We start from the raw sequence: 55827 nt of genomic DNA, 5'->3' as shown, positions 1-55827 counted from the left end.
AGCGACCACGTCGGGTAGGCGCCGCCGTGCACGAGCCCGAGCCAGCCGAGCCACACGGAGGGCAGCGCCAGCACGACCGTGGCGATGAAGGTCAGCGTCGGCACGGTCGACGCGCCGGCGCCGACCGTCTGCGGCGCGTGGAACGGGCTGTCCCCGGGCCGGGAGGCCGGATAGGGGAAGCGCGCCGAGAACAGCGACGCCAGCCCGACCCCGGCGAGCAGCACGCCGCCGCTGACGCCGACGACCGACGGCAGCACCGCCGGGTCGCCGAAGCCGAGGGCGCTGAGCGGCGCTCCGATCGCGACCAGCGGCACGCCGATGGCGAGCACCGGCACGAGGCGCCCGATGCGGTCCGCCGTGCCGCGGATCCCCGACACCACGTGCAGCCACACCGCGGTGTGGTCGTGGGCCGTGTCGTTGTGGACGCTCCAGCCGAGGAACAGCGCCATGACCGGCAGCGGGACGAGCGCGAGCACGTGGGCGTCGACGTCCACGATCACGAGCGGGACGAGCAGGACCAGCGGCAGCACGGGGATGAGGACGAGGGTCGCACGATAGCGGGGGTCGCGGACCCAGTAGGTGATGCTGCGCGCGGCCACGGCCCCCGCCGGCGATGCGCCGAAGCGGCCGAACCAGCCGAGGCCGGTCTGCGTCCGGCCGCCGCGCGCCCGATCCGGTGCCGTGAGGGACCACGGGACGGCCCGCGTCCAGAGGAGCGCGAGGAGCGCCGCGGAGGCGAGCGCGACGAGGAGCATGCCGAGCGCCCCGCCGGCGTCGCCCGCGACGGCGGCGGCGGGAGCGGCCCACGCGGCCCCGATCGGGGTCCAGGCGAGCACGCCCAGGAGACCCCGGACCGGCCGGAGGCCGTCGTCGAGGAGGTCGGCCTGCGCGAGGGCGACGACCACGGGGACGAGGAGCACGGCGACCAGCCCCGCGACGAGGCCCGTCGCCTCCCGCGCGCGGCGCGTGCTGAGCAGCACCGATGCGGCGACCGTGCTCAGCCGCGCGACGAGCACGCAGGTCACGACGGCGGCCGCGGCGGCGAGGATCGCCACCAGGGCGGTCGCGGGATCGCGGGCCCACGTCACGACGGTGGTCAGCGCGACCACCACGAGGGCCGCGCCGGGAGCGCTCACGAGCGCGGCGACGCCCAGAGCCAGGGCCAGGGGACGCGGCTCGAGTCCGTAGGGCGCGAATCTTCGGGGATCCAGGGCGTCGTCGGAACCGAGCACGAGCGGCACCACGAGCGCCCCGAGGACCACGAGCGCTCCCCCGGCGACGACGATGTCGCGCGCGGAGGCGACGTCCGCGTCGCGGAGGCCTGCCAGGGCGCCGATCGCGAGCACCGTGACCAGGATCCCGTACACGGCGGCGACGACGAGCCCGAGCACCTGCCACGGGCTCCGGCGGAACGCGTTGGCGAGGAGGGCGAGCCTCAGTCGGAGAACGAGTGCAACCACGAGAACCCCTCCGCCGTGCGTCGACCGCCGGCCAGCGCCACGAAGCGCTCCTCGAGCGTGCGCCCGGCACGGACCTCGTCCATGGTGCCGGCGGCGAGCACGCGTCCGTTGACGATGATCGCGACGTGGTCGCAGATGCGCTGGATGAAGTCCATGCCGTGGCTGGAGAGCACCACCGTGCCGCCGTGCGCCACGTAGTCCTGCAGGATCTCCACGATGTTCGCCGCCGACACGGGGTCGACCGACTCGAACGGCTCGTCGAGCACGAGCAGGCGCGGGGAGTGGATCATCGCGCAGGCCAGCGCGACCTTCTTGGCCATGCCGGCCGAGTAGTCGGTGACCAGACGCCCGACGGCGTCCTCCAGCCCGAAGGCGGCGACGAGGTCGGCCGAGCGGTCGCGGATCTCCGCCGCGTCGAGCCCGCGGAGCGCCCCCGAGTAGTGCAGGAGCTGCGCGCCCGTCAGGCGGTCGAAGAGGCGCAGCCGGTCGGGGAGGACGCCGATGCTGCGCTTGGCCGTGAGCGGCTCCCGCCAGACGTCGATGCCGTTGACGGAGACCGTTCCGGCGTCGGGGCGCAGGAGTCCCGTGACCATCGACATGGTCGTGGTCTTGCCCGCACCGTTCGGCCCGACGATGCCGTAGAAGGAGCCCGCGCGGACGGTGAGCGCGACCTCGTCCACGGCCACCTTCTCGTCGAAGCGCTTGGTGAGCCCCTGGATGACGAGGACCTCGTCGCCCAGCTCGGGCGCGGCGGCCCGGTCGCCGCGGACGGAGGGCGTGAGCGCCGTCTCGTCGACCCGCGCGAGGCCGGCCCGCGGCGATCGCGGCGCGGTGAGGCTGTCGGTGCGGACGGTGACGACGCGCGGGGGCTCCGGCGCGGGATCCGCAGCGGCGGCGCTCCCGTCGGCGGGCTCCGTCTCGGGTCCCCCCTCGGGCTCGCCCTGCTCCCCTGCCGTCGGTTCCGCCTCGGACGTGGTCGCATCGTCGGTCGCGGTCACGTCGTCGTTCACTGTCACGGTCATTTCGTCGGTCGCGGTCACGTCGTCGGTCGCGGTCACCTCGCCGGACGCGGTCGCCTCGCCGGACGCAGTCGCGTCATCGGGAGCCGCGTCCGCCGCGCCGGTGTCGGACCCCGACGGGGCCCGGGCGTCGTCGTGCTGCACGCCATCACCGGGCTCCGCGACGGCCTCAGCGCCCTCGTCGGCGCCGTCGTCGGCGGCTGCCGCGTCCCCGGATGGAGCATCGCCGGGGAGGGCGTCCGCGGTTCCGACGGCCTCGTCCACGACGAGCACGTCCGCCACGACGGGCACGTCGTCGTCGGCCGAGGCGTCGTCGGCGGTGTCGTCGTGCGGATCCTCGCCTCCGGCACGTGCGGCGTGCTCCTGCTCGGCGGCGTCGAGGATCCCCCGCAGCTCCGCGACGGCGTCGTCGCGCTCGGTCGTCGCGGCGACGGATCCGGCGCCCTCCGCCGACGCGTCGACCGTCGCGGGGACCGATGGCCCCTGCTCGTCGTCGGACGTCGTGGCGTCCGGACCGGCGTCGACCGCGGTGGCTCCGGCCGGACGCTGCACCCGGGTCCGCTTCCGCACGCGCGGGGATCGCGTGGACGAGGCCGCCGTCCCGTCCGCGCCGTCCTCGCTCGGGGCCGCCGGACGGGCGGCGGGCGGCGTGACGCGGGGCGCCTTGACGCGCGGCGCCGTGGGGGCGACCACCACGGCGGGGGCGGTGCGCGGCGAGGGCGCCGTGGCGCGGCGCGGCGCACGCGGTCCGGGGCGCGGGGCCGGGGCGGCGGCGGCACCGGCGTCGGTGGCGCGGTCGGCATCGGCGTGCGTCGCGGAGGGGCTGCCGGCGGCCCCGTCGGGCAGCGCGGCGGACCGGTCGGACGTCGCGTCGGATGAGGTCGTGTCGTCGGGGGCGTCGGTCACGCGCCCACGTTAGCAAGGCCCTCCTCCGCGCCCGCCCGGGCGTCCTCGTGCTACGGCGGGCACCGCTCCCCCGAGCGCCCGTAGAGGCGCCGATCCGCGGCACCGCGACCGTCCGGACGTCACGAAAGGGACACGACCGCTTCCCGCCTCCCCCGCATTTCCCCACCCGCGGCGTAGGGTGGAGGAGGCATGACGGCGTGTCGAACAGGAAACCCGCAGGTGAAGTCCCGGCGAACCCTCGACGTCGGAGGGCTCCCGAGCGGACTCCGCACCCCGCATCGAACGGAGAACACATGACCACCCAGGTAGTCATCCTGGCGGCAGGCATGGGCAGCCGTCTCGGACGCAGCCTCCCCAAGCCCCTCACCGAGCTCAGCGACGGCCGCACGATCATGGGCCAGCAGTTCGACAACATCCGCTTCGGCCTCGGCGACGACGCCAAGGTCAGCATCGTCGTGGGCTACAAGCTCGACCACATCATCGACGCCTTCCCCGACGCCGAGTACATCTACAACGAGCAGTACGACCAGACCAACACGTCCAAGAGCCTGCTCCGCGCCCTCCGCGCCTCGGGCCCCGGGGGCGTCCTCTGGATGAACGGCGACGTCGTGTTCGACCCGATGATCCTGCGCCGCGCGGCCGCGATGATCGCGCGGGACCAGTCGTTCGTCACGGTCAACACCTCGCGCGTCTCCGACGAGGAGGTCAAGTACACGACGAGCCCCGAGGGGTACATCCGCGAGCTGTCCAAGACCGTCGTCGGCGGGCTGGGCGAGGCCGTGGGCATCAACTACATCTCCAAGGCCGACAAGCCCGTCCTCATCCGCCAGCTGGCCCGCGTCGGCGACCAGGACTACTTCGAGCGTGGAATAGAGTTGGGCGTCGAGCAGGACTCCCTGCTCGTCGAACCGGTAGACATCTCCGACCTGTACGCGGTCGAGGTCGACTTCGCGGAGGACCTCGAGAGGGCCAACCTCTTCGTCTAGGCCGCCTCGGGGATGCTGACGCAGAGGACCCCGCCGTGCACGATGCCGCCATGCCCGGCCGCGCGTCCCGCACCCCCGCCGCCCGCTACCGCCGCTCGCTCTGGCTCCTGACGACGCGCGACCTGAAGGTCCGCTACTCCACCAGCGCGCTCGGCTGGTTCTGGTCGATCCTCGACCCGCTCGTGATGTCGGGCATCTACTGGTTCGTCTTCACCGTCGTCTTCACCCGGGACGTGGGCGAGGAGCCGTACATCGTCTTCCTCCTCGCGGCCCTCCTGCCGTGGATGTGGTTCACCGGGGCCACGAGCGACTTCACCCGGGCGTTCAGCTCGCAGGCCAAGCTCGTGCGATCGACCCGGATCCCGCGCACCATCTGGGTCCTGCGGCTCGTGCTCGCGAAGGGCTTCGAGCTCATCGCGAGCCTGCCCGTGCTGGCCGTCTTCGCGATCGTGGCCGGTGCGGGGCTGTCGGTCGAGGTCCTCCTGTTCCCGCTCGCCGTGGTGATCCAGGCGGCGCTGCTCCTCGGCATCGGCCTCGTCATCTCGCCGCTCGTCGTCTTCTTCCGCGACCTCGAGCGCGCCGTCAAGCTCGTCCTGCGCTTCCTCTTCTACGCCTCCCCCGTGGTCTACTCGTCGCGCGACCTGCCCGCCGAGCTGCACCCGTGGGCCGCGCTCAACCCGCTCACCGGCATCTTCGGCCTCTACCGCTCGGCGTTCTTCCCCGCGGAGCTCGACTGGTACGCCGTGGGCGTGAGCGCGCTCATCGCGGGCGTCCTGCTCGCCGTGGGCGCGCTCGTCTTCCGCCGCTCCCTGCCTGCCGTGCTGAAGGAGATCTGATGGACGCCGCACCCGCCGCCGCCTCCGCGGACGCCTCCGCCCCGGTCATCGCCGTCCGAGACGCGGGCATCCGCTTCCGCCGGAACCGCAAGGCCCGCCGCAGCTTCAAGGACCTGTTCGCCGGGTCCGCCCGTCGCGCCCGCCCCGGCGAGTTCTGGGCGCTGCGCCACGTGAGCTTCGAGGTGCGCGCGGGCGAGGCGATCGGCGTCGTCGGCCGCAACGGGCAGGGCAAGTCCACGCTCCTCAAGCTGGTGGCCGAGGTGCTGATCCCGGACGAGGGCGCCGTCGGCGTCCACGCAGGCGTCGCCCCGCTCATCGAGATCACGGGCGGCTTCGTCAACGACCTGACGGTGCGCGACAACATCTACCTCACGGCCGGCCTGCACGGGATGTCGAAGGCGGAGATCGACGCGCAGTTCGACGAGATCATCGCGTTCGCCGAGATCCCCGACTTCGTGGACACCCCGTACAAGCACCTGTCGAGCGGGATGAAGGTGCGCATCGCGTTCGCGGTCATCTCCCGCCTCGACGAGCCGGTCCTGCTCGTCGACGAGGTGCTGGCGGTGGGCGACAAGGCGTTCCGCGAGAAGTGCTACCACCGCATCGAGCAGATGCTGGCGGAGGGGCGCACCCTCTTCTTCGTCTCGCACAACGAGCGCGACCTGCGCCGCTTCTGCACGCGGGGCCTCTACCTGGACAGGGGCGCGCTGGTCCTCGACGGCCCCATCGACCGGGTGGTGGACGCCTACAACGCCGACCTCGAGCCGCCCGCGGCACCGGCCGCGGCGGCCAGCTAGGCGCCCCTCCTCCCCAGCCCCGCCCCTCCACAGGCCCGCGACCTCGCACGTCGCACGTCGCCCCTACCGTGCACGCATGCTGCGACCCGTCCCGCCCCTGCCCGTCCGCCCGGATCCCGAGCCCGCGTACCGCGTGCCCTGGCACTTCGACCGCACGCTCGAACGCCCCCGCTTCGCGCTCGTCAACGTCGGCGAGGAGGTGCTGCACGCCATCTCGCTGCACCTGCTCGGCTCCGGCACGATGCTCTCGCGAGCGCCCGTCACGGTGCGGCCGGGCGAGCGGCTGTCCACGACCATCCGCGGGGACGACCTCGCGCTCGACACCGTCCTCGTGGTGCGGTGGTTCCGTCCGGACGGGGGCGAGTACCTGTGGCGCGTCAGCTTCTGACGGGCGTGGTGCCGCGCCGGTCGCGCTCGCGTTCGAGCCGGATGAGCTCGGCGGGCGAGTCGCCGTCGTCCTGCGGGAGCATGTCGGCGGTGAGGCCCGTCACGAGGAGGCCCGCGTCCACGTCGAGGCCGCTCGCGATCTTGATGATGTTCCGCAGGGAGGGGTTCCGCTGCCCGCGCTCGATCTTGCCGAGGGCGGTCCAGTGGATGCCGGAGAGCTCGGCGAGCGTCTCCTGGCTGATGCCGATGCGCTGGCGCTGCTCGCGCACGCGGGCGCCGAACGCGGCGGCGGCCTCGGAGACGGTGGTGACCATGGCACATGCTTATCCGCCACATGAAGGAATAGCCAGAGCGCGAACGCCCCATGCTTCTACGGCCTACCCTCTCGAGCACCCCCGGACATCGCGCGGGCGGCACGGACCCGGAGGGCACGAAGGATCAGCTGCCGCCGCGTAGGCTCTCCCCATGAACGACGCACCCGACCTCGATCCCGCCGTGGCCACGGGCATCGATCGTCTCCTGTCCGTGCAGCGCCCCGTCGTGCTCGCCCACATCCGGTCCATCCGCGCGCGTCACCCGGAGGCCTCCCCCGACCGCATCATCGCGATCCTGGAGAAGCGCTTCCTCACCGCGGTCACCGCGGGCGGTGCCGCCGTGGGCGCCAGCGCCGTCATCCCCGGGATCGGCACCGGCGTCTCCCTCGCCCTGACCGGCGTCGAGACCGCGGGCTTCCTCGAGGCGAGCGCGCTCTTCGCGCAGTCCATCACCGAGGTCCACGGCATCACCGTCGAGGATCCGGTGCGGGCCCGGGCCCTCGTCATGACCATGATGCTCGGCGCACCGGGCGCCCAGGTCATCCAGCAGTTCACGGGCCAGTTCTCGGGGCAGCCGACGGACCGGAACGCGAATTGGGGCCGGGCGATCACCTCCGGCCTGCCGTCGTTCGCCATGGGGCCCATCGCCGACCGCATCAAGCGCGCCTTCATCCGCCGATTCGTCGTGAACCAGGGCGCCAGCGCGCTCGGCCGCGCGGTGCCCTTCGGCATCGGCGCCGTCATCGGCGGCACCGGCAACCGGATGCTCGGCGGCAAGATCGTCGCGAGCTCCCGCCAGGCGTTCGGCCCGGCGCCCGCGACGTTCCCGGCCGACCTCGCCGTGCCGGAGAAGAAGCCCCGCGTGATCCGCATCGCGGAGAAGAAGGCCGCCAAGCGCTAGCGGCTGGACGGCTCTCGAGCACGCGGCCCTCCCCGCGATCAGGACTCCTCGTCCTCGTCGTCCACCTCTGCGTCCCCGCCGTCGGTCGCCTCGTCGCGCGCATGCAGGGCGGCGTGCCGGTCCCACTCCGACAGGAGGAGCTCGATCGCCGCGTGGAAGCGGGCCGTGGCGGCACCCGGGGACGCATCGCCGAAGTAGTGGCGCACCCACGCCGCGAGCCGGCGGTCGGCCGCGGCGTCGTGCTGCAGCTCGTCGAGGCGCGCGACGATGCTGCGGGCGTCGTCGGCGGTCAGCCACTCGCAGTCGGAGAGGTAGCCGTCGGTGTCGATCTGCGCCTCCGGCTGCACGGGTCGCGTCACCATGAGCGGCTTCCCCGCCGCCAGCCGGTCGTAGACCATGGCCGAGATGTCGACGATGGCCATGTCGGCCGCGGACAGCTGCCAGCCGAGCTCCCGGGACCGGTCGACGACGTGCTGCGCCGACGGGTCCTGCGCGTTCGCCCGCTCGAGCACGGCCGCGATCTCGCGATCCGCACGGGCGTACTCGGGGTCGACGACGCCCGAGCGCGGATGCGGCCGGTACAGGACCCGGTGCCGGCCCGTGGCGACCAGGTCGCGCACGAGCGGGACGCCGTGCGTGGCGATGGACCCGTACGCGGCCGCGGCGCGGTCCCCCTCCCAGGTGGGGGCGTAGAGGACCACGGTCCGGTCGTCCGGCGTGAACGGCAGCTCGCCCGCGTAGTGGTCGGCCTGCGGGCGGCCGATGGGGATCGCGCGCCGGTCGAGGTCGTAGTCCCAGAGGACCTTGCCGAGCCGCGCGCGGGCGGCGTCCCCCGCGATGAGGCTGTAGTCGTAGGCCTTGAACTGGTTCGTGGTCATGTACATCTTGTCGGACTCGCCGTGGTTGACGAAGACGTGCCAGCGGCGCCCGTACCGCATCATCTGGAAGTTGCGGGTGTTCTGGTTGACGTAGAGGACGATGCGGATGTCCTGCTCCGCGATCACCCGCTCGAGGTCGGCCACCCGGCGCACGTACTCGACCGGCAGCGGGCTCTCGTCGAGGAGCGCGTCCGCCCCGCTCGGGTGGCGGCTGAGGATCACGACGGGGTGCGTCCGGGCGAGCTCCGCCAGCGGCCGGTACCACTGCCGGATCTGGTACATGTTCACGGCCGAGTCGGCGAAGTACACGGCGATGCGGTACTCGCCCTGCGGCGACGGCGGCCGGAGCGCCAGCTTGCGCTGCAGGGATCCGCGAGCCCGACGCTGCTGGACGAGCGAGAGGATGGCGCGCACGCCGAGGCGCGCGTCGTTCAGGAGACCCATGCATCCACCGTAGCCAGCGCTCCGGACGGCCCCGGCCCCGCCCCGGTCGGGGGCGCGGAACGGTAGGAGATCGTGACCGCGGGATGCCGGGTCACGATCAGATGACGGGCGGCCTGCCCGCGCGCGTCATGCGGACGACGGTCCGCCAGGACAGGGGCCGGCGTCGGCCCGGGGAGGTGGTCCAGCCCTCGCGCCAGCCGCGCAGCCACGTGCTCAGACCGTCGCCGCCGCGGGCGCTGCGGATCAGCTGCACGGCCGTCCACGTCCCGACGTAGACGGGGACGAGGGGCAGCGGCAGGTTGCGGCGGGCGAGCCAGACGCGGTTGCGGGCGTTCAGGCGGTGGTACTCCGCGTGCCGGGTGGGCGCGACGGCCGGATGGTGGGCCACGAGGTCGCCGGCGTACCAGGCGCGCAGCCCCTGGTCCCAGATCCGCCAGGCCAGCTCGATCCCCTCGTGGGCGTAGAAGAACTCCCCCGCCCAGCCGTCGGCCGCCTCGAACGCGTCGCGGCGCACGACGACCGCGCCCTCGAGCACGGAGAAGACGGCGCTCGAGTCGGCCGGGTCGCCCTTGCGGATCCGTGGGATCCACCGGCGGGGCGTGGCGGCTCCCGTCGGGTCGACGATGCGCGGCTGGACGAGCGCGACGTCGCCCCGCTCCCCCATCAGCGCGAGTGCGTCCCGGACGAACGACGCGCTCGGGACGGTCTCGTCGTCGTCGAGGAAGAACAGCGCGTCGCCGACCACGAGCGGCACCCCGGCGTTGCGGCCGGCCGGGATCCCGAGGTTCTCGGGGAGGTGCAGACCGCGGACCCCGGCCGGCAGGCCCGTCGGGTCCCAGCCGTTGCCGACCACGACGACGTCGAGCGCGACGCCCTCCTGCCGCAGGACGGACGCGAGGGCCGCGGCGAGGCCGTCCGGACGCCGCCCCTGGCTGAGCACGACGACGCCGACGCGCGGCAGGGAGCCGGTCACGCGGAGGTCAGACGGCGCGAGGTGACGATCATGACGAAGTGGCCCACGAGCGCGAGCACGGCGAGCGGCACCAGCGCGACGAGGAAGACGCGGTCGGTCTCCGGCTGGCCGAGCAGGAGGCCCGCGAGCGCGACGACGAAGGTCACGATCGTGAGCTCCACCGAGTGGAACATCCGGTGGAAGGGCAGGAAGCGCACGATGCGGCGCGCGGTGGCGATGAGCGACCGCTGCGAGGCCACGGTCCCCGCGCCCGCGGGCGCCTTGGGCAGGTCGGCCGACGCGCGGGCCACGCGCACCATGTCGTTCAGGGCCTTGTTCAGCACGATGACCAGCGCCAGGGCGAAGGCCAGCGTCGTCCACGGGAGGTCGTCCGGCGCCTCGAACGGGTAGGCGGCCGCGCGGATCCCCAGCGCGAGCGCGATGAGGGTCTCCGTCGAGTAGTGCCCCACTGCGTCGAGGAAGTGGCCGACCGGCGACGAGGTCCGACGCCAGCGCGCGACCTCGCCGTCGCAGCAGTCCACGAGCATCTGCAGCTGGCCGAGCACCAGGGCGAGCGCCGCGCCGGCGATGCCCGGGATGAGGAGCGCGGCCGCGGCGGCCCAGCCGGTGAGGATCATCACGACCGTGACGCCGTTGGCGCTGATGCGCGTGCGGAGCAGCAGCCACGTGAGGTACGGCGAGAGGTCGCGGAGGTAGAGGTGCGCCGTCCAGTGCTCGGCGTTGGCGCGCAGCCGGACCTCGGGCGGCTGCGTGACGCGGCGCAGCTCGGCGATGGATCCGGGCAGGCCGCGAGCGGCGGGGTCGGTCGCGGAGGTCATCGTCCCGTGTGCCCGTCGAGGTCGTCGGTGAGGTGCAGGAATCCCAGCACGAAGCCGGTGCCCCAGCTGAAGTGGATGCACGGCAGCACCGCCGCGAACCGCAGCATCGTGGCCGCCCCGTCGCGCGCCGCGACGCCGACCGTGCTCACGAGGACGAACCCCGCGTAGAGGCCGGGGACGGCGAACGCGCCGACCAGGCGGCGGAGGCCCGGTAGCCCGACGGCGGGTCCGATCGCGCCGGCGGCGCCGAGGAGCAGCCCCGTCGCCACGCCCGCCACCGCCACGGGGGGCACGAAGTAGCGGACGCCGTTCTGTCGCGGGTACCGGCGCGCCAGCTCGCCGCGCCAGAGCCCCGTCGCGAAGAACTGCCGGACCAGCGACGGGAACGTGGAGCGGGGGCGGTAGGTGACCTTCATCCGCGGGGTGAACCACACGAGCCCGCCGCTCCGGCGGAGCCGTCGGTTGAGCTCCCAGTCCTGGCCGCGACGGACCCCCTCGTCGAAGAGCCCCACCTCGAGGAGCCGGTCACGCCGGAACGACCCGAGGTACGCGGTCTCCGCCGGCCCCTCCTCGCCGCCCACGTGATGCGCGGTGCCGCCGAGGCCGACGCGGGCGCCGTACGCGCGGGCGACGGCCTTCTCGAACGGCGTCCGACCCTCGGCCGACATGAGGCCGCCGACGTTGTCGGCGCCCGTCGCCTGCAGCGTCTCGACGGCGATGCGCGTGTAGTCGCGCGGGAGGAGGGAGTGCGCGTCGACGCGGATCACCACGGGGTTCCGGGTGGCGCGGATCGCGGCGTTGAGGCCGCCGGGGGTGGAGCCGCTGGGGTTGTCCACGCTCGTGATGCGCGGATCCGCCCGGGCCATCTCGCGCACGACCTCCGTCGTGCCGTCGGTGCTCGGGCCCAGCGCGAGGACGACCTCGAAGTCGCCGCCGTAGTCCTGGCGCATCATGCTCTCGACCGCCGCGCGCACGTGCGCCGCCTCGTTCAGGATCGGCATGACGTACGAGACGGCGGGCAGTCCGCCGGGGATGCCGGCGACGGGGTCGCGTCGCGGGTGGTTCGCCATCTGAGCCGATCTCGTGGAGGAGGTGCGGCCGGGGCCTGCCTGGCCGAGCCTCGCAGGAGTTTACCAGCCTGCCGGATAACCCGACCCCGGCGTGCGAGAGGGGCGGGCCGGCTCTCGCCGACCCGCCCCTCCGTCGTGACCGCTACTGCTGCAGCGTGCCGAGCTTCACGTCGACCTGCTGCTTCTGCCCGCCGCGGATGACCGTCAGCTTCACGTCGCTGCCGCCGGGCATCGCGCGGACCTGCGCCGTGAGGTCGCTGGCCTTGCTGATGGGCCGGCCCTCGAAGGCCGTGACGATGTCGCCCGAGCGCAGGCCGGCGTCCGCCGCCGCCCCGCCGCTCTGCGGCTCCGCGATGAACGCGCCGCCCACCGGCGTGGACGAGTCGCCCTTGGCGACGTCGCGGACGCTGGCGCCGAGCAGTCCGTGCGAGGCGGAGCCGCCCTGCATGATCTCCTGGCCCACGCGCTTGGCGAGGTTGGACGGGATCGCGAAGCCGACGCCGATGTTCCCGGAGGTGCCGCTCGTCCCGCTCGCGTTCGCGATGGCCACGTTGACGCCGATGAGCTTGCCGTCGCCGTCCAGCAGAGCCCCGCCGGAGTTGCCGGGGTTGATGGCCGCGTCGGTCTGGATCACCGCGAGGCTGATGTTCGCCGCGGGCTGCCCCTGGCCCCCGGAGCCGCCCTGGCCGGAGCCCCCCTGGCCGGAGCCGCCCTTGCCCTCGTTGCCGAACGGCCAGAAGTTGAACGGGGTCTCGTCGCTCTGGCTGCCGTCGCCCGGCGTCTGCGGGGCCGCCGAGGAGGCGACCTGGATGCTGCGGTCCAGGGCGCTCACGATGCCGTCGGTGACCGTGCCGGAGAGGCCGAGGGGCGAGCCGATCGCGATCGCCGTGTCGCCGACGTTGAGCTTCGACGAGTCGGCGAACTCGATGGGCGTCAGCCCGCTCGCGCTGTCGAGCTTGATGACGGCGAGGTCGACCACCGGGTCGGTGCCGATGAGCTTGGCCGTGTAGAGCGCGCCGTCCGCGGTCTTGACCTGGATGGATCCGTCGCCGATCTCACCGTCGAGGGTGACCACGTGCGTGTTGGTGAGGACGTAGCCGTCGGCGGAGAGGATCACGCCCGATCCGGTGCCGGCACCCGTGGCGCCCGCGACGGAGATGGTGACGACCGATCCCGAGGCCTTGGCCGCCACGGCGGTGATCGGCGTGGCGTCCTCGGGGTCGTTGACCGTGATGTTGGCCGGTGACTGGCTCACCGCGTCGGAGGCGTCGTCGTCGTGCGCCACGGCCCAGGTCGTGAGGCCGCCCGCGGCTCCGCCGATGAGGGCGCCCACGGCGAGCATCGCGACCAGCGGGAGGGCCTTGCTCGCCTTGCGCCGCGGCGGCGCGGCGGCCGCGCCCGTGTCGGATGCGGAGGGGTCCTGCGGGGACCCGGCCGGCGGGACGGCGGCAGCCGTGCCGTAGGCGAGCGTGTCGCGCTGGTCCGCCGACGGGGTGACGGGTGCCGTGGGAGCGGGATGGGCGGCCGCCGCGGGACCGTCGGGGGCGGGCCAGGAGGGATCGCCCTCGCGCGCCGGACCGGAGGATGCCGTGCCCGCCCCGTCGCCGTCGCCTCCCTGACCGGAGGATGCCGGGCCCGCCGGGGAGCCGTCGGGACCCGTGGCGCGTGCGCGCGCGGCCTCGTCGTCGCCGGCTCCGTGGGGACTGTCAGTCATCAGTGGTGCTCCTCTCAGGTGGTGCCAGCATCACGGTGGAGTCTGGGCGTTGTCTATGGCCGTGCTGACAGGCGTCGCCGCATGCGGCGCCCGCACCGGGCGGGCGTCGGATGGCGACGTGCTCCCGGCTCCCCCGCCGTGATGTCCCGAGCGTACGCGGCGGTCGGCCGCGCGTGCGGCGCCCCCGCCATGATGGGGGCCATGACGATCTCCGGCGCGTGGACGCGCGCAGCCCGCGGGGCCATGCTCCTGGCCGACGACGGGACGCCCGGCACGACCGTGTTCGCCGAGATGAGCGCGCTCGCGGCGGCGACCGGGGCGATCAACCTCGGGCAGGGCTTCCCCGACGAGGACGGCCCCGCCGAGGTGCTCGAGGCGGCCCACGAGGCCATCGCCGCCGGGGCGAACCAGTACCCGCCGGGACGCGGGACACCCGAGCTCCGGGTCGCGATCGCCGCCCACCGGGCGCGGTTCCACGGCATCGACGTCGACCCGGCCACGGAGGTGCTCGTCACGGCCGGCGCGACGGAGGCGATCGCGGCGACGCTCCTCGCGCTCGTGGAGGAGGGCGACGAGGTCGTGACGCTCGAGCCGTTCTACGACGCGTACGGGGCGCTCATCTCCCTCGCGCGGGGCGTGCACCGCACCGTGCCCCTCCGCGGGCCCCGCTTCCAGCCCGACCTCGACGACCTGCGTCGCGCGGTCACGGACCGCACGCGCGTGATCCTCCTCAACGACCCGCACAACCCCACCGGGACGGTGCTCCGGCGGGAGGTGCGGGAGCTCGTGGTCGAGCTCGCCATCGCCCACGACGCGGTGATCGTGACCGACGAGGTGTACGAGCACTTGGTGTACGACGGATCGCACGAGCCCGTGTCCGCCCTGCCGGGCGCCCGGGAGCGGACCGTCAGCATCTCCTCCGGCGGCAAGACGTTCCGCACGACGGGCTGGAAGGTCGGCTGGCTGACCGCGCCCGCGCCGCTCGTGTCGGCGATCCTCGCGGTGAAGCAGTTCCTCACCTTCGTCAACGGCGCGCCGTTCCAGCCGGCCATCGCCGTCGGCCTGGCCCTGCCGGACGAGGTCTTCGCGGGGATCGCCGACGACCTGCGGGCCAAGCGCGACATCCTCGCCGCCGGCCTCACGGCCGCGGGCTTCCGGATCACGCTGCCCGCCGCGGGCTACTTCATCGTCGCGGACGCGGCGCCGCTCGGTTTCCCGGACGCCCGCGAGCTGTGCCTGCGGCTGCCGGAGCTCGCGGGCGTGGTCGCGGTGCCGCTCTCCGCCTTCTGCCGGGAGCCGCTCGCGACCGAGCACGCGTCGCTCGTCCGGTTCGCCTTCTGCAAGCGCACCGAGGTGCTCGAGGAGGCGGTGCGGCGGCTCGCCGGGCTGGCGGACCGCGCCCGCTGACGCGGCACCCGGGTACCACGGGGGCCGGAGCGCGGGGGCCGGAGGGGGGACGCGCCGCCGGAGGGGCCGGCCCTAACGTGGGATCCGCGGGCGCTGGGCCCGCGACCCCATCCTGAGGAGGCAGCGCGCATGATCGTCGCTGAGAACCTGACCAAGCGCTACGGCGCGAAGACCGCCGTGGACGGCGTGAGCTTCACCGTCCAGCCGGGCATGGTGACCGGATTCCTCGGTCCGAACGGCGCCGGCAAGTCCACCACGATGCGCATGATCGTCGGGCTCGACAGCCCCACGTCCGGCTCGGTGACGGTCAACGGCCGACGCTACCGGGACCTCCAGGCCCCGCTCCACGAGGTCGGCGCGCTCCTCGACGCGAAGGCCGTGCACACCGGCCGCAGCGCCTACAACCACCTGCTCGCCATGGCCGCCACCCACGGCATCCCGCGCGCCCGCGTCGACGAGGTCATCGAGATGACGGGCCTGCAGCCCGTCGCCAAGAAGCGCGTCGGCGGCTTCTCCCTCGGCATGGGCCAGCGGCTCGGCATCGCCGTGGCGCTCCTCGGCGACCCGCGCACGCTGATCCTCGACGAGCCCGTCAACGGCCTCGACCCCGAGGGCGTGCTGTGGGTGCGCAACATCACGCGCTACCTCGCCGGCCAGGGCCGCACCGTGCTCCTCTCCTCCCACCTCATGAGCGAGATGGCGCAGACCGCTGACCACCTGATCGTGCTCGGCCGCGGGCGCGTGCTCGCGGACGCGCCCGTCGCCGCGGTCGTCGCGGGGGCCACGAGTGGACTCGTCCGCGTCCGTTCCCCGCACGCCGACCGGCTCGGCCAGGCCGTGGCCCGCCCGGACGTCGTGGTGACGAGCGTCGAGCGCGACGTCATCGAGATCACCGGCCTCGACGCCGCGCAGGTCGGAGACGCGGCGATGTCCGCGGGCGTCGTGCTGCACGAGCTCACGCCCATCACCGCGTCCCTCGAGGACGCCTACCTGTCGCTCACGCAGGGCGACGTCGAGTACCACAGCGCCGCAGTCGGCACGACCGAGCAGGAGATCGCACGATGACCGCCACCCGCACCGCCTCCGCGCCCGCACCGGTGACGTCGGGCCGTCCCACCCTCCCCCGCCTCATGCGCTCCGAGTGGATCAAGCTGCGCACGCTGCGCTCCACCGTCTGGTGCTTCGCGCTGATCCTGCTGGTCTTCGTCGGCTTCTCCGCGATGTTCGCGCCCCCCATCGCCGGGCAGATGGGCGAACAGCTCGCGCTGGGCCGAGAACCCGCCACCCCGCTGCTGCTCCGCTTCACCCTCACCTTCTCGATCTTCGGCATGCTCGTCGCGGGCGTGCTCGGTGTCCTCACGATCAGCGGCGAATACTCCACCGGCATGATCCGCTCGACGTTCAGCGCCGCACCCCGGCGCCTCGGCGCGCTCGTGGCGAAGGGGATCGTGTTCACGGTCGTCACGTTCATCGTGTCGGCCGTGGCCGTCGTCGCCGCCGTGCTCGTGGGCCAGGCGTTCTTCATCGACGTGGGCGCGAAGATCGACATCGCCACCGGGGAGGCGTTCACCGCGATGCTCGGCGCAACCCTCTTCATCGTGCTCATCGGCCTGATGGGGTTCGCCTTCGGGATGCTGCTCCGCAACGGCGCCGCGGGGATCGGCGCCCTGATGGGCCTCGTCCTCGTCCTGCCGCTGATCGCGAGCATCCTGGGCGCGGTGCTGCCGTGGGTCTCGGACCTCCTCGAGTACCTGCCCTTCAACGCCGGGATGCGGCTGTACTCCTTGCCGTCCGGTTCGCCCGACGAGCTCGAGTTCTGGCAGGCGCTGCTCGTGATGGTCGGCTGGGTCGCCGTGATCCTCGTGCCCGCGCTGATCCTCGCCCGCAAGCGGGACGCCTGATCGACGCGGACCGGAGGGCGCCGTCGGGCGCGGCGACCGTCGCCGCGCCCGACGGCGTCCGCCTGCCCACCCCGCCCGGAGCCGTCCGCGGCTGGATGGCACGTCATCCGCGGATCGTGGACGGGGCGCTCGCCCTCGTCGTGACCTGGGCGTCGATCGCCTCGGGCGTCGTCGCCGGCAGCCGCTCGGCCGTGCCGGCCGGCGGCGTGGTGGTCGTGGTGCTGGCGCTCGTCACCGGGGTCGCGCTGATGGCGCGGCGCGTCCGACCCGTGACCGTGCTCGCGATCGCCGGAGCGGCGGCGGCCGCCACGGCCTTCGTCACCGACTCGTTCGACGGGTTCCCCATCGCGGTGGCGCTGTACGCGGTGGCCGTCCACGGATCGACCCGGCGGGCGTGGCTCGGACTCGGCGGCGCGGGGCTCCTCGCGGCGATCGTGGTGCCGGCCACCGCGGGGACCGGGCCGCTCGACCCCTCGGCGGCGACGCTGCTCGTCGTGAACCTCATCCCGATGCTCATCGCGACCCTCATCGGCACCAACGTGGGCGGCCGCAAGCGCTACGTCGACGCCCTGCGCGACCTCGCGGTGCAGCTCGCCCGCGAGCGCGACCAGCAGGCGCTCCTCGCGACCGCCGCGGAGCGGACCCGGATCGCGCGGGAGATCCACGACATCGTCGCGCACGGCATCACCGTCATGGTGACCCTCGCCGACGGCGCTGGCGCGAGCGCGGTCGCCCGGCCCGAGCTCGCCCGCGAGGCCATGCGCGAGGTCGCCGAGACCGGGCGCACCTCGCTGTCCGAGATGCGGCGGATGCTCGGCGTCCTCGCCGAGGACGCCGACGCGGACGCGCCGCCCCTCCGCGCACCCCAGCCGGGGCACGGTGAGCTGGCCGCGCTCGTCGACTCGTTCCGCTCCACCGGCCTGCCCGTGCGCTTCACCACGACGGGTGCTCCGCCCGACGACCCGGGCCGCCAGCTGGCGGTCTTCCGCGTCGTGCAGGAGTCGCTGACCAACGTGCTGCGGTACGCGCCGAACGCCGACCGCGTCGACGTGCGCGTGGACCACCGACCCGACGCGATCACCGTCGAGGTCACGGACGACGACGCCACCGGACCCGTCGTGCCGCCCGTCCCCGGCAGCGGACGCGGGCTCCTCGGCGTGTCCGAGCGGATGGCCGTGTACGGCGGGACCGCGTCGGCCGGTCGCCGCGAGGGCGGCGGGTGGCGCGTCCACGCCACCCTGCCGAGCGGCCGCCACGACGTACGACCCGGGGACGGCGACAGCCGTGCCCCGCTCCCCCCGCGGATCCAGGAGGACCGATGACCGACCCCGCCCGCCCCGTCCGCGTGCTCATCGTCGACGACCAGGCGCTCGTGCGCATGGGCTTCCGGATGGTGCTCGACGCCGAGCCCGGCATCGACGTGGTGGGCGAGGCCGCCGACGGACGCGCGGCCGTCGCGCGGACCGGCGAGCTCGCGCCCGACATCGTGCTCATGGACGTGCGGATGCCCGGCATGGACGGCATCGAGGCCACCACCGAGATCGTCGCGCGCCACCCGGCGACGCGCGTCATCGTCCTCACCACGTTCGACCTCGACGAGTACGCGTTCGCGGGCCTCCGCGCCGGCGCGAGCGGGTTCCTGGTGAAGGACACGCGGCCCGAGCACCTCATGGAGGCGATCCGCGCGGTCGCCGACGGCGACGCCGCCATCTCCCCGCGCGTGACGCGCCGCATGATCGAGCTGCTCGGCCCCGCGATGCCCGCGACCGGCGGCGCGGCCGGGACGGGCGAGGGCGCGGCCGACCCGCGACTGCGCCCCCTGACCGCCCGCGAGCTGGAGGTGCTCACGGCGCTGGCCGAGGGGCTCACCAACCAGGAGATCGCAGGACGCCTGTTCCTGTCGGAGTCGACGGTGAAGACGCACGTGGGCCGGGTGCTCGCGAAGCTCGAGGTGCGGGACCGCGTGCAGGCCGTGATCCTCGCGTACGACTGCGGGCTCGTGCGGCCCGGTGCGTGACCGCAGGACGGGGGCGTCGCGACGGCCCGTCCCGGCGCGAGAGGATGGAGTCCCCGGAGATCGGCCGGGTGGGCACCCGAGGAGCGGCATGACCACGATCCACGCGGACGCGCGCGCCGCCGTCCGCCCCCTCCCCCTGGCCCGGCGCGCGGCGGATCCGCCCGCGGGCGACCCCGGCACGGGCACCGGCGCGAGCCCCGGCTCCGACACGTCCCTGCTGGAGCGCCCCGACACCCCGCCGGTCTGGAGCTGCGTGGTCTGGAACGACCCCGTGAACCTCATGACGTACGTCTCCTACGTGTTCCGCAGCTACTTCGGCTTCACGCGCGAGCGCGCCGACGAGCTCATGCTCCGGGTGCACGAGGACGGCCGGGCGGTCGTCGCCACGGGGATCCGCGAGGAGATCGAGCGCCACGTCCTCGCCATGCACGGCTACGGCCTCTGGGCGACGCTCGAGCGGGTGGACGCGTGAGGGCCTTCCGGGCTCGGCCGGACGGCACCGTCGCCGCGCGCCTCGAGCCGCACGAGGTCCAGATGCTGCGGGGGCTCCTCGGCGAGCTCCGCGGGATCCTCGACGAGGGTGCCGCGACCGGCGGCGCCACGGACGGTGCCGCCCCCTCCCCCGTGGCCGAGCGGCTGCTGCCCGACGCCTACCCGGACGACGCGGAGGCGTCCGCGGAGTTCCGGCGCTTCACGGCGTCCGACCTCTCGGAGGCGAAGGCCGCGAACGCGACCACGGTCGAGGCCACCCTCGCGGAGGCCGACGCGCGCGGGGCGGGACGGCGCGGGCTGCTCGTGGTGCTGGATCCGACGGGCGCGCAGGCCTGGCTCCGCACCCTCAACGACCTCCGGCTCGCGATCTCGGTGCCGCTGCGGATCGACGAGGCCGACGGCTGGCGCGACCGCGCGCCCCGCGAGAGCGCGAGCCTCTACGACTGGCTGACCTTCGCCCAGGGCTCGCTCATCGAGGCCGTCGACCGCTGAGCGTCGGCGGGGCACCCGCCGCGCACCGGCTCCACGCGGCGCTCCGGCGAGCATGATGGAGGGGACCCGCGGACCAGCCGGCCCGCCGGGTCCCGTCCGCAGGAGAGGAGCAGCATGCGCGTCGTCGTCATCGGAGCGACCGGGAACCTGGGGACCGGGGTGCTCCGGCGCCTGCACGCGGCGGGGGCCGAGATCGTGGGCGTCGCGCGGCGCATGCCCGACGCCTCCCTCGAGCCGTACTCCGGCGTCACCTGGCGGCTCGCCGACATCGGCGCGGCGGGTGCCGTGTCCGGGCTCGCGGCCACCATGCGCGGCGCCGACGCCGTGATCCACCTGGGCTGGGCCCTGCAGCCGAACCACCGCGAGCGCGTGATGCACCGCACCAACGTCATCGGCACCGCCCACGTGCTGGAGGCGGTCGCGCAGGCGCGCGTGCCGCAGGTGGTCGTCGCCTCCTCGGTCGGCGCGTACAGCGCGGCGCCCAAGGACCGGCCGCGCGACGAGTCGTGGCCCACCGGCGGGATCCACACCTCGCACTACTCCCGGCACAAGGCCGAGAACGAGCGCGCGATGGACGCGTTCGAGCTGGCGCACCCCGACGTCGTCGTGACGCGCATGCGCCCCGGGCTCGTGATGCACGACGAGGCGGCGGCCGAGATCGCGCGCCTCTTCCTGGGCCGCCGCATCCCCACCCGCTGGATGGGGCTCGCGACCCGCACCCCGGTGCTGCCGCTCCCCCGGGAGCTCGTGTCGCAGGTCGTGCACAACGAGGACGTGGCGGACGCGTTCTGGCGCGCCGTCGAGCGGAGCGCGCCCGGTGCCTTCAACATCGCCGCCGACCCGGTCGTCGATCCCGCGCTCGTGGGCCGCCTGCTCGACGCGCGCGTCGTGGCCGTGCCGCTGCCGGCGCTCCGCGCGCTCGTGTCGGCGAGCTGGCGGGCGCGCGTGCAGCGCACGGATCCGGGCTGGATCGACATCGCCGCCAACGTGCCCGTCATGTCGACCGCGCGCGCCCGCGAGGTCCTGGGCTGGACGCCGACGCACACGGCGGAGGAGGTGCTGACCGAGTTCGGCCGCGCCTTCGTGCACCGCACCGGCCGCGAGGGCTCGGCGCCGCTCGCCGGATGACGGAGGACGCGGACTTCGTCGCGGCGGCTCTCGAACGCGAGGGCGCCTGGTATCGCGCCGAGGCGGAGCGGGAGCGGCTGCGGTCGGACCTCGAGTTCGTGGGCGCGTCCGTCGGTGCCGTGCGCGGCACGGTGCGCGACCTCGGCCGCCGGCGTCCCGGGATGACCCGCGACCAGGCGGTCGCGCTCGCCTCGGAGCTCTGGCGGTCGCGCGTGTACGAGCGACGGCTGGCGGCGGTCGTGCTGCTGCAGGAGCACGTCGACCGGCTCGACAACGGCGACCTCACGAGGATCGAGGGCTTCGTGCGGGACGCGCGGCTGCGGGCCCTCGTGGACCCGCTCGCCCTCGACGTCATCGGCCCGCTCGTCGAGCGCCTGGCCGGGCCGGCCCGCGCCAGGGCCGATGCCGCGCTCGACCGCTGGGCGGGCGAGGCCGACGTATGGCTGCGTCGCGCCGCCCTGCTCGCGCCCACGCGCCCGCTGCGCACGGGCGGCGGCGACTGGGACGGCTTCGTCCGGCGCGCGCGGCTCGCGCAGGCCGCGCCGCGCGGCGGGCACGACGTGGTGCGCGAGGCGGTCGAGCGGGTGCGGGACGTCGTGCAGGGCACCCGCCCGGACCTCGCCGCGGATCCGGTCCCCGACGGCTGAGCGCGCGGTCCCGCATCACGCGCGTGGGAGCTCGACCGCCTCAGCTCACGCGCGCAGCCACACCGCCGTCTCGCCCGGCAGCTGGGCCGCTCCCGCGGAGTCGACGTCGTCGCCCAGCGGCCCGCTCGCGACGAGCACCTCGCCGACCGGCATGGGCACGGGCGTGGCGCGGAAGTTGACCACGACCTGCCAGCCGCCCGGCCGCACCGCGTGCAGGACCCCCTCCTCCGCTGGGAGCCACTCGAGCGTCTCCCCCGTCTGCAGCTCGGCGCGCAGGGCGAGCGCGCGACGGTACAGGTGCAGCGTGGAGGTCGGGTCGGCCTCCTGCACCTCGACCGACGATGCGCCGAACCACGCGGGCTGCGGCAGGTGCGCGCCTGCGTCGCTGAAGCCGAACGCCGGTCCCGAGCGCTCCCACGGGAGGGGCACGCGGCAGCCGTCGCGGCCGATGTCCACGCCGGGGTTCCGGAAGTACGACGGGTCCTGGCGGGCGTCGTGCGGGATGTCCGCGACCTCCTGCAGGCCGAGCTCCTCGCCCTGGTAGAGGTACGCGGATCCCGGTAGCGCCAGCATGAGGAGCGACGCCGCGCGCGCGCGCCGGAGGCCTGCCGCCACGTCGACCTCGGGCGCGCGCCCGCCCGACAGCAGCCACGCCGCGCCCTGCTTCACGGGATCCCCGTCGCGCGGGGGCAGCCCGTAGCGGGTCGCGTGCCGCACGACGTCGTGGTTGGAGAACACCCACGTGCTCGACGAGCCGGACTCCTCGGACTGGCGGAGGTTCGCCGTGATGATGCGCTGGAACTGCTCCGCGTCGAAGTCCGCCTCGAGGAGGTCGAAGTTGAACGCCTGGCCGAGACCCTCCGCGCTCGCGTAGCGGTGCCGGCGGGACGCGTCGACCCACGCCTCGGCGACACCCGTGCGCGGCGGGTCGTAGAGGTCGAACACGCGGCGCCACTCGGCGTAGATGCCGTGCACCTCGTCGCGGTCCCACAGCGGGTGGTCGCCGGCGGTCTGGTCCCACGCGTCGAGCTCCGCCTGCGAGGGCAGCTCGTCGGGCAGGTGCTTGGCCAACCCGTGCGCCACGTCGACGCGGAAGCCGTCGACCCCGCGGTCGGACCAGAAGCGCAGGGTGGCGAGGAAGTCCTCGCGCACCTCGGGGTTCGACCAGTCGAGGTCGGGCTGCTCGGTCGCGAAGTAGTGCAGGTACCACTGGCCGTCGCCGACCGGCTCCCACGCGGGTCCGCCGAACGCGCTCGTCCAGTCGGCGGGCGGCAGCTCGCCGCGCTCCCCGAGGCCGTCGCGGAAGACGTAGCGGGCTCGGGCGGCGGATCCGGGCTCGGAGGCGAGCGCCTCCGGGAACCAGGCGTGCCGGTCCGAGGTGTGGTTCGGCACGATGTCGACGATGAGCCGGATGCCCGCGTCGTGCAGCGCGCGCACCATGTCGTCGAAGTCATCGAGGGTGCCGAGGCGCGGATCCACGTCGCGGTAGTCGTCGACGTCGTAGCCGCCGTCCGCGAGCGCGGACGGGTAGAACGGGCTGAGCCACACCGCGTCGATCCCGAGCTCGCGGAGGTAGGGCACGCGGCGGGTGATGCCCGGCAGGTCGCCGATGCCGTCGCCGTCGGTGTCCTGGAAGCTGCGCGGGTAGATCTGGTAGACGGCGGCCTGGCGCCACCACTCGGCGTCGGGGGTCCGGGGCGTCCGGTCGGGGGCGTGCTCGAGCTGGTCGGTCATCGGGTGGGTGCCTCTCGGTCGAAGGTGGTCGTGCGGGTGGATGAGGAGGCCGCGGCCGGGATCACTTGATGGCGCCCTGCGTCACGCCCGCCATCACCCAGCGCTGGGTGAAGAGGTAGACGACGATCGCCGGCGCCATGGCCATGAGGTACGACGCGAACGCCACGTTGTAGTCGTTGCTGAACTGCGTCTGGAAGATGCTCTGCACCACGGGCAGCGTCTGGAGCGCCGGATCCGCCGTGATGAGCGACGGCATCGCGAAGTCGTTCCACGAGGCGAGGAAGGCGAAGATCCCGACGGTGGCGCTCATGGGCGCGAGCAGCGGGAAGACCAGCTGCCAGAACACCTGCCAGGTGGTCGCGCCGTCGAGCCGGGCGCTCTCCTCGAGCTCGGCGGGCAGCGATCGGAGGAACGCCGAGAACAGCAGGATGCTGAAGGACAGCTGGAACATGATGTGCAGGATGGCGACGCCCGCCGGGTTGTCGAGCCCCAGCAACCCGGTCAGCTTGATCTGCGGCAGGGCGACGACCGGGAACGGCAGGAACATCGCCGCGAGCAGGTAGTAGAAGGAGTACCGGAAGAGCTTCCTGTCCCAGTTCCGCGCGATGGCGTAGGAGGCGAGCGACGCGAGGATCACGGTGCCGGCCACGGTCGCCGCCGTCACCAGCACGGAGATCCCGAAGGCGCGCGGGAAGTCGGTGAGCTCCCACGCGGCCCGGAACGCGCCCACGTCGACGGGCGCGGGCAGGCTGAACGCGTTGCCGTCGACCGCCTGCGCGCTCGTCTTGAACGCCATGGAGACGGTGACGTAGAGCGGGACGAGCACCGTGAGGGTGCAGAGGACCAGCAGGATCGTGAGCGGCATGCTGCGCCGCTCCTGCCCGACGCGGCCGCCGGAGCGGCGCCTCGGCGCGTCGGGGTCGCCCGTGCGGCGCGCGGGCGGGGACACGATCGCGGGATTCGCCATCAGACGGCCGCCTTTCCGCGGGTGAGCTTGAGCTGCAGGAGGGAGATGGCGATCGCGATCACGAAGAAGAGCGTCGCGTTCGCCATCTGGTAGGCGTAGTCGCCGCCGGTGAAGCCCGTGAAGATGGTCATCGCGACGCTGCGGGTCGACGTGCCCGGCCCGCCGTTGGTGAGGCCGACGATGATGTCGTAGGCGTTGAGGAAGTTCTTGAAGCCGATGATCGTGTTGATCACGATGTAGCCGGAGACGAGCGGCAGCGTGATCGAGCGCATCTGCTGCCACCCCGTCGCGCCGTCGATCGAGCTCGCCTCGTAGACCTCGCCGGGGATCGCGAGCAGGCCCGCGATGTAGATGAGGAGCGAGCTCGGCACGGCCTGCCACGCGGTCACGACGACGATGGCGAGCCAGGCCGTGTCCGCGTCGGCGAGCACGCTCGAGGAGAGCGGGCCGATCCCGAGGGCCGTGCCCAGCGCGGGCAGCGAGTTCGAGAACAGGAAGTTGAAGACGAACGCGATGATGATGCCCGAGACGACCATGGGGATCACGAAGACGGCCCGCAGCGCGTTGCTGAAGCGGATGCGCGCGGTGAGGCCGACGGCCAGGAGGAACGCGACGACGTTCACGAGGATCACCGTGACGAGCGCGAAGCCCAGCGTGAAGCCGTAGGAGCTGAGGATCGCGGGATCCGTGGCCATCGCCGTGTAGTTGGTGATGCCGACGAAGGAGAAGTCGCCGAACCCGATCGAGTCGGTGAAGCTGTAGAAGACGCCGAGCGCCGCCGGCAGCGTGATCGCGAGCGTGAAGAGCACGAGCGTCGGGATGAGGAACAGGTAGAAGACCGGGTCGGTCCTCCTGCCGGTGCGCGCGGCACGGGGCCGTGCGCCGGATGGCGCGGCCGCGACGGGCCGGGCGCTGATGGGGGTGGTGGTCGCCACGAGGTGATCTCCTTCGATCCGTCGGCGGTTCAGGTGCGGGAGGCCAGGCGACGCCAGTCGGCGTCCATGGTCCGCAGGGTGGCGGCGGCGTCCTGGCCGGTGACGATGCCCTGCACGTAGTTCTCGGTGGGGATGGTGAGGGGCACCGACTTCGACGCCCCCTGGTAGAACGCCCCGTCGTCGTAGAAGGCCTGCATGTCGACGATGCGGGGGTCGGTGACGGGCGGCGCGCTCGTCGTCGTCCCGAAGGCCAGGAACTCCTCGTTGTAGGCGTCCTGGATCTCGGGGGTCATCAGGAACGACAGGAACTCCCGCGCGGCCTCCTTCTTGGCGGAGGACTCGGGGATCCAGAGGGCGAGGTCGAGGTTGACGCGCACGCGGCGGTCGGCGGGATCCTCCGTCATCGGCAGCGGGAACGTGCCGAGGTCGGCGTCGGGCGCGGTCTTCGCGATCTCCGCGAGCGCCCAGGGGCCCTGCATGAGCATGCCCGCCCGGCCCTCGGCCATCGCGAGGTTCCCGTCGCCGTAGCCACGGCTCGACGCGTCGCGGTTGGAGTACGCGGCGAGCTGGAGCATGCGATCGACGGGCTCCGCGAAGTCCCGCTCGAAGGAGACGCCGGCCCCCTCGCCGACCTCCGTGCCCGCCTCCCCCATCCGGGCGAAGAAGTCGGCGACGTCCAGGGATCCGCCCGTCGTGTAGTCGAAGAGCCCCTGCGCGACCGTCCACGGCTCGCGGAAGGTGCTGTACAGCGGATCCACGCCGCCCGCGCGCAGGGCGTCGGCCACGGCGAGCAGCTCCGTCCAGGTGGTCGGGACCTCGAGGCCCTGCCCGCGGAACGCCTCCCGGTCGTAGATGACGGACGCGGCGGTGATCGAGTACGGCAGCACGCTCGTCCGCCCGGGGTAGGTCGCGTACTGGTCGACCAGTTCCCGCACCGCGGGGCGGATCGTCGACGCCTCCGGCATGTCGCCGAGGTCGCTCAGGGCGCCGCGCTCCATGAACCGCGCCATCTCGAGGTTGTAGGTGAACGCGGCGACGTCCGGCGGGTTGCCGCGCACGAAGCCCGCGGCGATGCCCGACGTCGTGTCGTGGCTCACGCGGATCGACGACTGCGACTCGTTGAACCGCTCGACGAGGTCGGAGAAGTACCCGATCGCCTCGGGCTTGGTCTGATAGAAGGTGATGTCGGTGCGCCGGGGCCCTCCCGGCGAGGCGCATCCGGCGAGGACCAGGCTCGCCCCGACCGCTCCTATCCCGGCGAGGACGGAGCGTCGGGTGAGGAGCCCTGGCGTGGGCAGCGGGGGTGTGGGCACGTCGTCGTCTCCCGGTGGTCGGCCCGGCGGCGATGCCGGGACGGGTTGATTGGAGGTCTAGATTTAGACCGTAGATGAATCCGGCCGGTGGCACAATGGCCAACAGCGGACGACGGTCGACCACATGAGGCGGGCAGCACATGACGATCGCAGCGGCGACCGGCGCCTCCTCCCCCGGGGTCCTCCGGCGGATCAACGCGGGCGAGGTGCTGCGGCACGCCTGGGATGCCGACGTCGTGACCGCGAGCGACCTCATCCGCCGCACAGGACTCACGCGGTCCACCGTCATCGGGGTCTGCGACGACCTGATCGCCCGCGGCTGGTTGACCACGACCGACGACGCCCGGTCCACGGGCGCCTACCGCACGGGTCGGCCGGCGAGGCGGTACACGCTCGTCGCCGACGCGGCCCATGTCGTCGGCGTCGACGCCGGGCAGCACCACGCGACGGCCGTCGTCGCCGACCTCCGCGGCCGCGTCGTCGGTCGCGCGACGGGCGAGCTGGATCCGGACCCCGGCGGCCCCCACGCCGGGGCGACGCGACGCGCGGCCGTCGCGCGGCTCGTCGCGGCGGCCCGCGAGGAGGCCGGCGTGGCGGCTTCCGAGGTGCTCGTGATCACCGTCGGCGTCCCCGCCCCCACCGACCTCGAGGGCGCGTCGCCCGAGGGCGTCGGCGGCTTCTGGCCGGCCATGAACCCCGGCTACGCCACCCATCTGGCGCGCCCCGGCACGCACGTCATCGTCGAGAACGACGCCAACCTCGCGGCCGTCGCGGAGCGGGCGTTCGGCCAGGGGCAGGACGTCGCATCCACCGTGACCCTGCTGGCGGGCGAGCGGTTCGGCGCGGGCTTCGTGCTCGACGGGCGTCTCGTGCGGGGGCGGCGCGGGGCCGCCGGCGAGATGGGGCTGCTCGACCTCGTCGAGGGCGTGGGGTCGGCCCACGGTATCGGGCTGCTGCTCCGCGAGTGGGCGCGCGCCGGACGCGACGACGGGACGATCGACGCCCGGTCGACCCTGGCCGCTGTGCCGCTGGATCAGCTGGGCGCTCCGGAGGTGCTCGCGGCCGCGGACGACGGCGATCCGTGCGCCCTCGCGCTGGTCGACCGCCTCGCGGCCCGGCTCGCCCGCATCTGCGTGGTGCTGGAGGGCATGCTCGACGTCGACCGGATCATCATCGCGGGCGCCGTGGCCCCGGCCGCGGGTCTCCTCATCCACCGCACGATCCCGCTCCTCGCGGAGATCGCGCATGGCCCCGCACCCGAGGTCGTCGCCTCGGAGCTCGGGGACGGCGCCGTGACGCTGGGCGCGGTGACGCGGGCGCTCGACCACGTACGGGCCTGCGCGTTCGAGCTCGACCTCCCCGGGCACCGGCGCGGGGAGGCCGGGCGCGCTGGCTCCTGACGCCCCCGTCGCCCGCGGGTACGTTCGGGACATGACCTTCGACGACGACGCCCGCATCGACACGAGCAAGGTCACCCGGCGCCGCGGCGGCCGAGGCCGCACGACCGGGATCGCGGCGGGCGGCGGCGGGCTCGTGGTGGTGATCGCGGTGATCCTCGTGCAGCAGTTCACGGGCGTCGACCTGTCGCAGCTGGTCGACGGACGGGGCGGGGCCGGCGCGAGCGGCGCGTCCCAGGAGCGCGACGAGGCGATCGAGGGCTGCACGACCGGTGCGGAGGCGAACGCGAGCGTCGACTGCCGCATGGCCGGCGCGGCCGACTCGCTCGACACGTACTGGACCACCGCGGCGCCCGAGGCGGGCGTCGCCGACTACGCCTCCCCGGGCTTCTCCCTCTTCGACGCCGCGACCACGACCGGCTGTGGCGAGGCGTCGAGCGCCACCGGGCCCTTCTACTGCCCGCCGGACCAGCGGCTCTTCGTCGACACGACCTTCTTCGAGGAGCTCCGCACGCGCTTCGGCGCCTCGGGCGGACCGCTCGCGCAGATGTACGTGGTGGGGCACGAGTGGGGCCACCACATCCAGCAGCTCTCGGGCGCGTTCGACCGGGCCGACCGCCGCGGCACCGGCCCGACGTCGGACTCCGTGCGGCTCGAGGTGCAGGCCGACTGCTACGCGGGCGCGTGGGTCGGCGCCGCGTCGGAGATCCGCGACGACACGGGCACGGCGTTCCTCGAGCCCGTGAGCGACGCCGAGGTGCGGGACGCGCTCGACGCGGCGGCGGCCGTGGGCGACGACCGCATCCAGGCGGCGAGCGGCGGCGAGGTCGACCCGCACACCTGGACCCACGGATCCGCCGAGCAGCGCCAGCGCTGGTTCGAGGCGGGTCGCGCGGGCGGCCCGGCGGCCTGCGACACGTTCGCCGTGCCCGGCGCCCGGCTCTAGTCCGCTGCCGCTACCCGTCCGCGGGGGCGGGCGGATCCGTGCGGAAGCCGACCAGCCGGTGCGTGCCGTCGCAGTAGGGCTTGATCGAGGAGACGCCGCAGCGGCAGAGCGCGACCGTCGTGCGCGTGCGCGGCACGGGCCGGCCCTCGGGGTCGACGATCTCGAACTCGCCGCGCACGAGGAGCGGTCCGTCCGGGTACGCGATGATCCGGGGCGGCTCGGCGGCGGCCGGTCGCGCGGGCGCCGCGAGGTCCTCGTCGTCCGCGGGGAGCGCGGTCACGGGGCCGCCACGACGGAAGCCGTCGAGCCCTCCCGGAGCGACGACCGGCCGGCCTTCCAGCTGGCGAGCACGTGCGCGCCGACCCAGCCCTCGACCTCGAGGCAGGCCGCGGCGCCGAACAGCACGTCGTCGAGCAGCTCGGGCTCCGACTCGACCAGCCCGCCCGCGAGGTCGTGGGCCGCGATCTGCTCGTGCACCGCGTCCGCCTCGACGTGCTCGTCGTAGTACCAGGCCACGTCGTCGCCGAAGCCGAGGCGGCGGATCCCGCTGGCGTACAGGCGGCTCGGCACGCTCGAGGTCATCTCGAACGCAGCGAGGTGGCCGACGATGGCGCCGCGGAGGCGACGGTGCAGGCCGAAGAGCGACATGGCGTTCGAGGACGCGAGCGTGATCGCGGGCACGTCGTCGAGGTAGGCGCCGTACCGGTCGTCGAGGCCGACGCCGCGGAGGGTGGCGCCGAAGATCGTCGCGTGCACGCGCTCGGGGCGGCCGCCACCGTACTCGTCGGCCTGGATCTCGACCAGCGCGGCCTTGGACCGGCCGCGGAGGCGCGGGATCGCCCAGGAGTGCGGGTCGGCCTCGCCCAGCGTGTAGATCGAGCGGTGCGTGAGGAACTCGCGGAGCTGGTCCGCGGTCGCCGTGCGGGCGACGAAGCGCGACAGCGACGGCCCGGAGTCGGCCGAGGTGAGCGCGAAGAGCGCGGCGGCGACGCCCCCGGACGTGGGCTCGGGACGCTCGGGGACGGCGACGCGCTCGCGCAGGGCGGCCTCGAAGGCGGCCTCGAGGATCCCGCGCACGGCGATGAGGCGCGGGTCCCACTCGCGGTCGTCGTCGACCCCGGCGATCCCGGCGTGGTGCAGCTCGTAGAGGCAGAAGAGGGCGAGCTGGACGTCGTCGTCGCGGACGACGTCGTCCGTCGCGGCGAGCGCCTCCGCGGCGAGCGCGGCCAGGTCGGGGGCGGCAGCCATGGCGAGGGCGTCGCCGGCGGTGCCGCTGCCGGTGCGCGCGGATCCGTCGGCGCCCGCGTCCCGCGACGCCGCGGTCCCGGCCGGCGCGTCGAGGAGGTCGGCGATCAGCGCGGCGCTCAGCGGGCCGCGCGGCGCGGGGACGGGCAGGGGCAGGGTGCGGACCGCTTCGTGGGCGGTGAGGACGTCGGTCATGCACCCACCCTCCTCCGACCCGAGGACGCCCGGCCGGGCGTGTCGCCGCCGCCCCGGGCAGCGGTAAGGGAACGGGGTCGGGGGCGGCCGGCGGCCGAGCGGGTGCCGTGCATCCGGGATACTGCGGAGGGGCCCGCGTAAGGCGGGCGCGGCCGGGCGCGAGGAGGATGCCGATGCGACGCGGCACGAACCTCCCCGCCATCGGCGGCTACAACCGCACGGTCGTGCTCGACGCGATCCGACGCGCGGCCGAGGGCGCGAGCCGGTCCGAGGTCGCCGAGCGCACCGGCCTCAGCGCGCAGACCGTCACGAACGTCGCCCGCCGCCTCATCGACGAGGGTCTCGTGCGGGAGGGCGGCACCGTGATCCGCGGGCCCGGCAAGCCCCGCACCCTGCTGCACCTCGTCGCCGCCGGCCGCCTCGCGGTGGGCGTGCACGTCGACCCCGCCGTGATCACCGCGGTGCTGCTCGACCTCGAGGGCGCCGTGCTCCGGCACGCGAGCTCCCCGACGCCGTCCGCGTCGCGCCCGGACGACGTCGTCGCGCTCGTGGCCCGGCTCGTGGACGGGCTGATCCGCGACGCCGGCGTCGACCGGGCGGCGGTGCTCGGCGTGGGCATCGCGGCGCCCGGGCCCATCGACGTCGCCGAGGGCCTGGTGCTGGATCCGCCGATGCTGCCGCTCTGGCGCCACGTGCCGCTCCGCTCCGCGCTCGCCACCGCGACGGGCCTGCCCGTGCTGCTCGAGAAGGACGTGACCGCCGCGGCCGTGGCCGAGCTATGGTTCGGCGACGGCGGCCGCCGGAACCTCGCCTTCGTCTACTACGGCACCGGGTTCGGCACGGGCCTCGTGCTGGGCGGCGAGCCCGTGCGCGGCGCGAGCTCCAACGCGGGCGACGCCGGGCACATCATGGTCGCGTCGCGGGGGCGGCGGTGCACCTGCGGGCGGATCGGCTGCGTCGGCGAGCTGATCACGCCGCACGCGCTCGTCCGCCAGGCCGTGGAGGGCGGGATCCTCGCGACGGGCGACGTCTCGGGTGCCGCGCTCGCGGAGGCCGCGGCGAGCGGCGACGCGGTCGACATGCGCCTCATCGGCGAGGCGTTCCAGGCCCTGGCCGTCCGCGCCGAGGCGGAGGACGGTCCCGCCCGCCGCATCGTCGAGGCGGCGGCGCGGCACCTGGCGCGCGCCGTCGTGATCCAGGTGAACCTCCTCGACCTCGACGAGGTGGTCTGCGGCGGGCCCTTCTGGCAGCCGATCTCGCGGGTCGTGCTGGAGCTCCTGCCCGAGGAGGTGCGCCGCTCCCCCGCGCTCATCGCCAAGCACCCCGTGCGGATCGTCGAGTCGGCGATCGGCGACGACGTGGCCGCGGTGGGCGCCGCCTGCCTGGTGCTCGACAACGCCTTCTCTCCGCGGCCGTCGGCGATGCTCATCCGCCCGTAGCGCCGCCGGGTCCGGCATGGACCACCGCGCGACCGCCCGAGGATGACGCCTGATGTCTTGACATGGATTAGTCCATACGTTTGGCTAACCCTCGACGACCGGCGACGACGCCGACCGTCCGGGCCAGTGGAGCAAGGGAGCACCATGACGAATCGAACGCCGCACCGCCGGACGCGAGCGCGCATCCTCCAGATCACGGCGGCGTCCGTCGCCGCCCTCCTCCTCGCCAGCGGCTGCTCGGGCGGCGCCGGCGGCGGGGACGGGAAGACCCTCAAGGTCGCGTACCAGAAGTTCGGCACCTTCACCCAGATGGACGACCACATGAAGGAGACCGCGAAGACCTTCGAGGCAGCGAACCCCGGGATGAAGGTCGAGCTCGTGCCCATCGCCGCGCAGAACGACGACTACTTCACGAAGCTCGCGCTGATGAACCGCTCGCCCGCCACCGCCCCCGACGTCATGTACGAGGACACCTTCAAGGTCAAGTCCGACGCCGCCGCCGGCTACCTCCTCCCCCTCGACGAGCACGTGGCGAAGTGGGACGACTGGTCGAGCTTCTTCGACTCCGCGAAGCAGGCGGGCGTCGGCGAGGACGGCAAGGTCTACGGGATCCCGATGGGCACCGACACGCGGGCCCTCTGGTACAGCAAGGACCTGTTCCAGAAGGCCGGTCTGCCCGTGCCGTGGGAACCCAAGACCTGGGACGACGTGCTCGACGCGGCGAAGACCATCAAGGCGAAGCTGCCGGACGTCGTGCCGCTCAACGTCTACTCGGGCAAGCCGCAGGGCGAGGGCGCCACGATGCAGGGCTTCGAGATGCTGCACTACGGCACGCCCACGGGCACGCTCTACGACGACGGCTCGGGCAAGTGGCTCACGGGCTCGCAGGGCTTCGAGGACTCGCTCGGCTTCATCCGCGACGTCTACCAGGGCGGCGTCGGCCCGAAGCCGGAGGAGGCGCTCGACACCAACATCGCCACCATCGTCGCCGGCCAGTGGCTGCCCCAGGGCAAGCTCGCCATCGACCTCGACGGATCCTGGTTGAGCGGCACCTGGCTCGACAGCGGCACGAACCCGTGGCCCGAGTGGGACACCGTGATGGGCCAGGCGCCCATGCCCACGCAGGACGGCCAGGCACCCGGATCGGTGAGCATGTCCGGCGGCTGGACCCTCGCCGCCGGCGCGAAGACGAAGGCCCCCGACAAGGCGTTCGAGTTCATCGCCGATGCGCTCGACAAGGAGGGCTCGAAGTCGTACGACATCGCCGCCAGCCAGATCGCGGTGCGCAGCGACGTGGCCGAGGATCCCGAGTACGTCTCCTCGAACCCGACCTCCGCGTTCTTCTCCTCGCTCGTCGACACCACGCACTTCCGCCCGGCGACCACCGACTACAGCCGCATCTCCAACGCGATCACGGTCGCCATGGAGTCGGTGATGACCGGCCAGCAGACGCCCGAGGAGGCGGCCGCCGCGTACGACCAGGCCCTCGTCGGCATCGTGGGCGCCGACGGGACGCAGAAGGCCGAGGACTGACCCGTGGCCACCATCGCCCCCGTCCCGGTCGGCCCCGACGCCGACGTGCGGGGCGCCGACGGGAGGGACGCGGCCGGATCGGGCGACGGCCGGGCACCGGGCGGGCCGTCGCCCGTCCGCCCGGGACGCGCCCGTGCCCGCGCGCTCCGCACCGGCGCGCGCACGGTCCCGCTGCTCCCCGCCATCGTGCTGCTCGCCCTGTTCCTCCTCGGCCCCGTGATCTCGAGCCTCTACGGCTCCTTCACCGACGCGTCCCTCACCGGGTACGCGGCCGGTGGCGCGCGGTTCATCGGCTTCGACAACTACACCGCGCTGTTCGCGGACCCCGACTTCCCGAAGTCGGTGCTCCTCACGCTCGCGTTCGTGTTCTTCTCGGCGGTGGTCGGACAGAACGTCGTCGGCCTCGGGCTGGCGCTCCTCATGCGCCAGGGGAACCGGGTCGTGCGCGCGGTCGTCGGCACCTTCGTCATCGCCGCCTGGGTGCTGCCGGAGATCGTCGCGGCGTTCGCCGCGTACGCGTTCTTCAACGACACGGGGACGCTCAACACGATCCTCGGCTGGTTCGGGATCCAGGGCGCGAACTGGCTCTACGGGCTGCCGCTGCTGTCGGTGATCCTCGCGAACGTGTGGCGCGGATCCGCCTTCTCGATGCTCGTGTACGCCGCCGCCGTGCAGGAGGTGCCGCCGGAGATCACCGAGTCCGCCGAGGTGGACGGCGCCACCGGGTGGCAGCGGCTCGTCTTCATCACGCTGCCGGTGATCCGCCGCAGCATCTCGACGAACCTCATGCTCACCACGCTGCAGACGCTCTCGGTCTTCACCCTCATCTACGTGATGACGGGCGGCGGCCCCGGCACCAGCAGCTCGACCCTGCCGATCCTCGCCTACCAGGAGGCGTTCCAGTTCTCGCAGCTGGGCTTCGGCACCGCGATCGCGACGATCATGCTCCTCGTCGGAGCCGTGTTCAGCGCGATCTACATCAGGGCGCTCCGCCCGGAGGTGGACTGACCATGGCCGTGACCACGATGACCTCGACCTCCACCCGGCCGGCGCGCGCGAGGCGGTCGGCCCGTCCGCCGGGATCGCGCATGACCTCGCCGAGCGGCCGCGTGATGCGCGTCGTCTCGAACGCCGTGCTGGTGGTCGTCGCCCTGTGCTTCGCCGTGCCGCTCGTCTGGCTCCTGCTCGCGGCCTTCGACCCGTCGGCGACCCTGTCGGCGAAGGTCCCGAGCGAGTTCACGCTCGAGAACTTCCGCGCCGTCCTGACGCCCGAGATCTCCTTCATCCCGCTGATGAACAGCATGATCCTCTCGGGCGGCTGCGCGATCGTGACGGTGGTGGTCGCGATCCTCGCGGCGTACCCCCTGTCGCGGTACCGGATGCGGATCAACAAGCCCTTCCTCTACGGGATCCTCTTCGGGACCTGCCTCCCCATCACCGCGATGATGGTGCCCGTCTACAGCCTCTTCGTCACGCTCGACCTCATCGACTCGATCGGCGGCACGGTCTTCTTCCTCGCCGCCACGAGCCTGCCGATGGCGATCTGGATGGCGAAGAACTTCATGGACTCGGTGCCGATCTCGCTCGAGGAGGCGGCGTGGACCGACGGCGCGTCCATGTTCCGGACGCTGACCCACATCGTCGTGCCGCTCATGCGTCCGGGCATCGCGGTCGTGTCCATCTTCGTGTTCATCCAGGCGTGGGGGAACTTCTTCGTGCCCTTCATCCTGCTGCTGAGCCCGGACAAGCAGCCGGCCGCCGTGAGCATCTTCGACTTCTTCGGGCAGTACGGATCGGTCGCCTACGGCCAGCTCGCGGCGTTCTCGCTCGTGTACTCGGTGCCCGTCATCGCGCTGTACGTGCTCGTGTCGCGCACGCTCGGCGGCTCGAACGCGCTGGCGGGCGCCGTGAAGGGCTGATCGGCGGGCGGCATCCGCGTCGCCCCGCCGCCCGTGTCACCCTGCCCCACCCCGCCCCACCGGCGCGCCGTCCGCGTGCCGCCCGACCCATCCCGCCCGCGGTCCGCCGCGCCACACGACCGGAGACGACCATGCCCCCCACCACCGCGCTCGCCGAGGCCCGCATCGAGCGGTTCGTCCGCGACCGGCTCGTGCCGAACATCCACCGCCGCCGGATGCCGCTCGACGTCCACGCGTGGGACGCGCCCGGCGAGCCCGTGCCGTTCGCGGAGGCGGTGCGGCAGGAGCTCCGGCCGTTCGCGGTCGGCACGCCGTGGAGCCGCGCCTGGGGCACCACGTGGTTCCACGTCACGGGCGTCGTGCCCGGGGACGCCGATGCGGAGGGCACCGCGCTCGAGGTGGTCGTCGACCTCGGCTTCAGCGACCGGCAGCCCGGCTTCCAGGCCGAGGGGCTCGTGCACCGGCCCGACGGCCGGGTCGTGAAGGCCATCGAGCCGTACAACGGCTACGTGCCGCTGGAGGCGATCGGGGCGGGCACGGCTCCCGGCACGCGCATCGACCTCTGGATCGAGGCGGCCTCGAACCCGGACATCGGCGGCGACTCCTTCCACGGCGAGACGCCGCTCGGCGATCCCGCCACCGCGGGCGACGAGCCGATCTACCGGTTGCGCACCATGGACCTCGTCTGGCGCGACGAGGCCGTGTGGGAGCTCGACCGCGACGTGTGGACGCTGCGCGGGCTGATGGCGGAGCTGGACCCGGCGTCGTCCCGCCGGGCGGAGATCCTCGCGGCCCTCGAGCGCATGTGCGACGCGGTGGATCCCGACGACGTCGCGGGCACCGCCGCCGCCGGCCGCGAGGAGCTCCGGGCCGTGCTCGCCGCGCCCGCCCACGCGAGCGCGCACCGCGTCACCGCCGTCGGCCACGCGCACATCGACTCCGCCTGGCTCTGGCCCGTGCGCGAGACCCGCCGCAAGGTCGCGCGCACCTTCTCCAACGTGCTCGCGCTCATGGACGAGGATCCCGACTTCGTGTTCGCCGCCTCCAGCGCGCAGCAGTACGCGTGGCTGAAGGAGGACCACCCGGAGCTGTTCGAGCGCCTGCGGCAGCGCGTCGCCGAGGGCCGGTTCGTGCCGGTGGGCGGCATGTGGGTCGAGTCCGACACCAACATGCCGGGCGGCGAGGCGCTCGCGCGCCAGCTGGTGCACGGCAAGCGCTTCTTCCTCGAGGAGTTCGGGATCGACTCCCGCGAGGTGTGGCTGCCGGACTCCTTCGGCTACACGGGCGCGCTGCCGCAGATCGTGCGGGGCGCCGGCGCCGAGTACTTCTTCACGCAGAAGCAGTCGTGGAACGAGACGAACACGATGCCGCACCACACCTTCCTCTGGGAGGGGATCGACGGGAGCCGCGTCTTCACGCACTTCCCGCCGGTGGACTCCTACAACTCCGACCTGTCCGGCGAGGACCTCGCGCGCGCCGAGCGCCAGCACGCGGAGAAGGCCGTGAGCAACGCGTCGATCGTGCCGTTCGGCTGGGGCGACGGCGGCGGCGGTCCGACGCGCGAGATGGTCGCGGCCGCCCGCCGCACGCACGACCTCGAGGGATCGCCGCGCGTGACGCTCGGCACGCCGCTGTCGTTCTTCGACGCGGCCCGGGCCTCGATCCGGGACCCGCACGTGTGGTCGGGCGAGATGTACCTCGAGTTCCACCGCGGCACCTACACCTCGCAGGCGCGCACGAAGCAGGGGAACCGGCGGAGCGAGCACCTCCTGAGGGAGGCGGAGCTCTGGCTCGCGACCGCGGCCGTCCGCGACCTCGTCGCGTACCCGCACGACGAGCTCGACGCGCTGTGGCGCACGGTGCTGCTGCTGCAGTTCCACGACATCCTGCCCGGGACCTCCATCGCGTGGGTGCACCAGGAGGCCGAGCGCGAGCACGCGCGCGTGCAGGGGCGGCTGCGGGACCTGGTCGCGGAGGCCCAGGGTGCGCTCGCGGGATCGGGCGACCGGCGGATCGCCTTCAACGCGGCGCCGGTGGACGCGGACGGCGTCGGCGCGCTGGCGGCCGCCGTCGTGGTCGATGCCCCGCCTGCCGGGGCGCCCGTCCCGGAGGCCGACGGCTGGGTCATCGACAACGGACTCGTCCGGGCCCGGTTCGCCGCCGACGGCACGGTCTCCTCGCTCGTCGACGCCGCGTCCGGCCGCGAGATCGTCGCCCCCGGCCAACGCCTCGGGCTCCTGCAGCTGTTCCGCGACACCCCCAACCAGTGGGACGCGTGGGACATCGACGACGCCTACCGCCGCAACCGCACCGACCTCACCGAGGTCGAGGCCGTGCGGATCGACGGCGCGGCCCTCGTGGTCGAGCGCGCGTTCGGCTCCTCTCGCGTCACGCAGACGTGGACGCTGCCGGTCGGCGAGCCCGAGCTCCAGGTCGTCACCGACGTGGACTGGCACGAGCGGCAGAAGCTCCTCAAGCTCGCGTTCCCGCTCGACGTGCACGCCGACCGCGCCGCCTCGGAGGTGCAGTTCGGGCACGTCCAGCGCGTGACGCACGCCAACACGTCCTGGGAGACCGCGCGCTTCGAGACGGTCGCGCACCGCTGGGTGCACGTGGGCGAGCCGGGCTTCGGGGTGGCGGTGGCCAACGACGCGACCTACGGGCACGATGTGACGCGCATACCCCGGCCCGACGGCGGCAGCGCGACCCTCGTGCGCCAGTCGCTGCTGCGGGCACCCGTGTTCCCCGACCCGCACGCCGACCAGGGCCGGCACATGCTGCGCTCCGCGGTGCGCGTCGCGCTCGACGTGCTCGACGCGGCGGACGCGGGCTACCGGCTCAACCTCCCGGTGCGCGAGGTCGCGGGCGACCACGGCGTGGCGCCGCTCGTCACCTCGTCGAACGCGGCCGTCGTGATCGAGGCCGTGAAGCTCGCCGAGGACCGCTCGGGCGACCTCGTCGTGCGGCTCTACGAGGCGCGCGGCGGGCGGGAGTCGACCGTGGTGCGGGTGGATCCGTCGCTCGGCCTGGGCGCCGCCCGCCGCACCGACCTGCTCGAGCGCCCGCTCGACGGCGCCGGCGAGGACGCGGCGGGCGCGGCGATCGAGCTGACGCTCCTGCCGTTCCAGATCGCGACGCTCCGGATCGCGCGCCGCTAGCCCGGGGCCGACGCCCGGCGGGGCTGCCCGGTCAGCCGACCGGTGGCAGCCCCGCCGCCTCGCGGGCGACGCGCTCCGTCTCGGCGTGCTCGGCCCGCCAGAACGCGGCGCCCCCGTCGGGGAGGTTGCCGCTGTCGGCCCGGAGGCCCGCGGATCCGTCGACGAGCTCGCGGAGGACGTCCGCGTGCCCCGCGTGCCGGTTGAGCTCCGCGATGAGGTGCACGGCGATCCGGTGCACGGTCACCCGACCGGCCTCCCCCGGCCACCACGGCACCTGCCCGAAGGAGTCGAGGGGCAGCACGTGCAGCGTCGCCTCGGCGTGCGCGCCGACGCGCTCGGAGAGGCCCACGATGTCGGCACGCGACTCGTCGGCGGTCGCCCGCATGTCGGCGTTCGGCGGCGCGTCCTCCTCCATCCACGGCAGCTGCTCGGGGAACGGCCGGCCGAAGACGAACCCGAGGTAGCCGGCCTCGACGCCCGCGGCATGCTTCACGAGCCCGAGCAGGTTGGATCCCGTCGGCACGAGCGGACGCCGCACGTCGTGCTCCCCGAGCCCCTCGAGCTTCCAGACGAGGGCCTCGCGCGCGAGGCGGAGGTGGCGGACGAGGTCATCCCGGACGGCGTCGTCGCCGTGCTCGGACGGGCTCGCGGATGAAGGCTGCGCTGCGGTCATGCCGCGAGCATCCCAGGCACCTCCGACACGCGTCCAGGCCCCCGTCCGGCCGCAGCCCCGACCGGGATGCGCCCCGGACGGGGCACGCCCCGCGGCACGACCCGGGCCGTCTGCCCGGGAGGATGGGAGGGGCCGACGACAGGCCCGGATCGGGAGGCCCGCATGACCGCCGACGACACGACCGCCGACGACGCCGATGCCGGCGCCGATGCGACCGCCACCCGCGACGACGCGACGCCCGCCGACCCGGGCCACGGCAAGCGCGCGCTCGCCCGCATCGGCGCCCGCGCCATCGCCGCCTGGATCGCCGAGGTCGTCACCCCGCGCCGTCGCCTGGTCACGCTCGGCGTCGGGCTGCTCGCGGGGGCCGCGATGGGCCTCCTGATCCACCCCGTGCTCGCCCGCGCCGACGGTCCGGGGACCGCTCTCCCCGGGGCGATCGTCCTCGGTGCGGTGCTCGGCGCCGCGGCGGTCGCGATCCCGCTCTCCATCTGGCTCGCGCGCGCCATCCGTCGCCACCCGTCGATCGTCGGGACGCATCCGGCCTGGCGCGACGCGGCGCTCCTCGACGGAGCCGTGGACGTGCGCGGCCGCGTGTCCCTCGCCCCGGGCACCGCCGAGCGGGTGTCCACGGAGTCCCGTCGGGCCATCGCGTCCGGATCCGCCCCGGTGCCCGGCGCGGTCATGCTCAGCCTCGCCGCGCTCGTCGGGCTCCCCGTGTACGCGGTCTCGGGAGAACCCGGACCCCTGCTCTGGTTCATCCCCGTCTACCTGCTGATGTCCGCCTCGACGCTGTGGACGCAGTCCCTCGCCGCCGGACGCATGGCCCTCCTCCGCGACGCCGCCGACGCCGAGCTCGCCCTCCCCGAGGACGAGCGCACGCGGGCCCCGCACGTCGATCCCCCGCACGGCAGCCGGCTCCCCTGACGGACCGCGCACCCAGACGGTTCCCTCGCGCGGGGAATACGGTGGTGGCCATGAAGGCGCTCCAGTACACCCGCATCGGATCCCACCCCGAGGTCGTCGAGATCGAGAAGCCGTCGCCCGCGCCGGGGCAGGTCCTGCTCCGCGTCACGGCCGCCGGCGTCTGCCACTCCGACGAGTACGTGATGGGCCTCTCGGAGGAGGAGTACCGCGCCGCCGGCTACCCGCTCCCCCTCACGCTCGGCCACGAGGGCGCCGGTGTCGTCGAGGAGCTGGGCGCGGGCGTCGAGCACCTCGCCGTCGGCGACGCGGTCGCCGTCTACGGCCCGTGGGGCTGCGGCCGCTGCCACGCGTGCGCCGAAGGCCGCGAGAACCACTGCCCGAACGCCGCGGCCGAGGGGATCCAGCCCCCCGGGCTCGGTGCTCCGGGTGCGATGGCCGAGTACATGATCGTCGACGACGCGCGCCACCTCGTGCCGCTCGGCGACCTCGACCCCGTCGAGAACGTGTCCCTCACCGACGCCGGCCTCACGCCGTACCACGCGATCAAGACGTCGCTCCCGAAGCTCGGCGCCGGCACGTTCGCGGTGGTCATCGGCACGGGCGGCCTCGGCCACGTCGGCATCCAGATCCTCCGAGCGCTCAGCGGCGCGACCGTCATCGCGCTCGACGTGAACGACGAGAAGCTGGAGCTCGCCCGCCACGTGGGCGCCCATCACACCGTCATCAGCGACGCCGATGCCGCCCACGGGATCCGCGCGATCACCGGCGGCCGTGGGGTCCAGGCCGTCTTCGACTTCGTCGGCGCGACCCCCACGATGGCCACCGCGCTCGACGTCGTCGAGGTCGGCGGCGACGTGACCATCGTCGGCATCGGCGGCGGCGCCGTCGAGGTCGGCTTCGGCCGCGTGGCCTTCGACGCCGCCATCCGCGTCCCCTACTGGGGCAGCCGCTCCGAGCTGATCGAGGTGCTCGACCTCGCGCGCTCCGGCCGGGTGTCGGTCGAGACGCAGCGGTACGCGCTCGACGACGGACCTGAGGCCTACGCGGCCCTCGCGGCGGGCACCGTGCGCGGCCGCGCGGTCATCGTCCCGTAGCCGCCCAGCAGACCGTAATCCCCGGCAGGACGGGGCCCTGTCCCCCCTCGACAGCGACACGCCGTGCGCGCTGTGAGTATCCATGGTGCGACGGGCGAGTCCCTATGGGAGTGTGAGTCCTGGTTGCCCCAGATCCCGGCGCCTGCGTCGTGTCCCGCACGACGACGACCGACAGCGGCTCGCCGAGGCGGCCCGCTCCACCTGGCCGAGAGGCCACGGACGAACGAGCTGACCATGACTGACACCACCGCAGCACCCCGCATCGTGCTGACCCGCCCGAAGCGCGGCGGCGGAGCCAACCCGACCACCGAGTACTCGGGCCTCCTCAACACCGTCCGCGACGCCGGCCTCCTCAATCGCCGCGTGGGCTTCTACGTCCTGATGTTCGCCGGCATCACCGTCGCGCTCGCCGGCCTCGGCGTCGGCTTCGTCCTCCTCGGCGACAGCTGGTTCCAGCTCCTCATCGCCGCGGGCCTCGGCATCGTCTTCACCCAGTTCGCCTTCCTCGCCCACGAAGCCTCGCACCGCCAGGTGTTCGCCTCCGGCAAGGCCAACGACATCGCGGGCCGCACGCTCGCCAACCTCTTCGTCGGCATCAGCTACTCCTGGTGGATGACGAAGCACTCGCGTCACCACGCGAACCCGAACGTCATGGGCAAGGACCCGGACATCGAGCGCGACGTCATCTCCTTCACGCAGGAGGACGCGGCCCGCGCCAAGGGCCTCTACGGCTGGTTCACGCGCCACCAGGGCTACGCGTTCTTCCCGATCCTCATGTTCGAGGGCCTCAACCTCCACGTCCACGGCTTCCGCACGGTCTTCGGTCGCGGCAAGGTCGACAAGCGCTGGCTCGAGATCTCGATGCTCTCCACGCGCATCATCGCGTACCTCGCCGTCGTCTTCTTCTTCCTGCCCGTCGGCATGGCGTTCGCGTTCGTCGGCGTGCAGCTCGCGGTCTTCGGCGTGTACATGGGCGCCTCGTTCGCCCCGAACCACAAGGGCATGCCCGTCCTGCCCAAGGACTCCAAGGTCGACTTCCTCCGCCGCCAGGTGCTCACGAGCCGCAACATCAAGAGCACGTGGCTCACCGACATCTACATGGGCGGCCTCAACTACCAGATCGAGCACCACCTCTTCCCGAACATGCCGCGGCCCGCGCTCAAGCGCGCCCAGGTCATCGCGAAGGAGTACTGCGCGACGCACAACATCCCGTACACGGAGACCACGCTGCTGGCCTCGTACGGCATCGTCATCGCCTACCTCAACCGCGTCGGCCTCTCGGCCGGCGGCGACCCGTTCGACTGCCCCGCATCGGCGGCCTTCGGACGCTGATCCCGCACCACCGCACCATCCGACGCCTCCCGCTCGCGCCGCCCCCCGGGCCGCGACCGGGAGGCGTCGTCGTATCCGAGCGGGTCGCCCGGAGCGGCGTCGGCGGGAGGCGCGGCTAGCGCTTGCCCCAGTCCCACGACGGCGAGCTGAGGAGCCCCTGGCCCCGCAGCACCGTCTCGCCGAGCGGCTTCTCCAGCACGAGCTCCCCCGCCTCCGCGTGCTCCGACACGGCCGCGGCCAGCCCCGGCGCATGCGTCACCACGAGGATCTGCACGTGGCGCGACGCCTCCGCGATGAGCTCGCCGAGGGCAGGGAGCAGATCCTGGTGGAGGCTCGTCTCCGGCTCGTTGAGCACCATGAGCTCGGGCGGCTCGGTCGTGAGCAGGGCGGCCGTGAGCATGAGCATCCGGAGCGTGCCGTCCGAGAGCTCCGCGGCGTCGAGCACGCGCAGGATGCCGGGCTGCCGGAGGCCGAGCGTGAGCACGCCATCCTGCGAGCGCACCACGACGGTCGACCCGGGGAACGCCCGGTCGACCATGGCGTCGAGCGCATCCCCGCGGCCCCATTCGCGGATGGTCTGCACCGCGGCCGCGAGGTCGGATCCGTCGCTCGCGAGCACGGGCGTGCGCGTGCCGACGCGCGGCCGGCGGGCGGGCGCGTCGGCGTCGGTGCGGAGGTGGTCGTAGAAGCGCCAGCCGGTCATCCGCCGCCGCAGGATCATCGCCTCGGGGCTCGTGACCGCGTCGGCCACCTCGCTGAGCACGCTGAGGTGCGGCGGCACCAGGGCGGGCACGTGCGCCCACCCGTCGGCCTCGTCGCGGACGCGCACGTCCTGCCAGCGGCGCTCCAGCACCAGCGAGCGGTGCCGCGCGAGCGGTCCGTTGAAGATCAGCTCGCGCTTGATCTCGGGGTCGCGGCCGAACATGGTCGCCGGAAGCGCCCGCGGATCCCGCTGCGGGATGCCGAGGTCGACGAGGTAGCCCAGCTCGTCCCCGGCGAAGCCCAGCCGCAGCGCGATGGGCCCCTTGCGCGTCGTGCCCTGCACCGGGTGCTCGCCGTCGCGCACGGCGCGCGAGAAGCCCTCGGGGCCCGCCCACAGCACCGCCTCGAGCCCGCCCTCGCGGGCGAGCGCGCCGACCGCCCCGCCCTGCGCCATGTCGGCGATGAGGCGGAGCGCGCGGTAGACGTTGGACTTGCCGCTGCCGTTGGCACCCGTGACGACGTCGAGCCCGGTGAGCGGCAGCACCAGGTCCCGGACGGAGCGGTAGCCGGAGACGGCGAGGGTGCGGATCATGGCCCGACCCTCCCACGAGCCGCCGACAGGCGCATCGGGGATCGAGTCAGGAGTCCCGCGGCACGCGCACGGTGAGGCCGCCGGGCAGCACCTGGATCTTGAAGCCGATGGCGCGACCGAACGGGTCGCCGTCGAGCTCGATGTCCTCCTCCTTCTCAAGGCGGACCACCACCTCCTCGGCGGTGCGGTACTCGAGCGCGCGCACCTCCTTCTCGGGGCCCATCAGGCGGCGGCCCGCGGCGGTGCGGCGGACGACGCCGTTCTCCCACGCGACCTTGACCCAGATCTGGATCCAGCCGAACAGCCCCTCGGGGCGCATGAGCACCACGTCGAGGATGCCGTCGTCGACCGCGGCGTCCGGCAGCAGCAGGATGTTGGCCGGCAGCGACCCGCAGTTGCCGACGATGAGCGTGTGCGCGCGGCGGCGGTGCGTGCTGCGGCCGTCGAGGCGGTAGCGCAGGCGGAGCTGGTCGCGGTCGCGCAAGGCCTTGAAGATCGCGTCGACGTAGGCGAGCCAGCCGACCCTCTTCTTCAGCTCGGAGTCGGTGTTGGCGAGCATCTTCGCGTCGATGCCGACGCCCGCCATCACGACGAACACGTGCTTGTCCCGGCTCTCGTCCTCGCGCAGGATCTCGATGGCCGCGAGGTCGACCCTCCGGTCGTGGCCGGAGAACGCGGCCTCGAGCGAGTGGTCGACGTCGTTGAGCGTGAGCTTGAGGTTGCGCGCGAGCAGGTTGCCCGTGCCCGACGGCAGGAGGCCGAGCGAGACGCCGGATCCGGACATCCCCTCGGCGACCGCGCGGACCGTGCCGTCACCGCCGGCGGCGATGACCATGTCGACGTCGTGCGAGAGGGCCTCCTGCGCGGCGCCCTTGCCCGGGTCGTCCTCGCTGGTCTCGAACCAGAGGGTCTCCTCCCAGCCCGCGACGCCGGCGGCGTGCGCGACCTTGGCCTTGAGGGACGCCAGGTCGACCTTGATGGGGTTGTAGACGACGGCGGCGCGTCGGCCCGGCCCGTCGGTGGCGGCGGGCGCGGGAGCGGAGGCGGGGGTGGAGGTCGTCATCATGGTCACCCTACCGACGCGCGGACCGCACGAGGGGTCCGCGGTGCCCCCGCGGACGCCGGCTGTCCCGCAGACGACGATGCCGACCCGCGCGCGGGGCGCGGGTCGGCATCGTCGTCACGGACGGGGCGTCAGGAGCGACGCGCCTCGTCCTCGTCGCCGAGGGGCTCGCGCGTCGCGGCCTCCTCGGGATCGACCGGGTCGAGCGACAGCTGGAAGTGGTCGCCGTGCTGCTCCACGCCGTTCACGACCGCGTCGCGCATCATCTCGACCGCGACCTGGCGGCGCACGATGAGCGGATCCGTGCGCAGCTCCTTCCAGAGCGCGTAGCAGGCGACGAGCATCACGAGCACGAACGGCAGCGAGGCCACGACCGTGAGGTTCTGCAGACCCGTGAGGGCCTCCGTGCCTCCCCCGCCGATGGCGAGCATGATCGCGGCGACCGCGCCCATGACGACGCCCCAGAAGACGACGACCTTGCGGCTCGGGTGCAGCGCGCCCCGCTGGGACAGCGTCCCCATCACGATGGACGCGCTGTCGGCGCCGGACACGAAGAAGATGCCGACGAGCACCATCACGAGGACGGTGCTGACGCTCGCGAGCGGGTAGTGGTTGAGCAGCTGGAACAGCGTGTTGTCGCTGACGACGGCGCCGTCGACGGTCATGTCGCCGTCGGTCTGCTGCGCGTGGATCGCCGAGCCGCCGAAGATCGAGAACCAGATGAGGGCCACGATGCTCGGCGCGAGGAGCACGCCGACCACGAACTCGCGGATGGTGCGACCGCGGCTGATGCGCGCGATGAACATGCCGACGAACGGCGTCCACGAGATCCACCACGCCCAGTAGAAGACGCTCCAGCTGGCGAGCCAGGAGCTCATCTCGTCGCCGCCGGTGGCCGCCGTGCGCGACGCCATCTCGGTCATGTCGCCGAGGTACGCGCCGAGGGTGGCGGGGATGAGGTTGAGGATGAGGAGCGTCGGGCCGACGACGAACACGAACACGGCGAGCACGACGGCCAGCACCATGTTGATGTTGGACAGCCACTGGATGCCGCGGGCGATGCCCGAGACGGCCGAGAAGATGAACGCGATCGTCAGCACGACGATGATGCCGATGAGCAGCGGGGCCGTGGCCTCGGGCACCCAGCCGTTGAACTCGAGGCCCGCGCCGATCTGCGTGGCGCCGATGCCGAGCGAGGCCGCCGAGCCGAAGAGCGTGGCGAAGATCGCGAGCATGTCGATGACGCGTCCGGCCCAGCCCTCGGTGCGCTTCGTGCCGAGCAGCGGCTGGAAGATGGAGGAGAAGAGCTGCTTGCGGCCCTTGCGGAAGGTGCCGTAGCCGATGGCGATGCCGGCGACCGCGTAGATGGCCCAGGGGTGCAGGCCCCAGTGGAACATCGCGGTGGCCATGGCCGTGCGGATGGCGGCCTCCGACTCCGGCTGCGTGGTGCCGGGCGGCGGGGTGACGAAGTGGCTGAGCGGCTCGGCGGCGCCGAAGAACATCAGGCCGATGCCCATGCCGGCGCTGAACATCATGGCGATCCAGGAGACCGTCTTGAACTGCGGCTTCTCGTCGTCGGCGCCCAGCTTGATGCGGCCGTAGCGGCTGGCGGCGAGCCACAGGACGAAGATCACGAAGAAGCTCGCGGCGAGCACGAAGAGCCAGCCGGTCTTCTCGATGACCCAGCTCTGCGCCGCGCCCGAGATGGAGGCGAGGCCGTCGGTGCTCACGATGCCCCACACGACGAAGCCGACCGCGAGGACCGCCGTGACGCCGAAGACGAGCCTGTCGATCTTCGGGTGCTCGGGCTCGTAGAGGTCGACGGATCCGGTGAACCTGGCCTCGAGGAGGCGGTGGTCGGAGTGGTCGCGACGAGGTGGCCGGGTGCCGTCGGGGTTCGTCCGTCGCCCGGGGACGAGACGGTCGAGGAGGCGTTCTGCGGACGTGCGCGTGGAGGTCATGGAGGGGATGGGCTCCTGTGGGCTCGGGTGCGTGGGGCGTCGGCCGAGGGGGTCCCCCGATCGACCGGCCGAGTCTAGGCGGAGGCCGTGCGATCGGTCGATTCGCGATCCGGCCTTGCCATCGGCTATGGAGAGGGCTATGGCGCGGCTGGCGCGGCGTCCGGACGCGGGGTCGCGGGCAGGGTCGCGACGGCACGCGTGCCCTGCCCCAGCCGGCTGGCGATCCGCAGCGTCCCGCCGTGCGCCGTGACCGTGCGCTCGGCGATCGAGAGGCCGAGCCCGAGGCCGGGGACGGCTCCGTCGCGCGCGGACTGCGCCCGGAAGAAGCGGTCGACGACGTGGCGCTGGTCCTCCTCGCTGATGCCGACGCCCGTGTCGGCCACCGCGACCACGACGCCGTCGCCCTCGCGCTCGAGCGTCACGTCCACCCGGCCGGACGGCGTGTAGGTGAGGGCGTTGGAGACGAGCGCCTCCACGACCTGGGCGAGGCGGCCGGCGTCCCCGTCGACGACGACGCCCGGCGCGACGCGGGACGCGAGCGCGAGCCCGCGCTCCTCGGCGCGGGAGGCGGCCGCGTCGACCGCGGCCTGCACGAGGGCGGACAGGTCGACCGGACCCCGGACGAGCGCCGGCGCGTGGTCGGCGCCCGCGAGGAGCGAGCCGATGATGGTGGAGAGCTGGTCGACGTTCCGCTGGATCACGGCGACCTCCGCCGCGATGCCGAGCTCGGCCGGGTCGTGCAGCTCGTCGAGCAGGTCGAGGTAGCCGACGATCGAGGTCAGCGGCGTCCGCAGCTCGTGCGAGACCGTGGCGAGGAACTCGTCGCGCACCTGCACGGCCTGCGCGAGGTCGGTCACGTCGTAGGCGCCGAGCACGGTGCCGGAGAGGCGCCCGTCGCGGCGGCCGATGGCGCGCACCGAGAGGACGAGGGCGCGCTGGTTGCCCGGCTCCCCCACCCAGTAGACGGGACCGTGCACCTTGTCGGCGTACAGCGCCTCCATGAGGACGCGGCCGTCGCGGGCGACGGGCGTGACGCGGTCGGATCCGTAGACGTGGCCGGCCTTCCCCGTCACGTGGTCGTAGCCCGCGAGGTCGAGCAGCGAGCGGACGGCGGCGTTGCGGACGACGGGGCGGTCGTCGGCGTCGAAGAACACGATGCCGACGTCGACCGCGTCCGCCACGTCGCGGATCAACGCGGTCTGCTCGCGCGACTCGTCGAGGAGGCGCACCTGGGTGGCCGTCGCCGCTGCGAGGTCCCGGCGCGAGCGGCGCTGCAGCGCGGCCGCCTGCGCCGCCGCCCCGACCAGGAGCGCGGTGAGGAGGGGCGTGCCCACGAGGTCGGCCCATCCGGCCGGGGTGCCCGGCAGCCCGCCGTCGCGCACGAGCGGGAGCGCCGAGATGGCGACGGCGCCGCCCACGGCGACCCACACGCCGCCCGACGGGAACGCGAAGACGAGCCAGAGGAGGGGGAAGATCACGAGCAGGGCGGCGGACGGGATCGACGCGGCCGTGGCGTCCCGGATCACCGCGACGGCCAGCAGGTCGAGCGCGGGGACGATGATGAGGAGCCGCGCGGGCAGGACGCCCACGACGTGCAGCACCGCGAGGACGGTCGCGACGCCCACGAGGGCGAGGGCGCCGAGGAAGCCGGGATCCCGCTCGATGCTCGGCTCGACCACCGCGACGATGACCGCGACGATGGCGCAGCTCACGAGGAACGGCAGCTGCGCGCGGGAGAACCCGGAGGGGCGCACGGCGTCGGCGCCGCCGGTCCGGGTCGCGTCGGGAGACACCATGCGCTGCCCTCCCGTACCGGCCGTCGAAGCACGCCGTCGCCCGAGCCTAGACCGGCGGGGCCCCCGGCGGATCCGCGCGACCACGGGGATCCACCGGCTTGAGGGAACGCCGGGTCGGGCTTGCGGCAAAGCTCGGGGTCTCTTGCGCATTGCCAGCGGGTGGCTTGAGGCCGGCCCGTCAGAGTGGAGCACGTCGAAGGAACACCGGTCGGCACCACGAGGACGCAGTCGCTGCGACCCGATCGGACCGGAGACGACCGGCGGGACACCCACCCGCCGCCTCCCCCACAGCTTGCGCGGCACACCGCGTACGAGAACAGGAATCCCCCATGAACAAGATCGTCTCGAGCGCCGTCGCCGGTGCCGCCGGAATCGTCCTCCTCCTCGGCGGCGCGGGCAGCTTCGCGCTGTGGAACGCCAACGCCACGGTCGCCGCCTCGAGCGTCTCGTCGGGCAACCTGGCCCTCTCGGCCGACACCGCGGGCGTCTGGACCGACATCACCAACGGCGGCAGCAAGGTCATCGACCCGGCCACGTACCGCATCGTCCCCGGCAACGTCCTCCAGTACACGAGCGCCCTCACGGTCACCGCGACCGGCGACTCGCTCTCCGCCGACCTCACGTACGACCCCATGTCCATCTCGGGCGACGCAGCGCTCAAGCAGGCCGTCACCACGAAGCTGGCCGTCACGTCGAACGACGCGAGCATCACCGCCGGCTCCGCCGCGAACACCTTCACGGTCAAGCCCTCCACGACCGCCTCCAAGGTGAACGTGGTCCTCACGGTCTCGTTCCCCTCCTCCGCGACCACGGGCCAGAACGGCACGCTCTCCTTCGACAAGCTGGCGTTCACGCTCACGCAGCGCACCGTCTAGCCCCCGACTCCCCTCTCCGCGGTGACGTCACCCGCGGGGAGGGGGCTCCACCCGGGCGCGGCCGTACCCGACGGCCGCGCCCCGCAGCACCGCATCCCCCGCATCACCGCAGCACCGCACCGCCGGACGACGACCAGGAACGAGGACGACATGAGCAGGAAGCGCGCATCCGCCCCGCGTCCCGCCCACGGCCGTCGCTCCGCCCGCCCCTCGCGCGTCAGCCCCCTCCGCGCCGCCTGGCTCACCACCGGCCTCCTCACCGCCGTCGTCGTCGCCTCCCTCGCCGCCACCGGCGGCAGCTACGCCCTCTGGAACGGCGCGGCGAGCGCCCACCCGTCGAGCGTCACGAGCGGATCGAGCGGCCTCGTCATCACCCAGCAGACCGCCCTCGACGCGACGCAGCTCCTCCCCGGCCAGGGCACCGTCGGCGCCTTCACCGCGAAGAACACCGGCACGGTAGCCTTGGACGTGGCCATCTCCACGCGAGGCACCTCGTCGAACAGCGCCTTCCCCGGCGAGCTGTCGCTGCGCCTCGGACCGGTCGCGTCCGTCGCCGACTGCGTGCACGGCGCCACGACCTTCTCCGGCCGTCCCGGCGCGCTGCACACGCCCAGCGGGTTCGTCCGCATCCAGCCCGGCGCCTCCTCCGTCGTCTGCACCGAGGTCGTCCTCGACAAGGACGCGCCGCAGTCCGTGCAGGGATCCACCGCCCAGCTCGCGTTCGACGTCACGGGCACGCAGGTCGCCCCGTGAGCCGCGCTCCCACGCGTCGGCCCGTCAGCCGCCTGCACGCCGCCCTCCTGGTCGGCGTCACCGTCGTCCTCCTGGGCAGCGGCGGCACCGCCGTCCACGCGCTCTGGGCCTCCAGCGTCACGGCGTCGTCCACCGTCCACGCCGCCACCGTGTCCGTCACGAGCACGGGCTTCGACCAGCTCTCCGGAGCGGTGAGCTCGAGCAGCCCGAGCCGCACCGCCACGGTCGTCGTGAAGAACACGGGCAGCGTCCAGAGCCCGTGGACCGGCACCGTCTCGGCCTCCGCCTCCTCGGGCGCCGACCGCACGCTCGCCGGCGGCACGAAGGTCGTCGCATGGAGCACCACCGCATCGAGCTGCTCCGCCACCAGCTCCGTCGGCTCCGGCTCCGTGTCCGGCACCTGGGCCGCCCCGCCCACGATCTCCGGGACGCTCGCCGGCGGAGCGCACTCCACGTGGTGCGTGCGCACGACCGCGTCGGGCTTCCCCACGAGCGGATCCGCCGCCGTCACGGGCACGCTCGGCGTGGTCCTCGGCTCCGGCACCTGGACGGGACGCGCGTCCACCTCGGCCACGCAGACCGCCGCCGGCCCGGCCGTCACGGGCGGGTTCGCCTGCACCCCGCAGGACGGCAACTGGTACGTCGTCGTCGGCTGGGACACGTCGGTCGCCTCCCTCGACTCCAACTACAACGTGATGGTCAACGGCACCCGCATCGCCACCTCGAACGGCTACTACGGCAAGGCGTCCATCAGCGGCTCCGAGGTGCCCCCCACCCTCGCGGCCGACGGGACCGTCCACGTCTCCGTCGACCTCCTCGACGCGAACAACCAGGTCGTGCGCCAGGTCGCCGACGGCACCGTCGTCGCCTTCACGCAGAGCAACGCGCGCAGCTTCCGCTGCTCCTGATCCCCGCCCCGACACGGACCACACGCACATGCCCCGCATCCTCCCCCGCCGTCGCGTCGACGGACGGCACGCGGTCGCCGGCGCCCGACCCGCCGACGACCTGGCCCCGGTCGAGCTGGAGGAGGGCACGACGCCGCGTCGCGCTCTCCCCCGGCTGCTGCGATCGGCAGCCGTGGGGGTCAGCGTCGGGATCCTGCTGCTCGTCATCGCGCTCGCGGGCGTGCTGCTCGTGGTGCCGAAGGTCTCGGGAGCCGTGCCGCTCACGATCCTCACGCAGTCGATGGAGCCGCGCCTCCCCCCGGGCACCCTCATCGTGGTGCGGCCGGTCGACACGGACGCGCTGGAGGTGGGCGATGTGGCGACCTACCAGATCCGGTCCGGCGATCCCGCGGTCATCACGCACCGCATCGCCGCCATCTCCTCCGCCTCCGACGGCACGCGCTCCTTCACCTTCAAGGGCGACAACAACGCATCGCCCGACTCGCTGCCGGTCACGCCGGCGCAGATCCAGGGCGAGCTCTGGTACTCGGTGCCGCTCGTGGGCTGGGCGAACCAGGCGGTCAACGGGCAGGCCCGCAGCTGGATCATCCCGGCCGCCGCGGTCGCGCTCCTCGCCTACTCCGGCGTCACCATCACGGTCGCGGCCGTGCAGACGCGACGGAGGCGCCGGGCGTCGGCCGCGGCCGACGTGAGGGCCGAGGGCGACCACGTGCACTCCGACGCGATGTCCGAGGGCGTCGCCGCGGCGGCGCTCGCCGACCCGTCGCACCCGGGCGTCGACGCGCCCGCCCCGGCCGGCGCGGCGCAGCGCCCGCGCGGTCGCCACCGCGGCTAATCAGACGAAGCGGTTCTCGGGCCCCTCGTCGAAGAGGAGGACCGGCCGGCCGGCCTCCTCACGCTCGACCACCAGCATCCAGTTCCGTCCGGAGGGCAGGCGTCCGCGCCGCAGCTTCGCCGGCGACGGGACCCGCTCGAGGACGCCGTCGGGGAGCGGGCAACCGACGCCCCGGGTCTCCGGGAGATGCGCGCCGGAGCACCACGCGATGCGCCACGCGCACCCCAGGGCCAGCCGGGCCGCCACCTCGTCGCGCGACAGCGCGTCGTGCGGTCCGTGTCCCATGCGCCGAGCCTGGTGGTGCGAGCGGTCCCGGCGGGCGATCGCTCCCCATGCCGGACGGACGACGGCCCGGCCGCTCCCTGCGAGGGGATCGGCCGGGCCGAGAGTCGCGACGCCGCGGGTCAGCGCCCGGAGCGCCGCTTGCTGTAGACGTCGAAGGCGACCGCGAGGAGCAGCACCAGGCCCTTGATGACCTGCTGCCACGCCGCGTCCACCGACAGGATCGACAGGCCCTGGTTGAGCACGCCCATCACGAGGCCGCCGATGACCGCGCCGACCACCGTGCCGACACCGCCCTGCACGGCCGCGCCGCCGATGAACACCGCGGCGATCGCGTCGAGCTCGAAGCTCTGGCCGGCCGAGGCCACCGCGGATCCGGCGCGCGCCGTGCTCACGACGCCCGCGAGCCCGGCGAGCAGGCCCATGTTCACGAAGATGAAGAAGTTGACCCACTGCGTCTTGACGCCGGACATCATCGCCGCGAACAGGTTGCCGCCCATCGCGTACACGTGCCGCCCGAACACCGTCCGGGTCAGGAGGAACGAGTACAGCAGCACGAGCGTCGCCAGGATGATGAGGATGATCGGCGTCCCGCGGTTGTAGGCCAGCAGATAGCAGAGGTACATGATCGCGAACACGGCGATGGCGGTGCGGATCCAGAAGGAGATCGCCCGCTCGCGCGGCAGCTCGAGCTTGCGGAGCGTCGCGCGGGTGCGCAGCTGCTGCACCACGAGCGCGATCGAGACGAGCGCGCCGATGCCGAGCGTGATGAGGTCGGGCGCGCCCGTGGTCGGCAGGTTGCCGGAGCCGATGGAGTTGAACTCGGCAGGCAGGCCCGAGATCGTGCCGCCCGTGAGGAGCACGAGCGCGACACCGCGGAACACGAGCATGCCCGCGAGCGTGACGATGAACGCCGGGATCCCCACGAACGCCACCCAGAAGCCCTGCCACGCGCCGATCAGCGCGCCGACCACGAGCGACAGCACCACCGCGGTCCCCCACGGCAGCCCCCACTCGTTCATGCTGAGCGCGGCCACGGCGCCGACCGTCGCGACCACCGAGCCCACCGACAGGTCGATGTGGCCCGCGATGATCACGATCACCATGCCCATCGCGAGGATCAGCACGTACGCGTTCTGCTGGATGAGGTTCGCGACGTTGCCCGGGTACAGCAGCCGCCCCTCGGTGAGGATCTGGAACAGCAGGATGATGACGGCCAGCGCCGCGAGGATCCCGTACTGGCGGAGGTCGATGCGCCGGCGCGGGCGCTTCTTCACCCCGTCCGGGGTGGGGACGTTCGGCGAGGTGGCCTGCTCGGGCATGACGGTCACTGGTCGACTCCTGACTTCCGGCTGGCGGTCATGTGCCGCATCAGCTCCTCCTGGGTCGCGTCGGCCCGGGTGACCTCCGCGGTGAGCCGCCCCTCCGCGATCGTGTAGATCCGGTCGGAGAGGCCGATGAGCTCCGGCAGCTCGGAGGAGATGACGATGACCGCCTTCCCCTCGGCCGCGAGCTGGTTGATGATGCCGTAGATCTCGTACTTCGCCCCCACGTCGATGCCGCGCGTGGGCTCGTCGAGGATGAGGACGTCGGGACCCGAGTAGATCCACTTGCTGAGGACGACCTTCTGCTGGTTGCCGCCGGACAGCTTGCCGACCACCCCCGAGACGTCGGGCGTCTTGATGTTCATGCGCTTGCGGTAGTCGTCCGCGACCGCGTACTCGCGGTGCCGGTCGATGACGCCGAGCCGCACCAGCTTGGAGAGCGCCGCGGCCGAGACGTTCACCGTGATGCTGCCGATGAGGTTCAGCCCGTAGCGCTTGCGGTCCTCGGTCGCGTAGGCGATGCCGTTGCGGATCGCCTCGCTCACGGTCCGGGTGCGGATCTCCTTCCCGTCCTTATAGATCCGGCCGGTGATGCCGGTGCCGTACGAGCGCCCGAAGATGCTCATGGCGAGCTCGGTGCGGCCCGCGCCCATGAGGCCGGCGAACCCGACGACCTCGCCCGCGCGGACCGTGAACGACGCGTCGTCGACGACGACGCGGTCGACGTCCACCGGGTGGTGAACGGTCCAGTTCTCCACCCGCAGCTTCTCCGCGCCGATGTGCGGGTCGCGCGGCGGGAACTGCGCGTCGAGCGGGCGGCCCACCATCGCGCGGATGATGCGCGTCTCGATGTCGTCGGAGTCCGTCACCGGGAACGACTCGATCGTCCTCCCGTCGCGGATCACGGTGACGTCGTCGGCGATCGCCCGGATCTCGTTGAGCTTGTGGCTGATGATGATGCTCGTGATGCCCTGGTCGCGCAGCTGGCCGATGAGGCCGAGCAGGTGCGCCGAGTCGTCGTCGTTGAGCGCGGCGGTCGGCTCGTCGAGGATCAGCAGCTTCACCTCCTTGGAGAGCGCCTTCGCGATCTCCACGAGCTGCTGCTTGCCGACGCCCAGCTCGAGCACGCGCGTCGCCGGGTTCTCGTCGAGCCCCACGCGCCTCAGCAGCTTGACCGCCTCGAGGTTGGTGCGGTTCCAGTCGATGACCCCGCCGCGCGACATCTCGTTGCCGAGGAAGATGTTCTCCGCGATGGAGAGGTAGGGGCTGAGCGCGAGCTCCTGGTGGATGATCACCACGCCGTCGCGCTCGCTGTCGTTGATGGATCCGTAGCGGACCTCGCGGCCGTCGATCGTGATGGTGCCCTCGTACGATCCGTGCGGGTAGACGCCGCTGAGCACCTTCATCAGCGTCGACTTGCCCGCGCCGTTCTCGCCGCAGATCGCGTGCACCTGGCCGCGGCGCACGGTGACGTCCACGCCGTCGAGCGCGCGGACGCCGGTGAACTCCTTGACGATGCCGGTCATCTGGAGGATGACGTCGTTCATTCCTGGCTCCTGGTTCCCGTTCGGGTCGGTGGCGCGCGCCGGGAGGCGGGCGCCGGGTGGAGACGGTGACGCGGCCGACGGGCGCCCGGCGTGCTGCCGGGCGCCCGTCGACCGCGGGTGGGACTACAGGCCGACGTCGGAAGCCTTGAGGAAGCCGGAGTCGACGAGCGTCTTCTGCACGTCGTCCTTCACGACCACCTGCGGGTCGAGGAGGAACGACGGGACGACCTTCTTGCCGTTGTCGTACGACTTCGTGTCGTTGACGGTGACCTCGTCGCCCTTCACGATCTCGCCGATCATCTTCTGGACCTGGTCGCCGAGCGCCCGGGTGTCCTTCCAGACGGTCATGGACTGCTTGTCCTGGAGGATCGCCTGCACGTTGGCCTTGTCGGCGTCCTGGCCGGTGATGACGGGCCAGTCGGCGCCGGGCGCGTAGCCGGCGCTCGAGAGCGACGCCTCGATGCCGAGCGCGAGGCTGTCGTTGGGCGAGAGGACGACCTGGACCTTCTGGCCGCCCGTGTAGAACGACTGCAGGCGGTTGTCCATCTCGGCCTGCGCGTCGTCGGATCCCCAGCCGAGGATGCCGATGGACTGCCAGTCGGCGCTCGTGGCCGGCGACTTGCCCGAGGGGACGGTCAGCTTGCCCTCCGCGACGTAGGGCTGGAGGACGTCCCAGGCGCCGCCGAAGAAGAAGCCGGCGTTGTTGTCGTCGGGGCTGCCCGCGAAGGGCTCCATGGTGATGGGGCCGGCGGCGCTGTCGAGGTCGAGCTGCTCCTTGATGAACTCGCCCTGGA

The 55827-nt window shown here is 73.4% G+C and carries 51 protein-coding genes (2 of these 51 cut by a window edge); 28 read left to right on the top strand and 23 right to left on the bottom strand.

Translation table 11 applies throughout. From position 1 onward, the window contains the following. Together ACU4ZT_RS06660 and ACU4ZT_RS06655 are read right to left on the bottom strand one after the other, a co-directional pair. Window positions 1–1460, bottom strand: the 5' portion of a protein-coding gene (locus ACU4ZT_RS06660) for an ABC transporter permease (protein ID WP_414748074.1). Its footprint begins 112 nt before the window's first position; 1460 of the gene's 1572 nt are visible here — the first part of the coding sequence; the start codon lies at window positions 1458–1460; the stop codon falls past the left edge of the window. Further along, window positions 1436–3385 (bottom strand): ABC transporter ATP-binding protein, encoded by a 1950-nt coding sequence (locus ACU4ZT_RS06655; protein ID WP_445338442.1) that lies wholly within the window; start codon window positions 3383–3385, stop codon window positions 1436–1438. Before ACU4ZT_RS06655 ends, ACU4ZT_RS06660 begins: the two co-directional genes overlap by 25 nt. 293 nt (window positions 3386–3678) lie before the next feature. Here ACU4ZT_RS06655 and ACU4ZT_RS06650 point away from each other — a divergent pair, with 293 nt between their 5' ends. The 4 genes from ACU4ZT_RS06650 (at window position 3679) to ACU4ZT_RS06635 (ending at window position 6392) form a co-directional block, all read left to right on the top strand. Next, on the top strand, window positions 3679–4371 hold the full coding sequence (locus ACU4ZT_RS06650; protein WP_270979433.1) for a phosphocholine cytidylyltransferase family protein: 693 nt from the start codon (window positions 3679–3681) through the stop codon (window positions 4369–4371). Between the two features lie 35 nt (window positions 4372–4406). Further along, window positions 4407–5207: an ABC transporter permease gene (locus ACU4ZT_RS06645; RefSeq protein WP_270979432.1), complete on the top strand. Its 801-nt coding sequence runs from the start codon at window positions 4407–4409 to the stop codon at window positions 5205–5207. Next, on the top strand, window positions 5207–6004 hold the full coding sequence (locus ACU4ZT_RS06640) for an ABC transporter ATP-binding protein (RefSeq protein WP_063071244.1): 798 nt from the start codon (window positions 5207–5209) through the stop codon (window positions 6002–6004). Before ACU4ZT_RS06645 ends, ACU4ZT_RS06640 begins: the two co-directional genes overlap by 1 nt. Window positions 6005–6080: 76 nt before the next feature. Beyond that, the gene (locus ACU4ZT_RS06635; protein WP_063071243.1) at window positions 6081–6392 is read left to right on the top strand and encodes a hypothetical protein; all 312 of its coding nucleotides are present in this window, start codon (window positions 6081–6083) and stop codon (window positions 6390–6392) included. Here the strand turns inward: ACU4ZT_RS06635 and ACU4ZT_RS06630 are convergent. Continuing rightward, a complete protein-coding gene (locus tag ACU4ZT_RS06630; RefSeq protein ID WP_063071242.1) occupies window positions 6382–6705 on the bottom strand; it encodes a helix-turn-helix domain-containing protein in 324 nt (107 codons plus the stop codon). The two genes, ACU4ZT_RS06635 and ACU4ZT_RS06630, sit on opposite strands and share 11 nt — an antisense overlap. 151 nt (window positions 6706–6856) lie before the next feature. Between ACU4ZT_RS06630 and ACU4ZT_RS06625 the strand changes: the two genes are divergently transcribed. Next, the gene (locus ACU4ZT_RS06625; RefSeq protein WP_063071241.1) at window positions 6857–7606 is read left to right on the top strand and encodes a hypothetical protein; all 750 of its coding nucleotides are present in this window, start codon (window positions 6857–6859) and stop codon (window positions 7604–7606) included. Between the two features lie 38 nt (window positions 7607–7644). On the opposite strand, the gene ACU4ZT_RS06620 is transcribed toward ACU4ZT_RS06625, so the two are convergent. The 5 genes from ACU4ZT_RS06620 to ACU4ZT_RS06600 all read right to left on the bottom strand — a co-directional run bounded on the left by ACU4ZT_RS06620 (window position 7645) and on the right by ACU4ZT_RS06600 (window position 13503). Continuing rightward, window positions 7645–8928 carry a hypothetical protein gene (locus ACU4ZT_RS06620; protein ID WP_063071240.1) on the bottom strand — a complete coding sequence of 428 codons (1284 nt, stop codon included), beginning with the start codon at window positions 8926–8928 and terminating at the stop codon, window positions 7645–7647. A gap of 97 nt (window positions 8929–9025) precedes the next feature. Then, window positions 9026–9901, bottom strand: a complete 876-nt coding sequence (locus tag ACU4ZT_RS06615; RefSeq protein ID WP_063071239.1) for a glycosyltransferase family 2 protein — start codon at window positions 9899–9901, stop codon at window positions 9026–9028. Further along, a complete protein-coding gene (locus ACU4ZT_RS06610; protein WP_063071238.1) occupies window positions 9898–10719 on the bottom strand; it encodes a CDP-alcohol phosphatidyltransferase family protein in 822 nt (273 codons plus the stop codon). Before ACU4ZT_RS06610 ends, ACU4ZT_RS06615 begins: the two co-directional genes overlap by 4 nt. Beyond that, window positions 10716–11789 carry a glycosyltransferase family 2 protein gene (locus ACU4ZT_RS06605; RefSeq protein ID WP_063071237.1) on the bottom strand — a complete coding sequence of 358 codons (1074 nt, stop codon included), beginning with the start codon at window positions 11787–11789 and terminating at the stop codon, window positions 10716–10718. Before ACU4ZT_RS06605 ends, ACU4ZT_RS06610 begins: the two co-directional genes overlap by 4 nt. A 142-nt stretch (window positions 11790–11931) precedes the next feature. Beyond that, window positions 11932–13503, bottom strand: coding sequence for a S1C family serine protease (locus tag ACU4ZT_RS06600; protein WP_445338437.1), 1572 nt, complete (start codon window positions 13501–13503; stop codon window positions 11932–11934). Window positions 13504–13704: 201 nt separating this feature from the next. On the opposite strand from ACU4ZT_RS06600, the gene ACU4ZT_RS06595 reads away from it, so the two are divergent. From ACU4ZT_RS06595 to ACU4ZT_RS06555, 9 genes are all read left to right on the top strand, one after another. Further along, window positions 13705–14910, top strand: coding sequence for an aminotransferase class I/II-fold pyridoxal phosphate-dependent enzyme (locus tag ACU4ZT_RS06595; protein WP_445338435.1), 1206 nt, complete (start codon window positions 13705–13707; stop codon window positions 14908–14910). 129 nt (window positions 14911–15039) lie between these two features. Next, a complete protein-coding gene (locus tag ACU4ZT_RS06590) occupies window positions 15040–15975 on the top strand; it encodes an ABC transporter ATP-binding protein (RefSeq protein ID WP_063071234.1) in 936 nt (311 codons plus the stop codon). Then, the gene (locus tag ACU4ZT_RS06585; protein WP_063071233.1) at window positions 15972–16811 is read left to right on the top strand and encodes an ABC transporter permease subunit; all 840 of its coding nucleotides are present in this window, start codon (window positions 15972–15974) and stop codon (window positions 16809–16811) included. The genes ACU4ZT_RS06590 and ACU4ZT_RS06585 overlap by 4 nt, the downstream gene beginning before the upstream one ends. Window positions 16812–16906: 95 nt before the next feature. Beyond that, window positions 16907–18133: a sensor histidine kinase gene (locus tag ACU4ZT_RS06580; protein WP_445338433.1), complete on the top strand. Its 1227-nt coding sequence runs from the start codon at window positions 16907–16909 to the stop codon at window positions 18131–18133. After that, entirely contained in the window at window positions 18130–18828 is a 699-nt protein-coding gene (locus ACU4ZT_RS06575) for a response regulator transcription factor (RefSeq protein WP_063071231.1), read from the top strand. Before ACU4ZT_RS06580 ends, ACU4ZT_RS06575 begins: the two co-directional genes overlap by 4 nt. An 88-nt stretch (window positions 18829–18916) precedes the next feature. Continuing rightward, entirely contained in the window at window positions 18917–19300 is a 384-nt protein-coding gene (gene clpS / locus ACU4ZT_RS06570) for an ATP-dependent Clp protease adapter ClpS (RefSeq protein ID WP_414748080.1), read from the top strand. Further along, window positions 19297–19812 carry a DUF2017 family protein gene (locus ACU4ZT_RS06565; RefSeq protein ID WP_445338430.1) on the top strand — a complete coding sequence of 172 codons (516 nt, stop codon included), beginning with the start codon at window positions 19297–19299 and terminating at the stop codon, window positions 19810–19812. Before clpS ends, ACU4ZT_RS06565 begins: the two co-directional genes overlap by 4 nt. A gap of 114 nt (window positions 19813–19926) precedes the next feature. After that, window positions 19927–20940 carry an NAD-dependent epimerase/dehydratase family protein gene (locus ACU4ZT_RS06560; RefSeq protein ID WP_414748081.1) on the top strand — a complete coding sequence of 338 codons (1014 nt, stop codon included), beginning with the start codon at window positions 19927–19929 and terminating at the stop codon, window positions 20938–20940. Next, window positions 20937–21587 (top strand): DNA alkylation repair protein, encoded by a 651-nt coding sequence (locus ACU4ZT_RS06555; RefSeq protein WP_445338429.1) that lies wholly within the window; start codon window positions 20937–20939, stop codon window positions 21585–21587. The genes ACU4ZT_RS06560 and ACU4ZT_RS06555 overlap by 4 nt, the downstream gene beginning before the upstream one ends. A gap of 45 nt (window positions 21588–21632) precedes the next feature. Here the strand turns inward: ACU4ZT_RS06555 and ACU4ZT_RS06550 are convergent, their stop codons facing one another. The 4 genes from ACU4ZT_RS06550 to ACU4ZT_RS06535 form a co-directional block, all read right to left on the bottom strand. After that, a complete protein-coding gene (locus ACU4ZT_RS06550; RefSeq protein ID WP_063071226.1) occupies window positions 21633–23321 on the bottom strand; it encodes a glycoside hydrolase family 13 protein in 1689 nt (562 codons plus the stop codon). Window positions 23322–23382: 61 nt separating this feature from the next. After that, window positions 23383–24288 (bottom strand): carbohydrate ABC transporter permease, encoded by a 906-nt coding sequence (locus ACU4ZT_RS06545; RefSeq protein WP_063071225.1) that lies wholly within the window; start codon window positions 24286–24288, stop codon window positions 23383–23385. Further along, window positions 24288–25223 (bottom strand): carbohydrate ABC transporter permease, encoded by a 936-nt coding sequence (locus ACU4ZT_RS06540; RefSeq protein WP_081234927.1) that lies wholly within the window; start codon window positions 25221–25223, stop codon window positions 24288–24290. Before ACU4ZT_RS06540 ends, ACU4ZT_RS06545 begins: the two co-directional genes overlap by 1 nt. A 29-nt stretch (window positions 25224–25252) precedes the next feature. Continuing rightward, window positions 25253–26536, bottom strand: coding sequence for an ABC transporter substrate-binding protein (locus tag ACU4ZT_RS06535; protein WP_414748084.1), 1284 nt, complete (start codon window positions 26534–26536; stop codon window positions 25253–25255). 140 nt (window positions 26537–26676) lie between these two features. Between ACU4ZT_RS06535 and ACU4ZT_RS06530 the strand changes: the two genes are divergently transcribed. Together ACU4ZT_RS06530 and ypfJ are read left to right on the top strand one after the other, a co-directional pair. After that, complete coding sequence (locus ACU4ZT_RS06530; RefSeq protein ID WP_414748085.1) at window positions 26677–27936, top strand: ROK family transcriptional regulator; 1260 nt, start codon at window positions 26677–26679, stop codon at window positions 27934–27936. 31 nt (window positions 27937–27967) lie between these two features. Then, window positions 27968–28879 carry a KPN_02809 family neutral zinc metallopeptidase gene (ypfJ, locus tag ACU4ZT_RS06525; protein WP_414748086.1) on the top strand — a complete coding sequence of 304 codons (912 nt, stop codon included), beginning with the start codon at window positions 27968–27970 and terminating at the stop codon, window positions 28877–28879. Between the two features lie 10 nt (window positions 28880–28889). Here the strand turns inward: ypfJ and ACU4ZT_RS06520 are convergent, their stop codons facing one another. Further along, complete coding sequence (locus ACU4ZT_RS06520; RefSeq protein ID WP_063071222.1) at window positions 28890–29159, bottom strand: CDGSH iron-sulfur domain-containing protein; 270 nt, start codon at window positions 29157–29159, stop codon at window positions 28890–28892. Beyond that, window positions 29156–30319, bottom strand: a complete 1164-nt coding sequence (locus ACU4ZT_RS06515; RefSeq protein ID WP_414748087.1) for an iron-containing redox enzyme family protein — start codon at window positions 30317–30319, stop codon at window positions 29156–29158. Before ACU4ZT_RS06515 ends, ACU4ZT_RS06520 begins: the two co-directional genes overlap by 4 nt. A 173-nt stretch (window positions 30320–30492) precedes the next feature. On the opposite strand from ACU4ZT_RS06515, the gene ACU4ZT_RS06510 reads away from it, so the two are divergent. The 5 genes from ACU4ZT_RS06510 (at window position 30493) to ACU4ZT_RS06490 (ending at window position 38368) form a co-directional block, all read left to right on the top strand. Further along, window positions 30493–31758: an ROK family protein gene (locus ACU4ZT_RS06510; protein ID WP_063071221.1), complete on the top strand. Its 1266-nt coding sequence runs from the start codon at window positions 30493–30495 to the stop codon at window positions 31756–31758. A 144-nt stretch (window positions 31759–31902) separates the two neighbouring features. Beyond that, the gene (locus tag ACU4ZT_RS06505) at window positions 31903–33291 is read left to right on the top strand and encodes an extracellular solute-binding protein (protein ID WP_445338426.1); all 1389 of its coding nucleotides are present in this window, start codon (window positions 31903–31905) and stop codon (window positions 33289–33291) included. 3 nt (window positions 33292–33294) lie between these two features. Continuing rightward, the gene (locus ACU4ZT_RS06500) at window positions 33295–34299 is read left to right on the top strand and encodes a carbohydrate ABC transporter permease (RefSeq protein ID WP_445338424.1); all 1005 of its coding nucleotides are present in this window, start codon (window positions 33295–33297) and stop codon (window positions 34297–34299) included. Between the two features lie 2 nt (window positions 34300–34301). Further along, on the top strand, window positions 34302–35210 hold the full coding sequence (locus tag ACU4ZT_RS06495) for a carbohydrate ABC transporter permease (protein WP_442870648.1): 909 nt from the start codon (window positions 34302–34304) through the stop codon (window positions 35208–35210). Window positions 35211–35341: 131 nt separating this feature from the next. Continuing rightward, window positions 35342–38368: an alpha-mannosidase gene (locus ACU4ZT_RS06490; protein ID WP_445338422.1), complete on the top strand. Its 3027-nt coding sequence runs from the start codon at window positions 35342–35344 to the stop codon at window positions 38366–38368. A 31-nt stretch (window positions 38369–38399) separates the two neighbouring features. On the opposite strand, the gene ACU4ZT_RS06485 is transcribed toward ACU4ZT_RS06490, so the two are convergent. Continuing rightward, entirely contained in the window at window positions 38400–39041 is a 642-nt protein-coding gene (locus ACU4ZT_RS06485) for a DinB family protein (RefSeq protein ID WP_445338420.1), read from the bottom strand. Between the two features lie 162 nt (window positions 39042–39203). Here ACU4ZT_RS06485 and ACU4ZT_RS06480 point away from each other — a divergent pair, with 162 nt between their 5' ends. The 3 genes from ACU4ZT_RS06480 to ACU4ZT_RS06470 all read left to right on the top strand — a co-directional run bounded on the left by ACU4ZT_RS06480 (window position 39204) and on the right by ACU4ZT_RS06470 (window position 42394). Beyond that, window positions 39204–39968: a hypothetical protein gene (locus ACU4ZT_RS06480; protein WP_414748091.1), complete on the top strand. Its 765-nt coding sequence runs from the start codon at window positions 39204–39206 to the stop codon at window positions 39966–39968. 50 nt (window positions 39969–40018) lie between these two features. Further along, on the top strand, window positions 40019–41062 hold the full coding sequence (locus ACU4ZT_RS06475) for an NAD(P)-dependent alcohol dehydrogenase (protein WP_063071216.1): 1044 nt from the start codon (window positions 40019–40021) through the stop codon (window positions 41060–41062). 234 nt (window positions 41063–41296) lie between these two features. Next, window positions 41297–42394, top strand: a complete 1098-nt coding sequence (locus ACU4ZT_RS06470; RefSeq protein WP_063071215.1) for a fatty acid desaturase family protein — start codon at window positions 41297–41299, stop codon at window positions 42392–42394. Between the two features lie 115 nt (window positions 42395–42509). Here ACU4ZT_RS06470 and ACU4ZT_RS06465 read toward each other — a convergent pair whose 3' ends face one another. The 4 genes from ACU4ZT_RS06465 to ACU4ZT_RS06450 all read right to left on the bottom strand — a co-directional run bounded on the left by ACU4ZT_RS06465 (window position 42510) and on the right by ACU4ZT_RS06450 (window position 48508). After that, on the bottom strand, window positions 42510–43688 hold the full coding sequence (locus ACU4ZT_RS06465) for an AAA family ATPase (RefSeq protein ID WP_414763242.1): 1179 nt from the start codon (window positions 43686–43688) through the stop codon (window positions 42510–42512). Window positions 43689–43734: 46 nt separating this feature from the next. Then, window positions 43735–44751 carry a diacylglycerol/lipid kinase family protein gene (locus tag ACU4ZT_RS06460; RefSeq protein ID WP_414763241.1) on the bottom strand — a complete coding sequence of 339 codons (1017 nt, stop codon included), beginning with the start codon at window positions 44749–44751 and terminating at the stop codon, window positions 43735–43737. A 131-nt stretch (window positions 44752–44882) separates the two neighbouring features. Then, on the bottom strand, window positions 44883–46712 hold the full coding sequence (locus tag ACU4ZT_RS06455; protein ID WP_445338416.1) for a BCCT family transporter: 1830 nt from the start codon (window positions 46710–46712) through the stop codon (window positions 44883–44885). A gap of 137 nt (window positions 46713–46849) precedes the next feature. Continuing rightward, complete coding sequence (locus tag ACU4ZT_RS06450; RefSeq protein WP_445338414.1) at window positions 46850–48508, bottom strand: sensor histidine kinase; 1659 nt, start codon at window positions 48506–48508, stop codon at window positions 46850–46852. Between the two features lie 329 nt (window positions 48509–48837). Here ACU4ZT_RS06450 and ACU4ZT_RS06445 point away from each other — a divergent pair, with 329 nt between their 5' ends. The 4 genes from ACU4ZT_RS06445 to ACU4ZT_RS06430 all read left to right on the top strand — a co-directional run bounded on the left by ACU4ZT_RS06445 (window position 48838) and on the right by ACU4ZT_RS06430 (window position 51879). After that, entirely contained in the window at window positions 48838–49383 is a 546-nt protein-coding gene (locus tag ACU4ZT_RS06445; RefSeq protein WP_445338412.1) for an alternate-type signal peptide domain-containing protein, read from the top strand. A gap of 150 nt (window positions 49384–49533) precedes the next feature. Next, window positions 49534–50136 (top strand): TasA family protein, encoded by a 603-nt coding sequence (locus ACU4ZT_RS06440; RefSeq protein ID WP_270979391.1) that lies wholly within the window; start codon window positions 49534–49536, stop codon window positions 50134–50136. Further along, window positions 50133–51044: a hypothetical protein gene (locus ACU4ZT_RS06435; RefSeq protein WP_414748095.1), complete on the top strand. Its 912-nt coding sequence runs from the start codon at window positions 50133–50135 to the stop codon at window positions 51042–51044. Before ACU4ZT_RS06440 ends, ACU4ZT_RS06435 begins: the two co-directional genes overlap by 4 nt. A 28-nt stretch (window positions 51045–51072) precedes the next feature. Further along, window positions 51073–51879, top strand: a complete 807-nt coding sequence (locus ACU4ZT_RS06430; protein WP_063071208.1) for a signal peptidase I — start codon at window positions 51073–51075, stop codon at window positions 51877–51879. Here ACU4ZT_RS06430 and ACU4ZT_RS06425 read toward each other — a convergent pair whose 3' ends face one another. From ACU4ZT_RS06425 to ACU4ZT_RS06410, 4 genes are all read right to left on the bottom strand, one after another. Continuing rightward, window positions 51880–52164, bottom strand: a complete 285-nt coding sequence (locus tag ACU4ZT_RS06425; protein ID WP_063071207.1) for a hypothetical protein — start codon at window positions 52162–52164, stop codon at window positions 51880–51882. A gap of 119 nt (window positions 52165–52283) precedes the next feature. Then, complete coding sequence (gene mmsB / locus ACU4ZT_RS06420; RefSeq protein ID WP_063071206.1) at window positions 52284–53492, bottom strand: multiple monosaccharide ABC transporter permease; 1209 nt, start codon at window positions 53490–53492, stop codon at window positions 52284–52286. After that, window positions 53489–55033, bottom strand: coding sequence for a multiple monosaccharide ABC transporter ATP-binding protein (gene mmsA, locus ACU4ZT_RS06415; protein ID WP_270979385.1), 1545 nt, complete (start codon window positions 55031–55033; stop codon window positions 53489–53491). The genes mmsB and mmsA overlap by 4 nt, the downstream gene beginning before the upstream one ends. A gap of 123 nt (window positions 55034–55156) precedes the next feature. Then, window positions 55157–55827: the 3' portion of a substrate-binding domain-containing protein gene (locus ACU4ZT_RS06410; RefSeq protein ID WP_063071204.1), read on the bottom strand. Its footprint extends 469 nt past the window's final position; 671 of the gene's 1140 nt are visible here — the last part of the coding sequence; the start codon falls outside the window, past its right edge; it ends in the stop codon at window positions 55157–55159.

Source organism: Clavibacter davisi (assembly GCF_052751415.1).
This window is presented reverse-complemented; position numbering and strand designations above follow the sequence as displayed.

Excerpts from the sequence above, each read along its gene's own strand:
- ACU4ZT_RS06425 (WP_063071207.1), bottom strand. The coding sequence starts at position 52,164 with ATGGGACACGGACCGCACGACGCGCTGTCGCGCGACGAGGTGGCGGCC.
- ACU4ZT_RS06555 (WP_445338429.1), top strand. The coding sequence starts at position 20,937 with ATGACGGAGGACGCGGACTTCGTCGCGGCGGCTCTCGAACGCGAGGGC.
- ACU4ZT_RS06460 (WP_414763241.1), bottom strand. The coding sequence starts at position 44,751 with ATGACGACCTCCACCCCCGCCTCCGCTCCCGCGCCCGCCGCCACCGAC.
- ACU4ZT_RS06430 (WP_063071208.1), top strand. The coding sequence starts at position 51,073 with ATGCCCCGCATCCTCCCCCGCCGTCGCGTCGACGGACGGCACGCGGTC.
- ACU4ZT_RS06545 (WP_063071225.1), bottom strand. The coding sequence starts at position 24,288 with ATGGCGAATCCCGCGATCGTGTCCCCGCCCGCGCGCCGCACGGGCGAC.
- ACU4ZT_RS06485 (WP_445338420.1), bottom strand. The coding sequence starts at position 39,041 with ATGACCGCAGCGCAGCCTTCATCCGCGAGCCCGTCCGAGCACGGCGAC.
- ACU4ZT_RS06620 (WP_063071240.1), bottom strand. The coding sequence starts at position 8,928 with ATGGGTCTCCTGAACGACGCGCGCCTCGGCGTGCGCGCCATCCTCTCG.
- ACU4ZT_RS06650 (WP_270979433.1), top strand. The coding sequence starts at position 3,679 with ATGACCACCCAGGTAGTCATCCTGGCGGCAGGCATGGGCAGCCGTCTC.
- ACU4ZT_RS06605 (WP_063071237.1), bottom strand. The coding sequence starts at position 11,789 with ATGGCGAACCACCCGCGACGCGACCCCGTCGCCGGCATCCCCGGCGGA.
- ACU4ZT_RS06465 (WP_414763242.1), bottom strand. The coding sequence starts at position 43,688 with ATGATCCGCACCCTCGCCGTCTCCGGCTACCGCTCCGTCCGGGACCTG.
- ACU4ZT_RS06480 (WP_414748091.1), top strand. The coding sequence starts at position 39,204 with ATGACCGCCGACGACACGACCGCCGACGACGCCGATGCCGGCGCCGAT.
- ACU4ZT_RS06515 (WP_414748087.1), bottom strand. The coding sequence starts at position 30,319 with ATGACCGACGTCCTCACCGCCCACGAAGCGGTCCGCACCCTGCCCCTG.
- ACU4ZT_RS06580 (WP_445338433.1), top strand. The coding sequence starts at position 16,907 with ATGGCACGTCATCCGCGGATCGTGGACGGGGCGCTCGCCCTCGTCGTG.
- ACU4ZT_RS06445 (WP_445338412.1), top strand. The coding sequence starts at position 48,838 with ATGAACAAGATCGTCTCGAGCGCCGTCGCCGGTGCCGCCGGAATCGTC.
- ACU4ZT_RS06595 (WP_445338435.1), top strand. The coding sequence starts at position 13,705 with ATGACGATCTCCGGCGCGTGGACGCGCGCAGCCCGCGGGGCCATGCTC.
- ACU4ZT_RS06625 (WP_063071241.1), top strand. The coding sequence starts at position 6,857 with ATGAACGACGCACCCGACCTCGATCCCGCCGTGGCCACGGGCATCGAT.
- ACU4ZT_RS06490 (WP_445338422.1), top strand. The coding sequence starts at position 35,342 with ATGCCCCCCACCACCGCGCTCGCCGAGGCCCGCATCGAGCGGTTCGTC.
- ACU4ZT_RS06560 (WP_414748081.1), top strand. The coding sequence starts at position 19,927 with ATGCGCGTCGTCGTCATCGGAGCGACCGGGAACCTGGGGACCGGGGTG.
- ACU4ZT_RS06610 (WP_063071238.1), bottom strand. The coding sequence starts at position 10,719 with ATGACCTCCGCGACCGACCCCGCCGCTCGCGGCCTGCCCGGATCCATC.
- ACU4ZT_RS06630 (WP_063071242.1), bottom strand. The coding sequence starts at position 6,705 with ATGGTCACCACCGTCTCCGAGGCCGCCGCCGCGTTCGGCGCCCGCGTG.
- ACU4ZT_RS06505 (WP_445338426.1), top strand. The coding sequence starts at position 31,903 with ATGACGAATCGAACGCCGCACCGCCGGACGCGAGCGCGCATCCTCCAG.
- ACU4ZT_RS06455 (WP_445338416.1), bottom strand. The coding sequence starts at position 46,712 with ATGACCTCCACGCGCACGTCCGCAGAACGCCTCCTCGACCGTCTCGTC.
- ACU4ZT_RS06475 (WP_063071216.1), top strand. The coding sequence starts at position 40,019 with ATGAAGGCGCTCCAGTACACCCGCATCGGATCCCACCCCGAGGTCGTC.
- ACU4ZT_RS06495 (WP_442870648.1), top strand. The coding sequence starts at position 34,302 with ATGGCCGTGACCACGATGACCTCGACCTCCACCCGGCCGGCGCGCGCG.
- ACU4ZT_RS06550 (WP_063071226.1), bottom strand. The coding sequence starts at position 23,321 with ATGACCGACCAGCTCGAGCACGCCCCCGACCGGACGCCCCGGACCCCC.
- ACU4ZT_RS06440 (WP_270979391.1), top strand. The coding sequence starts at position 49,534 with ATGAGCAGGAAGCGCGCATCCGCCCCGCGTCCCGCCCACGGCCGTCGC.
- ACU4ZT_RS06450 (WP_445338414.1), bottom strand. The coding sequence starts at position 48,508 with ATGGTGTCTCCCGACGCGACCCGGACCGGCGGCGCCGACGCCGTGCGC.
- ACU4ZT_RS06585 (WP_063071233.1), top strand. The coding sequence starts at position 15,972 with ATGACCGCCACCCGCACCGCCTCCGCGCCCGCACCGGTGACGTCGGGC.
- ACU4ZT_RS06600 (WP_445338437.1), bottom strand. The coding sequence starts at position 13,503 with ATGACTGACAGTCCCCACGGAGCCGGCGACGACGAGGCCGCGCGCGCA.
- ACU4ZT_RS06530 (WP_414748085.1), top strand. The coding sequence starts at position 26,677 with ATGACGATCGCAGCGGCGACCGGCGCCTCCTCCCCCGGGGTCCTCCGG.
- ACU4ZT_RS06635 (WP_063071243.1), top strand. The coding sequence starts at position 6,081 with ATGCTGCGACCCGTCCCGCCCCTGCCCGTCCGCCCGGATCCCGAGCCC.
- ACU4ZT_RS06510 (WP_063071221.1), top strand. The coding sequence starts at position 30,493 with ATGCGACGCGGCACGAACCTCCCCGCCATCGGCGGCTACAACCGCACG.
- ACU4ZT_RS06590 (WP_063071234.1), top strand. The coding sequence starts at position 15,040 with ATGATCGTCGCTGAGAACCTGACCAAGCGCTACGGCGCGAAGACCGCC.
- ypfJ (WP_414748086.1), top strand. The coding sequence starts at position 27,968 with ATGACCTTCGACGACGACGCCCGCATCGACACGAGCAAGGTCACCCGG.
- ACU4ZT_RS06575 (WP_063071231.1), top strand. The coding sequence starts at position 18,130 with ATGACCGACCCCGCCCGCCCCGTCCGCGTGCTCATCGTCGACGACCAG.
- ACU4ZT_RS06640 (WP_063071244.1), top strand. The coding sequence starts at position 5,207 with ATGGACGCCGCACCCGCCGCCGCCTCCGCGGACGCCTCCGCCCCGGTC.
- ACU4ZT_RS06470 (WP_063071215.1), top strand. The coding sequence starts at position 41,297 with ATGACTGACACCACCGCAGCACCCCGCATCGTGCTGACCCGCCCGAAG.
- mmsA (WP_270979385.1), bottom strand. The coding sequence starts at position 55,033 with ATGAACGACGTCATCCTCCAGATGACCGGCATCGTCAAGGAGTTCACC.
- clpS (WP_414748080.1), top strand. The coding sequence starts at position 18,917 with ATGACCACGATCCACGCGGACGCGCGCGCCGCCGTCCGCCCCCTCCCC.